Source organism: Actinosynnema sp. NPDC037264 (assembly GCF_055603705.1).
Genome location: NZ_JBVJVK010000012.1, coordinates 130,732 through 187,512 on the forward strand (window position 1 = coordinate 130,732; position 56,781 = coordinate 187,512).

Annotated in this window: 50 protein-coding genes and 2 pseudogenes (2 of these 52 cut by a window edge); 32 read left to right on the forward strand and 20 right to left on the reverse strand. The window is 73.4% G+C overall.

The genetic code is table 11. The features are described 5' to 3' along the window. The 12 genes in view from ACZ7GX_RS16530 to ACZ7GX_RS16585 are tightly spaced (at most 47 nt apart) and all read left to right on the forward strand, a layout consistent with a single transcriptional unit that may run on beyond the window. Positions 1-36, forward strand: partial view of a beta-ketoacyl-[acyl-carrier-protein] synthase family protein gene (locus tag ACZ7GX_RS16530; protein ID WP_498777410.1) — the end only. Its footprint begins 1,236 nt before the window's first position; only the last 36 of its 1,272 coding nucleotides appear in the window; its start codon lies beyond the left edge, outside the window; the stop codon is at positions 34-36. Beyond that, positions 33-1,247 carry a beta-ketoacyl synthase N-terminal-like domain-containing protein gene (locus ACZ7GX_RS16535; RefSeq protein ID WP_498777412.1) on the forward strand — a complete coding sequence of 405 codons (1,215 nt, stop codon included), beginning with the start codon at positions 33-35 and terminating at the stop codon, positions 1,245-1,247. The genes ACZ7GX_RS16530 and ACZ7GX_RS16535 overlap by 4 nt, the downstream gene beginning before the upstream one ends. A gap of 11 nt (positions 1,248-1,258) precedes the next feature. Beyond that, on the forward strand, positions 1,259-1,507 hold the full coding sequence (locus ACZ7GX_RS16540; protein ID WP_498777414.1) for an acyl carrier protein: 249 nt from the start codon (positions 1,259-1,261) through the stop codon (positions 1,505-1,507). Further along, positions 1,497-2,291, forward strand: a complete 795-nt coding sequence (locus tag ACZ7GX_RS16545; RefSeq protein WP_498777417.1) for an SDR family NAD(P)-dependent oxidoreductase — start codon at positions 1,497-1,499, stop codon at positions 2,289-2,291. The genes ACZ7GX_RS16540 and ACZ7GX_RS16545 overlap by 11 nt, the downstream gene beginning before the upstream one ends. 14 nt (positions 2,292-2,305) lie before the next feature. Further along, positions 2,306-3,208, forward strand: a complete 903-nt coding sequence (locus ACZ7GX_RS16550) for an aromatase/cyclase (RefSeq protein ID WP_498777419.1) — start codon at positions 2,306-2,308, stop codon at positions 3,206-3,208. 11 nt (positions 3,209-3,219) lie between these two features. After that, positions 3,220-4,137, forward strand: coding sequence for an MBL fold metallo-hydrolase (locus ACZ7GX_RS16555; RefSeq protein ID WP_498777421.1), 918 nt, complete (start codon positions 3,220-3,222; stop codon positions 4,135-4,137). 13 nt (positions 4,138-4,150) lie between these two features. After that, positions 4,151-5,692 (forward strand): class I adenylate-forming enzyme family protein, encoded by a 1,542-nt coding sequence (locus ACZ7GX_RS16560; protein WP_498777520.1) that lies wholly within the window; start codon positions 4,151-4,153, stop codon positions 5,690-5,692. A 25-nt stretch (positions 5,693-5,717) separates the two neighbouring features. Beyond that, on the forward strand, positions 5,718-7,268 hold the full coding sequence (locus tag ACZ7GX_RS16565; RefSeq protein ID WP_498777423.1) for an acyl-CoA carboxylase subunit beta: 1,551 nt from the start codon (positions 5,718-5,720) through the stop codon (positions 7,266-7,268). A 10-nt stretch (positions 7,269-7,278) separates the two neighbouring features. After that, positions 7,279-7,473, forward strand: coding sequence for an acyl-CoA carboxylase epsilon subunit (locus ACZ7GX_RS16570; protein ID WP_498777425.1), 195 nt, complete (start codon positions 7,279-7,281; stop codon positions 7,471-7,473). A 47-nt stretch (positions 7,474-7,520) separates the two neighbouring features. After that, positions 7,521-9,290 (forward strand): acetyl/propionyl/methylcrotonyl-CoA carboxylase subunit alpha, encoded by a 1,770-nt coding sequence (locus tag ACZ7GX_RS16575; protein WP_498777428.1) that lies wholly within the window; start codon positions 7,521-7,523, stop codon positions 9,288-9,290. Positions 9,291-9,324: 34 nt separating this feature from the next. Next, the gene (locus ACZ7GX_RS16580; RefSeq protein ID WP_498777430.1) at positions 9,325-10,215 is read left to right on the forward strand and encodes a carboxymuconolactone decarboxylase family protein; all 891 of its coding nucleotides are present in this window, start codon (positions 9,325-9,327) and stop codon (positions 10,213-10,215) included. A 34-nt stretch (positions 10,216-10,249) separates the two neighbouring features. Next, positions 10,250-10,624: a MerR family transcriptional regulator gene (locus tag ACZ7GX_RS16585; RefSeq protein WP_498777432.1), complete on the forward strand. Its 375-nt coding sequence runs from the start codon at positions 10,250-10,252 to the stop codon at positions 10,622-10,624. Between the two features lie 109 nt (positions 10,625-10,733). Here ACZ7GX_RS16585 and ACZ7GX_RS16590 read toward each other — a convergent pair whose 3' ends face one another. From ACZ7GX_RS16590 to ACZ7GX_RS16615, 6 genes are all read right to left on the reverse strand, one after another. Further along, complete coding sequence (locus tag ACZ7GX_RS16590; protein ID WP_498777434.1) at positions 10,734-11,594, reverse strand: alpha/beta fold hydrolase; 861 nt, start codon at positions 11,592-11,594, stop codon at positions 10,734-10,736. 127 nt (positions 11,595-11,721) lie between these two features. Then, positions 11,722-12,828, reverse strand: coding sequence for a Gfo/Idh/MocA family protein (locus ACZ7GX_RS16595; protein WP_498777436.1), 1,107 nt, complete (start codon positions 12,826-12,828; stop codon positions 11,722-11,724). Beyond that, the gene (locus ACZ7GX_RS16600; protein ID WP_498777438.1) at positions 12,798-13,508 is read right to left on the reverse strand and encodes a ThuA domain-containing protein; all 711 of its coding nucleotides are present in this window, start codon (positions 13,506-13,508) and stop codon (positions 12,798-12,800) included. Before ACZ7GX_RS16600 ends, ACZ7GX_RS16595 begins: the two co-directional genes overlap by 31 nt. Positions 13,509-13,690: 182 nt before the next feature. Then, positions 13,691-14,086: a hypothetical protein gene (locus tag ACZ7GX_RS16605; protein ID WP_498777440.1), complete on the reverse strand. Its 396-nt coding sequence runs from the start codon at positions 14,084-14,086 to the stop codon at positions 13,691-13,693. 91 nt (positions 14,087-14,177) lie between these two features. Beyond that, positions 14,178-15,974: a S8 family serine peptidase gene (locus ACZ7GX_RS16610; RefSeq protein WP_498777442.1), complete on the reverse strand. Its 1,797-nt coding sequence runs from the start codon at positions 15,972-15,974 to the stop codon at positions 14,178-14,180. 13 nt (positions 15,975-15,987) lie between these two features. Further along, on the reverse strand, positions 15,988-16,266 hold the full coding sequence (locus tag ACZ7GX_RS16615) for a hypothetical protein (RefSeq protein WP_498777444.1): 279 nt from the start codon (positions 16,264-16,266) through the stop codon (positions 15,988-15,990). A gap of 386 nt (positions 16,267-16,652) precedes the next feature. Here ACZ7GX_RS16615 and ACZ7GX_RS16620 point away from each other — a divergent pair, with 386 nt between their 5' ends. Beyond that, positions 16,653-18,158: a chondroitinase-B domain-containing protein gene (locus ACZ7GX_RS16620; protein WP_498777446.1), complete on the forward strand. Its 1,506-nt coding sequence runs from the start codon at positions 16,653-16,655 to the stop codon at positions 18,156-18,158. A 69-nt stretch (positions 18,159-18,227) separates the two neighbouring features. Here the strand turns inward: ACZ7GX_RS16620 and ACZ7GX_RS16625 are convergent, their stop codons facing one another. Both ACZ7GX_RS16625 and ACZ7GX_RS16630 read right to left on the reverse strand, forming a co-directional pair. Beyond that, complete coding sequence (locus tag ACZ7GX_RS16625; protein ID WP_498777448.1) at positions 18,228-19,991, reverse strand: serine/threonine-protein kinase; 1,764 nt, start codon at positions 19,989-19,991, stop codon at positions 18,228-18,230. A gap of 109 nt (positions 19,992-20,100) precedes the next feature. Next, complete coding sequence (locus ACZ7GX_RS16630) at positions 20,101-20,856, reverse strand: FHA domain-containing protein (RefSeq protein WP_498777451.1); 756 nt, start codon at positions 20,854-20,856, stop codon at positions 20,101-20,103. A gap of 132 nt (positions 20,857-20,988) precedes the next feature. Here ACZ7GX_RS16630 and ACZ7GX_RS16635 point away from each other — a divergent pair, with 132 nt between their 5' ends. From ACZ7GX_RS16635 to ACZ7GX_RS16645, 3 genes are read left to right on the forward strand one after another with little or no spacing between them, the layout of a single operon-like run. After that, positions 20,989-21,294, forward strand: a complete 306-nt coding sequence (locus tag ACZ7GX_RS16635; RefSeq protein ID WP_498777453.1) for a hypothetical protein — start codon at positions 20,989-20,991, stop codon at positions 21,292-21,294. Next, on the forward strand, positions 21,294-22,499 hold the full coding sequence (locus tag ACZ7GX_RS16640) for a WXG100 family type VII secretion target (protein ID WP_498777455.1): 1,206 nt from the start codon (positions 21,294-21,296) through the stop codon (positions 22,497-22,499). The genes ACZ7GX_RS16635 and ACZ7GX_RS16640 overlap by 1 nt, the downstream gene beginning before the upstream one ends. Beyond that, positions 22,499-23,155 carry an ESX secretion-associated protein EspG gene (locus ACZ7GX_RS16645; protein WP_498777457.1) on the forward strand — a complete coding sequence of 219 codons (657 nt, stop codon included), beginning with the start codon at positions 22,499-22,501 and terminating at the stop codon, positions 23,153-23,155. The genes ACZ7GX_RS16640 and ACZ7GX_RS16645 overlap by 1 nt, the downstream gene beginning before the upstream one ends. A 298-nt stretch (positions 23,156-23,453) precedes the next feature. Here ACZ7GX_RS16645 and ACZ7GX_RS16650 read toward each other — a convergent pair whose 3' ends face one another. From ACZ7GX_RS16650 to ACZ7GX_RS16660, 3 genes are all read right to left on the reverse strand, one after another. Beyond that, a complete protein-coding gene (locus tag ACZ7GX_RS16650; RefSeq protein ID WP_498777459.1) occupies positions 23,454-24,440 on the reverse strand; it encodes a hypothetical protein in 987 nt (328 codons plus the stop codon). Further along, positions 24,437-24,790 carry a GntR family transcriptional regulator gene (locus tag ACZ7GX_RS16655; RefSeq protein ID WP_498777461.1) on the reverse strand — a complete coding sequence of 118 codons (354 nt, stop codon included), beginning with the start codon at positions 24,788-24,790 and terminating at the stop codon, positions 24,437-24,439. The genes ACZ7GX_RS16650 and ACZ7GX_RS16655 overlap by 4 nt, the downstream gene beginning before the upstream one ends. A 71-nt stretch (positions 24,791-24,861) precedes the next feature. Continuing rightward, positions 24,862-25,365, reverse strand: a complete 504-nt coding sequence (locus ACZ7GX_RS16660) for a universal stress protein (protein WP_498777463.1) — start codon at positions 25,363-25,365, stop codon at positions 24,862-24,864. A 123-nt stretch (positions 25,366-25,488) separates the two neighbouring features. Here ACZ7GX_RS16660 and ACZ7GX_RS16665 point away from each other — a divergent pair, with 123 nt between their 5' ends. Continuing rightward, complete coding sequence (locus ACZ7GX_RS16665) at positions 25,489-25,950, forward strand: DoxX family protein (RefSeq protein ID WP_498777465.1); 462 nt, start codon at positions 25,489-25,491, stop codon at positions 25,948-25,950. A gap of 72 nt (positions 25,951-26,022) precedes the next feature. Here the strand turns inward: ACZ7GX_RS16665 and ACZ7GX_RS16670 are convergent, their stop codons facing one another. The 6 genes from ACZ7GX_RS16670 to ACZ7GX_RS16695 form a co-directional block, all read right to left on the reverse strand. After that, positions 26,023-27,624, reverse strand: coding sequence for an ABC-F family ATP-binding cassette domain-containing protein (locus ACZ7GX_RS16670; RefSeq protein ID WP_498777467.1), 1,602 nt, complete (start codon positions 27,622-27,624; stop codon positions 26,023-26,025). A gap of 280 nt (positions 27,625-27,904) precedes the next feature. Further along, positions 27,905-28,630 carry a respiratory nitrate reductase subunit gamma gene (narI, locus tag ACZ7GX_RS16675; RefSeq protein WP_498777469.1) on the reverse strand — a complete coding sequence of 242 codons (726 nt, stop codon included), beginning with the start codon at positions 28,628-28,630 and terminating at the stop codon, positions 27,905-27,907. After that, on the reverse strand, positions 28,627-29,301 hold the full coding sequence (narJ, locus tag ACZ7GX_RS16680) for a nitrate reductase molybdenum cofactor assembly chaperone (protein ID WP_498777471.1): 675 nt from the start codon (positions 29,299-29,301) through the stop codon (positions 28,627-28,629). The genes narI and narJ overlap by 4 nt, the downstream gene beginning before the upstream one ends. Next, positions 29,298-30,947, reverse strand: coding sequence for a nitrate reductase subunit beta (gene narH, locus ACZ7GX_RS16685; RefSeq protein ID WP_498777473.1), 1,650 nt, complete (start codon positions 30,945-30,947; stop codon positions 29,298-29,300). Before narH ends, narJ begins: the two co-directional genes overlap by 4 nt. Beyond that, positions 30,947-34,564 (reverse strand): nitrate reductase subunit alpha, encoded by a 3,618-nt coding sequence (locus ACZ7GX_RS16690; protein ID WP_498777522.1) that lies wholly within the window; start codon positions 34,562-34,564, stop codon positions 30,947-30,949. Before ACZ7GX_RS16690 ends, narH begins: the two co-directional genes overlap by 1 nt. Positions 34,565-34,961: 397 nt before the next feature. Then, entirely contained in the window at positions 34,962-35,717 is a 756-nt protein-coding gene (locus tag ACZ7GX_RS16695; RefSeq protein ID WP_498777524.1) for a protein-L-isoaspartate O-methyltransferase family protein, read from the reverse strand. A gap of 242 nt (positions 35,718-35,959) precedes the next feature. Between ACZ7GX_RS16695 and ACZ7GX_RS16700 the strand changes: the two genes are divergently transcribed. From ACZ7GX_RS16700 to ACZ7GX_RS16725, 6 genes are all read left to right on the forward strand, one after another. Continuing rightward, complete coding sequence (locus ACZ7GX_RS16700; protein ID WP_498777474.1) at positions 35,960-39,940, forward strand: CHAT domain-containing protein; 3,981 nt, start codon at positions 35,960-35,962, stop codon at positions 39,938-39,940. Positions 39,941-40,071: 131 nt separating this feature from the next. After that, entirely contained in the window at positions 40,072-40,209 is a 138-nt protein-coding gene (locus ACZ7GX_RS16705; RefSeq protein ID WP_498777476.1) for a hypothetical protein, read from the forward strand. 10 nt (positions 40,210-40,219) lie between these two features. Next, a complete protein-coding gene (locus ACZ7GX_RS16710) occupies positions 40,220-41,746 on the forward strand; it encodes an acyl-CoA synthetase (RefSeq protein WP_498777478.1) in 1,527 nt (508 codons plus the stop codon). Positions 41,747-41,902: 156 nt separating this feature from the next. Beyond that, positions 41,903-42,955 carry an aromatic ring-hydroxylating dioxygenase subunit alpha gene (locus tag ACZ7GX_RS16715; protein ID WP_498777480.1) on the forward strand — a complete coding sequence of 351 codons (1,053 nt, stop codon included), beginning with the start codon at positions 41,903-41,905 and terminating at the stop codon, positions 42,953-42,955. Beyond that, on the forward strand, positions 42,952-43,176 hold the full coding sequence (locus tag ACZ7GX_RS16720) for a hypothetical protein (RefSeq protein WP_498777482.1): 225 nt from the start codon (positions 42,952-42,954) through the stop codon (positions 43,174-43,176). The genes ACZ7GX_RS16715 and ACZ7GX_RS16720 overlap by 4 nt, the downstream gene beginning before the upstream one ends. 11 nt (positions 43,177-43,187) lie before the next feature. Beyond that, entirely contained in the window at positions 43,188-44,123 is a 936-nt protein-coding gene (locus ACZ7GX_RS16725) for a PDR/VanB family oxidoreductase (RefSeq protein ID WP_498777484.1), read from the forward strand. A 34-nt stretch (positions 44,124-44,157) separates the two neighbouring features. On the opposite strand, the gene ACZ7GX_RS16730 is transcribed toward ACZ7GX_RS16725, so the two are convergent. After that, on the reverse strand, positions 44,158-44,862 hold the full coding sequence (locus ACZ7GX_RS16730; RefSeq protein ID WP_498777486.1) for a G1 family glutamic endopeptidase: 705 nt from the start codon (positions 44,860-44,862) through the stop codon (positions 44,158-44,160). Positions 44,863-45,167: 305 nt separating this feature from the next. Further along, complete coding sequence (locus ACZ7GX_RS16735; RefSeq protein WP_498777488.1) at positions 45,168-48,107, reverse strand: AfsR/SARP family transcriptional regulator; 2,940 nt, start codon at positions 48,105-48,107, stop codon at positions 45,168-45,170. 306 nt (positions 48,108-48,413) lie between these two features. Here ACZ7GX_RS16735 and ACZ7GX_RS16740 point away from each other — a divergent pair, with 306 nt between their 5' ends. The 9 genes and pseudogenes from ACZ7GX_RS16740 to ACZ7GX_RS16780 all read left to right on the forward strand — a co-directional run bounded on the left by ACZ7GX_RS16740 (position 48,414) and on the right by ACZ7GX_RS16780 (position 55,973). Then, on the forward strand, positions 48,414-49,580 hold the full coding sequence (locus tag ACZ7GX_RS16740; protein ID WP_498777490.1) for a beta-ketoacyl synthase N-terminal-like domain-containing protein: 1,167 nt from the start codon (positions 48,414-48,416) through the stop codon (positions 49,578-49,580). Continuing rightward, positions 49,577-49,933, forward strand: a complete 357-nt coding sequence (locus ACZ7GX_RS16745; RefSeq protein ID WP_498777492.1) for a hypothetical protein — start codon at positions 49,577-49,579, stop codon at positions 49,931-49,933. The genes ACZ7GX_RS16740 and ACZ7GX_RS16745 overlap by 4 nt, the downstream gene beginning before the upstream one ends. 13 nt (positions 49,934-49,946) lie before the next feature. Further along, positions 49,947-50,711 (forward strand): class I SAM-dependent methyltransferase, encoded by a 765-nt coding sequence (locus ACZ7GX_RS16750; protein WP_498777494.1) that lies wholly within the window; start codon positions 49,947-49,949, stop codon positions 50,709-50,711. After that, positions 50,708-51,943 (forward strand): hypothetical protein, encoded by a 1,236-nt coding sequence (locus ACZ7GX_RS16755; protein ID WP_498777496.1) that lies wholly within the window; start codon positions 50,708-50,710, stop codon positions 51,941-51,943. The genes ACZ7GX_RS16750 and ACZ7GX_RS16755 overlap by 4 nt, the downstream gene beginning before the upstream one ends. Then, positions 51,943-52,434 (forward strand): adenylyl-sulfate kinase, encoded by a 492-nt coding sequence (locus ACZ7GX_RS16760; RefSeq protein ID WP_498777498.1) that lies wholly within the window; start codon positions 51,943-51,945, stop codon positions 52,432-52,434. Before ACZ7GX_RS16755 ends, ACZ7GX_RS16760 begins: the two co-directional genes overlap by 1 nt. Positions 52,435-52,757: 323 nt before the next feature. After that, on the forward strand, positions 52,758-55,001 hold the full coding sequence (locus ACZ7GX_RS16765; RefSeq protein ID WP_498777500.1) for an NACHT domain-containing protein: 2,244 nt from the start codon (positions 52,758-52,760) through the stop codon (positions 54,999-55,001). A 374-nt stretch (positions 55,002-55,375) separates the two neighbouring features. Continuing rightward, positions 55,376-55,648, forward strand: a pseudogene (locus ACZ7GX_RS16770) (TIR domain-containing protein); the annotation flags it as partial. Continuing rightward, positions 55,644-55,697: pseudogene (locus ACZ7GX_RS16775) on the forward strand (hypothetical protein); the annotation flags it as partial. The pseudogenes ACZ7GX_RS16770 and ACZ7GX_RS16775, both read left to right, overlap by 5 nt. Positions 55,698-55,733: 36 nt before the next feature. After that, a complete protein-coding gene (locus ACZ7GX_RS16780; protein ID WP_498777502.1) occupies positions 55,734-55,973 on the forward strand; it encodes a hypothetical protein in 240 nt (79 codons plus the stop codon). 122 nt (positions 55,974-56,095) lie between these two features. Here the strand turns inward: ACZ7GX_RS16780 and ACZ7GX_RS16785 are convergent, their stop codons facing one another. After that, a protein-coding gene (locus ACZ7GX_RS16785; RefSeq protein ID WP_498777504.1) for an enoyl-CoA hydratase/isomerase family protein crosses the window boundary here: on the reverse strand, positions 56,096-56,781 show its 3' portion. The gene runs 70 nt beyond the window's last position; 686 of the gene's 756 nt are visible here — the last part of the coding sequence; its start codon lies off the right edge, out of view — the gene reads right to left on this strand; the stop codon is at positions 56,096-56,098.

Here is a 56,781-nt window from a genome sequence, read left to right on the forward strand (position 1 = left end):
GCCATGATCATCTCGAAGGCGGGTGCGACGCGATGAGACCGCACATCACCGGCCTGGGCGTCGTCACGCCGTTCGGCATCGGCGTCGACCCGTACTGGAGCGCGCTGCTCGAGTCGGCCAACGCGATCGGCCCGATCACCCGGTTCGACGGCGGCCGGTACGCCACCGGGATCGCCGGGGAGCACCCCGGGTTCGACCCGAGGGACCACCTGCCCGCCCGGCTGCTGCCGCAGACCGACCGCGTCACCCAGTTCGCGCTGGTCGCGACCCGCGACGCGCTCGACGACGCGGCGATCCCGGACGGCGCCTACGCCGAGCACGCCTCGGCGGTGGTGACCGCGAACAACGGCGGCGGGTTCGAGTTCGCGCAGAAGGAGATGCAGGCGCTGTGGTCGCGCGGCCCGGCCCACGTGAGCGCGTACCAGTCGTTCGCCTGGTTCTACGCGGTCAACACCGGCCAGATCTCCATCCGGCACAACCTGCGGGGAGCCGCCCGCGCGCTGGTCACCGACGACACCGGTGGCATGGAGGCGGTCGGCCAGGCGCGGCGGCAGCTGCGGCACGACTGCGAGCTCGTGCTCGCCGGCGCCGTGGACACCAACCTCTGCCCGTGGGGCTGGTCGGCCTACACCAGCGCCGGGCTCATGGCGACCGACCCGGACCCGCGCACGGCGTACCGGCCGTTCTCGCCGCACGCCGACGGCTTCGTGTCCGGCGAGGGCGGGGCGATCATGACCGTGGAACGGCCCGACCGCACCGGTTCCCGCGCGGCCTACGCCGCGATCGCGGGCTTCGCGTCCACATTCGACGGTGTGGCGCGGGACGGCCGCGGCCTGGAGCGCGCGATCCGCGTCGCGCTGGACGACGCCGAGGTGGACGCGGGCGACGTCGACGTGGTGTTCGCCGACGGGTTCGGCACCCGCGAGATGGACGACCGCGAAGCGCGGGCGATCACCGCCGTGTTCGGCCCGGGAGGCGTCCCGGTGACCGTGCCGAAGACCGGCATCGGCCGGCTCGGCTGCGCGGGCAGCGCGCTCGACGTCGCGACGGCGTGCCTGGCGATCGCCAAGCAGGTCGTCCCACCCACACCGCGCTACGAGCTCTCCGAGGCGGCGAGCGCGCTGCACGTCGTCGACCACCCGGCCGCGGGCCGGGTCCACACGGCCCTGGTGCTCGCCAGGGGCCGCGGCGGCTTCAACTCGGCGATGGTGCTGACGAAGCCGCACACCGAACTCGACTCCGACTGAGGGAGAACGCAATGAACATCGACACCCTGACCGCGGTGCTCCGCGAGGTGGCGGGCGAGGACGAGACCTTCGACCTCGCGACCCACGTCGACCCGGACACCTCCTTCGACGACATCGGCTTCGACTCCATCGCGCTGCTGGAGGTGCTGAACGTCCTCAAGCGCGAGCACGGGGTCCAGCTCGACGACGACGTCCTGGAACACGCCAAGACCCCGGCCGCCCTGCTCGACGTGATCGAGGAGGAGCGCGATGCTGCCTGAGCACACCACCGACGACCGGGTCGCGCTGATCTCCGGCGGCACGAGCGGGATCGGCCTGGCCATCGCCAAGCGGCTGGGCGCGGCCGGCTACCGGGTGTTCCTGGGCGCCCGCGACGCGCGGCGGGTCAAGGAGACCGTCGCCGACCTCGCCGAGCTCGGCATCACCGCCGACGGCCAGTCGTGCGACGTGCGGCACGAGTCGCAGGTCGAGTCCTTCGTGGCCGCGGGCGTCGCGGCGTTCGGCCCGGTCACGACCCTGGTGAACAACGCGGGCATCCCCGGCGGGGGCGTCACCAGCGGCCTGTCGACCGAGCTGTGGGACAACGTCGTCAACACCAACCTGCGCAGCGTCTTCCTGATGTCGCGGCACGTGCTGACGACCGGCGGGATGACCACGCGCGAGGCCGCCCAGATCATCAACATCGCCTCGACGGGCGGCAAGCAGGGCGTCGTCCTGGGCGCGCCCTACAGCGCCTCGAAGCACGGCGTGGTCGGCTTCACCAAGGCCCTCGGCCTGGAGCTGGCCGGCACCGGCATCACGGTCAACGCGGTCTGCCCCGGCTACGTGGAAACCCCGATGGCGCAACACGTCCGGGAGAACTACGCCCGGATCTGGGACGTGTCCGCGGCCGACGTGCTGACCAAGTTCGAGGCCAAGATCCCGCTGGGCCGCTACAGCACGCCGGACGAGGTCGCGGGCCTCGTCGAGTACCTCACCACCCCACTGGCCGCCTCCATCACCGCGCAGGCGCTCAACGTCTGCGGCGGGCTGGGCAACTACTGACGCGAGGGCACGCAATGGACACCACGCACGACATCACGATCGACGCCGATCCCCGCGACGTCTACGCCCTGCTCGCCCACGCCGAGCGCTGGCCCGAGCTGTTCGAACCGACCATCCAGGTCACGCACGTCGAGCGCCGCGGCACGACGGAGACCTTCCGGATCTGGGCGAGCGCGGGCGAGGAGGTGAAATCGTGGACCTCGGTGCGCGAGCTCGACCCCGTGGCGCACCGGATCACCTTCCGCCAAGCGGTGCCCGCGCCGCCGATCGCCACCATGAGCGGCACCTGGGTCGTCGAGGAGGACGGCCCCGGGCGGACCCACCTCCGGCTGCTGCACACGTTCTCGGCGGTCGACGACGACGCCGAGGCGCTCGCCTGGATCGAGAAGGTCACCGACGAGAACAGCCGGACCGAACTGGCCAACGTCAAGGCCGTCGCCGAGCGGGGCGGGGGCGAGGTCCGGACGTTCTCCGACTCGGTCCGGATCGCCGCCGGGGCGGACGCGGTGCACGCGTTCCTGTGGGAGGCCGAGCACTGGACCGACCGGCTGCCGCACGTCGCGGCCGTGCGGCTGGACGACTACGGCACGCACGACGTCCAGTCGCTGCGGATGACGACGCTGTCCAAGGTGGGCGAGCACGAGACGATGTCCATCCGGATCACGGAGGGCACCGGCCGCATCGGCTACAAGCAGCTCGACCTGCCGCCGCTGCTCGACCTGCACCTGGGCAACTGGACCATCCGAGCCGGGCAGGGCGAGACCGTGCTCACCTCCGAGCACACCATCCGGCTGCGCCCGGAGGTCGCCCGCGACCAGGCGAGCACCGCGGCGAACCTGGCCAAGGCGCGCGACGCGCTCAGCGCCAACAGCATGGCCACGATGCTGATCGCCAAGTCGCTGCTGGAGGGGGTCTGACCGTGTCACGCGTGCGGATCGACCTGCCACCCGCGCCGACGCCGGTGGAGCTCGCGCCGGGGGTGTTCGCCTACCTGCAGGAGCACGGCGGCTGGTGCGTCAACAACAGCGGTGTCCTCGTGGGGGCGGAGGGCACCACCGTGATCGACACGTGCGCCACCCGGGACCGGACCGAGGCGCAGCTCGCCGCGGTCCGGGCCCTGGCCCCGCAGCCGATCGACCACCTGGTCATCACGCACTTCCACGGTGACCACGTCTTCGGCGGGTGCCGCTTCCCGGCGGGCACCAGGGTCCTCGCGCACGTGGAGGCCGCCCGGGAGATGGCGGCGAGCGGCCTGGGGCTGACCGGCCTGTGGCCGGACGTCCGGTGGGGGGAGCCCGCCGTGCGGCTGCCCGACTGCACCTACGAGGACCGGCTCGTCCTGCACGACGGCCGCCGCACGGTCGAGCTGTTCCACGTCGGGCCGGCGCACACCCGCGGCGACACGGTCGTGTGGCTGCCCGAGCAACGCGTGCTGTTCGCCGGTGACGTGATCATGTCGGGCCGCACCCCGTTCCTGCTGATGGGGTCCGTGTCCGGGATGCGCGCCGCGGTCGCGTCGCTGCGGGACCTGCGGCCCAGGGTGGTCGTGCCGGGCCACGGACCGGTCGGCGGCGCCGGGCTGCTGGACGACACCGAGCGGTACCTGGACTGGCTGGACGGGGTCGCGACGGCCGGGCGGCGCGAGGGCCTGACCCCCGCCGAGGCCGCGCAGCGGGCGGACCCGGACGAGTTCGCCCGGTGGGGCGAGCCGGAACGGCTGGTCGCGAACCTGCACCGCGCCTACGCCGAACTCGACGGCGCCGCGCCGGGCGCGCCGCTGGACGTCGTCGCGGTGTTCGCGGAGATGGTCGCGCTCAACGGCGGGTTGCCGGAGTGCTTCGCATGAGGACGAACTGGTGATGGGGGACGTCATGGACGACACGATGCGCTGGCCGGAAGCCGGGCGGTCCTGGGTGGCGGCCGGGCCGCTGGCCGACCCGCGGCCCGCCGCGGTGGACACCTTGCTGACCGAGGCCGTCCGCGCCGGCGCCGACCGGCCGGCGGTGCAGGTCGGCGCGGACGCGCTGACCTTCCGGGACTGGGACGACGTGGCCTCGTCGGTGGCCAGGGCGCTGGGCGCGGCCGCACCGGGGCGCGGGGTGGTCGGCCTGGTGGCCGACCTCGACCCGGTGTTCCCGGCCTACTACTACGGGGCGATCCGCAGCGGCAACGTCGTCGCGCCGATCAACCCGCTGCTGCCCGCGCCGGCCGTGGCCCACGTGCTGCGGCTGGCGATGCCCTCGGCCGTGCTGGTGTCCGAGGCCGGGTCGGACGCCCTGCGCGCCAAGCTGGCCGAGCAGGGGATGCTAGACCTGGTCCGGGAGGAGGTCCGGGTCGAGTTCGGCCGGCTGCTCCGGCTGCGGACCGGCGCGGCGCCGGTGCTGCCGGACGACACCGCCGCGCTGATGTTCACCAGCGGGTCGACCGGCCGGGCGAAGGCGGTCGCCTACAGCCACCGCAACGTCCTGACCAACGCCGCCCAGCTCGCCGACGCCCACGGGCTCGCCGCCTCGGGCGGGCTCGCGCACAGCAGGCCGATCTTCTACCCGATGCACATGAACGCGTCGGTGCTGGCCGGCGTCCGGCAGGTCCTGGTCGGCCACCGGCGCGTGCTCGACTCGGTGCTCGCCGCCGACGAGGCGCGGGCGACCCACCTGTACTCCCTGCCGGTGCGGCTGGAGCAGCTGGCGGCCGACCCGGCGTTCGGCTCGACGCGGGTCCGGCACCTGCGCATGGTCGGCTCCGGGAGCACCGCGCTGGCGGAGAAGGCGGCCACCCGGATCGGCGCCACGCTGGGCATCCCGTGCCGGCAGGGCTACGGGCTGTCCGAGACCACGTCGCTGGTCAGCACCGAACGCGCCGGCTACGACCGGGTCGGCTCGGTGGGCGCGCCCGTGCGGGACGTCGCGGTCCGGATCGCGGCGCTGGACGACCCGACCGCGGAGCCGGTGCCGATGGGGGTGGCCGGGCAGATCTGGGTCGCGGGCCCGAGCGTCATGCAGGGCTACCTCGACGGCTCGGGCGTGACCCCGGTGGCGCCCGGCTGGTTCCCGACCGGCGACTACGGCTCGCTGTCCCCGGACGGCCTGCTGACCGTGGTCGACCGCATCGGCGACCTGGTCCGCCGGGGCGGCGAGGTCGTCTCGCCGTCGTCGGTCCGCCGGGCGCTCGAAGCCCACCCGGACGTGGTGGAGTGCGCCGTGGTGGGGGTGCCCGCGACCGACGGCGGCCCGGCCCGGCTCGCCGGGTTCGTCCGGACTGCCACCGACAGCGCACCGGACCTGCCCACCGCGGACCTCGACGTCCTGACCGTGGTCGAGTCCCTGCCCCGCCTGGCCAACGGGAAGGTCGACAAGGCGGCGCTCGTCGCACTCGCACAGCAGAAGCGGTTGCCCGCCTGACGGCGGTCACCAAGAGGGGGGAAGCATGGCGCACGACGCGCTGGAGAAGGTCGTCGAGCTGAAGCGCGCACTGCTCGACGACGACGACGACGAAGCCGCACGGCGGCAGCGGGACAAGGGCAAGCTGACCGCCCGCGAGCGGATCGCGCTGCTGCTCGACGAGGGGTCGTTCCAGGAGGTCGAGGGCCTGCGCCGGGCCCGGCACGCCGGGCTGGGCCGGGCGGACCACCGCCCGCTGTCCGACGGCGTGGTGACCGGCTGGGGCACCGTGCTCGGGCGGACGGTCTTCGTCTACGCCCAGGACTTCCGCATCCTGGGCGGCGCGGTCGGCGAGGCGCACGCGGAGAAGATCCACAAGGTGATGGACCTCGCGGTGGCGGCCGGCGCGCCGCTGGTGTCGCTCAACGACAGCGCGGGCGCCCGCATCCACGAAGGCGTCACGGCGCTCGCCGGGTTCGGCGGGATCTTCCGGCGCAACGCCAAGGCGTCCGGCGTCATCCCGCAGATCAGCGTGATGCTCGGTCCGTGCGCCGGCGGCGCCGCGTACAGCCCGGCGCTGACCGACTTCACGTTCATGGTCCGCGGCATCTCCCAGATGTTCCTCACCGGGCCGGACGTGGTGGCGACGGTGACCGGCGAGCGGGTCACCATGGACGAGCTCGGCGGCGCGGACGTGCACAACCGGCTCTCCGGGGTCGCGCACTTCGCCTACGACGACGAGCGGTCGTGCCTGGAGGACGTCCGGCTGCTGCTGTCGATGCTGCCCGCCAACAACCGGGAGCAACCGCCCGCGTGGCCGTCGACCGACCCGGTCGACCGCCGCGCCGAGGGGCTCCACGAGCTGGTGCCCGCCGACGGCAACCGGCCCTACGACATGCGGGCGGTGATCGAGGAGGTCGTCGACGACGGGTTCGTGCTGGAGGTGCAGGAGGGCTGGGCGACCAACGTCATCTGCGCGTTCGCCCGGCTGGGCGGTCACGTCGTGGGCGTGGTGGCCAACCAACCGTCCGTGCTGGCCGGCGCTCTGGACATCGCGGCGTCGGAGAAGGCGGCGCGGTTCGTGCAGACCTGCGACTGCTTCAACATCCCGATCGTCACGTTCGTGGACGTGCCCGGCTTCCTGCCCGGTGTCGGCCAGGAGCACGACGGCATCATCCGGCACGGTGCGAAGCTGCTGGCCGCCTACTGCAACGCCACGGTGCCGCGCATGTCGGTGATCGTGCGCAAGGCCTACGGCGGCGCGTACATCGTCATGGACTCCCGCTCGATCGGCGCGGACCTCGTGCTGGCGTGGCCGGGCAACGAGATCGCCGTCATGGGACCGGAAGCGGCCGTCGACATCATCTTCCGGCGCGACATCGCCGCCGCGAACGGCGACCGCGAGGCGGTCCGGCAGCAGAAGATCGACCTGTACCGCGCCGAGCTCATGCACCTGTCCTACGCCGCCGAGCGCGGGCTCGTCGACGACGTGATCGACCCGGCCGACACCCGACCGGTGCTCATCCGCGGCCTGGAGATGCTGCGTTCCAAGCACGCCGACCTGCCGCTGCGCAAGCACGGCAACACACCTTTGTAGGGGAGCGGTCATGGTCGACGAGACGGTCCTGCGGATCGAGTCCGGCACGCTCGACGAGCCCGAGCTGGGCGCCCTGCTGGCGGTGCTGTGCCTGGCCGCCCGGCGACCACCGGACGACGCGCGGCCCTTGGCCGCGCCCCGGTGGCTGTACCCGGAGCGGGCCGCTGTGTTCGTGCCGCCCAACAGTTGGCGCAACGCCGGGTAGCGGTCGGCCCGAGCGGACCGACCCGAGCAACAGAGAGGGAGTCGCAGGTGCACAAGGTTCTCATCGCCAACCGGGGCGAGATCGCGATCCGGGTGATCAGGGCGGCGCGCGACGCGGGGATCGCCTCCGTCGCGGTGTACGCCGAACCGGACGCCGACGCGCCGTTCGTGCCGCTGGCCGACGAGGCGTTCGCGCTGGGCGGTCGGACCGCGGCCGAGTCCTACCTGTCGGGGGACCGGATCCTGGAGGTGGCGCGGCGGTGCGGCGCCGACGCGGTCCACCCCGGCTACGGCTTCCTGTCGGAGAACGCGGACTTCGCCCAGTCCGTCCTCGACGCCGGCCTGACCTGGATCGGGCCGAGCCCGCAGGCCATCCGGGACCTGGGCGACAAGGTGACCGCGCGGCGGATCGCGGAGCGCGTGGGCGCACCGCTCGTCCCCGGCACGGGGCGTCCGGTCGGCGACGCGCGGGAGATCGTCGAGTTCGCCGAGCGGCACGGCCTGCCGGTCGCCATCAAGGCCGCGTTCGGCGGTGGCGGGCGGGGTCTGAAGGTCGCCCGGTCCCTCGACGAGATCCCGGAGCTGTTCGAGTCCGCGACCCGCGAGGCGGTCGCCGCCTTCGGCCGCGGCGAGTGCTTCGTCGAGCGGTACCTGGACCGCGCGCGGCACGTGGAGGCCCAGGTGCTGGCCGACCGGCACGGCAACGTCGTCGTGCTCGGCACGCGTGACTGCTCGCTGCAACGACGGCACCAGAAGCTGGTCGAGGAGGCGCCGGCGCCGTTCCTGACCGACGAGCAGCGTCGACTGGTCCACGACTCGGCCAAGGCCATCTGCCTGGCGGCCGGGTACTCCGGGGCGGGCACGGTGGAGTACCTGGTCCAGGGCGAGACCGTGTCGTTCCTGGAGGTCAACACCCGGTTGCAGGTCGAGCACCCGGTCACCGAGGAGACCACCGGCGTCGACCTGGTGCTGGAGCAGTTCCGCATCGCCGAGGGCCACCCGCTCGACCTGACCGGTGACCCGGCGCCGCGCGGGCACGCGTTCGAGTTCCGGATCAACGGGGAGGACGCCGGCCGGGGTTTCCTGCCCACGCCCGGCCGGATCACCCGCTACCGCGAGCCGGGCGGTCCGGGCGTCCGGGTCGACTCGGGCGTCGTCGCGGGCAGCGTGATCGGCGGCCAGTTCGACTCGATGCTGGCCAAGCTCGTCGTGTGGGGTCCCACCCGCGAGCAGGCCCTGCGGCGAGCGCGGCGCGCGCTGCGCGAGTACGACGTCGAGGGGATCGCCACCGTGCTGCCCTTCCACCGCCAGGTCGTGGACGACCCGGCGTTCGCGGGGCCGGGTTCCTTCGACGTGCACACCAAGTGGATCGAGACCGAGTGGCACAACCCGGTCGAGCCGCAGGCCCAACCGGCCACCGTCGAGGAACTCCCGCGCCGGCGGCTGACCGTGGAGGTGAACGGCCGGCGCGTCGAGGTGTCCCTGCCGGCCGACTTCACCGCGCTGGTGGACGGCGCGACACCGGCGGCGACGCCCGCGGGCCAACCCCGCCCGACCGCGCGCCGGCGAGGCGGCGGCATGACCCTCGTGTCCGGCGACGCGATCGTCGCGCCGATGCAGGGCACGGTGGTGAAGGTCGCGGTGTCCGAGGGGCAGCAGGTCGAGGCCGGCGACCTCGTGCTGGTACTGGAGGCGATGAAGATGGAGAACCCGGTCACCGCGCACAAGGCCGGCGTCATCACCGGGCTGACCGCGGAGCCGGGTGCGTCGGTCACCCAGGGGACCGTGCTGGCGCAACTCGGGAGCGGTGAGGGTTGACTTCGAGCGCGCGCGAAGACCTAGCGTCGCCGCCATGACCAAGTCAGATCACGGCACCGCCGTCAACCGACGTTCGCTGCTGGCCGCCGGAGCGCTGATCGGGGCCTCCGGGGTGGCGACCGCGCCGGGAGCATCAGCGGCGCCGGAGGCGTCCTCCGGCCGGTACGCCAGGGGACTGGCCGTGCTGCGGCAGGTCTCGGGCGACCGCGGCGCCGAGGTGGTCGAGTCGCTGTCGGACATCGCGCCGGACCTCGGCCGCTACGTCGTCGAGTTCGCCTACGGCGACGTCTACGCCCGGCCGGGACTGGACCTGCGGCAGCGGCAGCTGGTGACCATCGGCGCCCTGGCCGCGCAGGGCGACACCGCGCCGCAGCTCCGGTTCCACCTCGACGCGGCGCTCCGGGTCGGGCTGAGCCCCGTCGAGGTCGTGGAGGCGCTGATCCACGTCGTCCCGTTCACGGGCTTCCCGAGGGCGCTCAACGCGGTGCAGGCCGCCCGGGAGGTGTTCGCCGACCGGGGGATCGCGTTCGAGCCGCCGGTGCAGACCGACGAGCGGGACCGCTACGCGCGCGGCGTGGAGAACCTGGTGGAGGTCGACGGGCAGCACGGGCTGGACGTGATCGAGTCGTTGCGGGACATCGCGCCCGACCTCGGCCGCTACGTGGTCGAGTTCGCGTTCGGCGACGTGTACCACCGGCCGTGGCTCACGACGCCGCAGCGGCAGCTGGTGACCATCGGCGCGCTGACCGCGTCCGGCGACACCGCACCCCAGCTGCGGGTGCACCTGGGCGCTGCGCTGCGCGTGGGGCTGAGCCGGGGCCAGGTGGTCGAGGCGCTGATCCACGTCGTGCCCTACGCCGGCTTCCCCCGCGTGCTCAACGCCGTGACCGTGGCCAGGGACGTGTTCGGGCAACTGCCGGGTTGACTTCGAGCGCGCTCCAACTCCTACCGTCGACCGCGTGAACGACACGAGCGTGCTGTCCATCGCGGAAACGGTCGAGGTCACCGGCCTGACCGCCCACACGTTGCGCTACTACGAGCGGATCGGCCTGCTCGACCCGGTCGGCCGCGGCCCGGACCGCCGGCGTCGCTTCCGCAGCGCCGACCTGGCCTGGCTCGGCTTCCTCACCCGCCTGCGCACCACCGGCATGCCCATCCGGGACATGCGGCGCTTCGCCGAACTGCGCAGGCGGGGCGACGTGACCGTCCCGGAGCGCTTGGAGCTGCTGGAACGGCACCGCGACGCGGTCCGGCGGCGGATCGCCGAACTCTCCGACTGCCTGACGTCGTTGGACGCGAAGATCGACCACTACCGGGCGCTGAGCGACCACTGACCCGCGCGGATCGGCGGGCAGGCACCGCGCACTCCGAGCCGGCGGTGGCCGCCTCGGGTGCTGCGCCGGCCCGTCCGGCGGAGTGGCAGTGCTCGGGGGTGTTCGGCGGTCACGCCTTCGGACGAGCGGTCGGCAGGTCGAGCATCGCGGCGGCGACCTGGTCGGCGGCGGTGTCGGGGAGGGCGGTGGCCGTGCCGGGCAGGACGAGCAACCGGGCGTCGGGGATCTCGGCGGCGAGCGCCTCGCCGTTGCCGACCGGGAAGAACAGGTTCTCGCGGCCGTGCACGACCAGCGTCGGCACGGTCAGGTCGCCGAGCCGCTCGCGCCACCGCGGCGCGCAGTCGAGTCGGGCGAACACCATCCCGAGCTGGTTCGCCTCGTGCGCGGCAGGGGTGCTCGACGGTGTCCGGTCCCAGATCCGCGCGGCGGTCGCGCGCGCCTGCTCCGGGTCGTCGCCGAGCAGCTCGGCCCGCTCGGCGCCGTACGCGGCGACCGCCGCCGGGTCGCTCCAGTCGGGTCTGGGCAGGGAGAACAGCGCACGCATCGCCGCCGGGTCGTGGTCGGGCAGGTCCTCGTCGACGGGGCCCGGCGCGACCGGGCGCGTGCCGACCAGGGTCAGCGCCGAGAACGCCGCGGGGTGGTCGAGCGCGGCGACCTGGGCGACCATGCCGCCGACGCCGATGCCGCCGAGGTGCGCGGTGGTGGCCCCGAGCGCGTCGACGAGCGCCACCGCGTCCGCGGCGAGATCGCGGAGCGTGTAGCCGGGCGCCTCCGGGTCGACGGTCGTGGAGCCACCGCAGTCGCGCAGGTCGTAGCGCGCCACCCGGCGCCCGCCCGCCGCCACCCGCTCGCACAACGCGTCCGGCCAGGACAGCATCGTCGTGCCACCGGCCAGCAGCACCAGCGGATCACCCTCACGGCCGAAGCACTCCACACCGAGCTCGACACCGTTGGCGCGCAATGAAAGCATGCGTCACGGTAGCAAGCACCCGTCCGACCACAACGGACCCGGCGACCCGCCGGGCGCGCCGCGATACCGGTGCCGGCAACCGCATCGCACCCGGCGCGGGAGCGGTTCGCAGCCGGGTTCGCCCGCGTCAGCGGTTGGCGGACCACTCCGCCGCGGGCGTCAGCGGGACCGGTGCCGGTCGCTCGGCCGTGGTCGTCAGCTCGATCCGCCGTCCTTCTTCCGCCGCGCGCAGCACGGCGGTCATGGTTTCGAGCACGTGCAACGCGAGGTCCCCACCCGCGCGCGGGAGTCGTTGTCCACCGGCCGTCACGAGGTCGAGCAGACCGATGCCGCGGCCGGCCCCGGCGTAGCCCGCGCTCGGGGGCAGTGCCCGCCACTCGGTGCCGCCCAGCGCGAAGAGCCGGGTCTCGCCGTCGAAGTGGTTGGGGTCCGGCACCGCGAGGGTGCCGGTCTCGCCGTGCACCTCGATCGGCACGGCGGTGGTGGCCACGCCGTCGAAGCTCGTCGTGATGGTGGAGAGCGCGCCGCCGACGTGTTCGAGCACGCCGGAGACGTGGCTGGCGACCTCGACCGGGATCCGCTGACCCGTCCGCGGTCCGGACCCGATGACGCGCTCGTCGCGCAGGCGGCCCGCCGCGCCGATCACCGCGCGCACCGGGCCGAGCAGGTGGACCAGCGCGGCGATGTAGTACGGACCCATGTCCAGCAGGGGACCGCCGCCCGCGGTGTAGTAGAAGTCGGGGTTGGGGTGCCAGCGCTCGTGCCCCGGCGTGACCATCACGGCCGACGCGGACAGCGGGCGGCCGATGAGCCCGCGGTCGATCGCCGCACGCGCGGTCTGCGTGCCCGTGCCGAGAACGGTGTCCGGCGCGCAGCCCACCCGGACACCGGCCGCGGCGGCGCGGTCGATGATCGTCCGGCCGTCCGCGAACGTCACGGCGAGGGGCTTCTCGCCGAACACGTTCTTGCCCGCGTCGATGGCGCGCAGCGCGATCCCGGCGTGGGCCGCGGGCGTGGTGAGGTTGAGCACGGTGTCGACGTCCGACCCGTCGAGCAGGTCCTCGACGCCCACCGCCTCGGCGCCCGGCAGCCCGGCGGCGACCGCGGCCGACCGTTCGGCGTCGAGGTCGGCGACCGCGGTGATGCGCACGGCGGGGTGGGTGGCGAGCGTGTCCAGGTACGCGCGGGAGATGACCCCGAGACCTACGATGCCGACGCGGTGCGGGTCGCCCACAGCATCCCCCTCTCGATGACGGTGCGGACGTCGGGGTGCTCCAACACGTCCAGGCTGTGCCCCGGGGTCGTCACCACGATCCGCCCGGCGCCCCACCGGCGGGTCCAGATCGCCGGACAGGTGACCGGCCGGTGCCACGGCTGCCACGCCGGCGCGGGGTGGGTCGTGGTGGCCAGCACGTCGATCAGGTCGTCGTGCAGCACCCAGTACTGCTCGGTGACCAGCTCGAAGTCCTCGATGCCCGCGGTGATCGGGTGCTCGCGGCCGAGGGCGGTGATGGCGACGGTGTGCGGCAGGTAGTTGTCCTCCTGCCCGCCCACGCGCTCGGCCGGCGGCTTGCCGGGGTGCGTCGCGAACTGGCCGCCCACCAGGTGCAGGTAGTCCGACGAGGCGCGGAACGAGTCCGCGATGCCACCGTGCCAGCCGGTGAAACCGGTGCCCGCCTCGACCGCCGCCCGCAGCCCGGCCACCTCCTCGCCGGTGATCTGCGACATCGTCACGCACTGCACGACCAGGTCGGTGTCGGCCATCCCGGCGGCGTCGGCGTACACCCCGGTCGACTCCTCGACCCGCACGGCGTAGCCCTCGCGCTCCAGGAACGGGATGAACAACCCGGTCGCCTCGACCGGCCGGTGGCCCTCCCACCCGCCACGGACCACGAGCGCCTTCGGCTGTCTCACGCCCACCCCCGGGAAACCGCTCTTCGACGCCGCCGAGGTCCGCGGCGGCGACGGGTCGGCACCGGACTCGGCCCACCTGACTTGATCGTATCCGTGATCCCCACCCGGATGTCGACACCAGGCTGCGCGCAGGGCGGTCCGGCACGACGTCGTGCGCCGGCTACCGGGGCCCTGACCAGGCACTACCCGACCACGTGGCGAGTTCCCGCCACAACCGGCGGCGACTGGACGGCGAGGAGCGCCGACACGGCCAGGCGCACGCCGACGTTGACCCACACCCCTGCGGCGGCCCGGTCCTGGAAGAACGCGTACGCCTCGACGGCCGCCGTCGTCAGGTGGAACACGATCAAGGTGACGGCGACCAGGCGCAGCGCCCGGGTGTCGGTGAGCCGACTGGCGCCGAACGAGAGGACCGCGATCGCGACCTCCGCCGCGCCCAGCAGGTACGGGACCAGGAACGCGTCGCCGGGCACCCGGACGCCGACCGCGGCCGGGATGGCGGCGGGCGCGACGACCAGGACGATCCCGGCGGCCAGCGTGACGATGCCGTGGGCGACGAGCAGCCTGGCGAAGTTCATGGCACCCTCCCAATTCAACGTGCGATGAGTTTAGTCGATCGCCGGGGCGATGGGTCGACCGCGGTGCTCGCACGTCGCCGGGAGGTGTGGGTCAGGGGCGGAAGAGGGCCTCGGCGTCCAGCTTCCCCCAGCCGTAGCGCGGGTTCCAGACCGGACCCGTCGTGGCGTCCCGCCGGGCCGTGATGCGCAGGCGCTGCTGGACTTCCTCCGGCGTCAACCTCGGTTCCCGTTGCAGCATCAGGGCCACGACGCCGGCGACGAAGGGCGTCGCCATGCTGGTGCCCTGGATGGTGACGTACTTGCCCGACGGGTGCCGCCGCGCCGCCAACCGGGGCGACGTGGCCATCTCCGAGCCCGCCGACAAGGCCGCCGTCACGACCTGGCCGGGCGCGACGACGTCCGGCTTCTGCACGCCGATGCGCGTGGGCCCCTGGCTGGAGAACGACGACAGGGTGTCCACCACGAGGCCCGGCAGGGTCGAGTCGCCCTGCGGCCCCTCGAACTTGTTGCGGGACGTGAGGGAACCCACCGCGACCACCCGTTCCTCGGTCGCGGGCATGCCGATCGAGTAGCCCTCCAAGGGCGCGCCGGGGAACATCAGCCGACCGCCGTCCACCGAGCCGGCCCACGCGTGGACCTCACCGTGCGCCACGGAGAGCGGTGTGATGCGGATGGTCCAGCGCTCGTCGACCGTGCCGTCGATCATCAGGAAGGTCAGGTTCTGCTCGTGGTTGACCGGGTTCTCCACGAAGTCCGCGACGAAGACGCCGTCCGGGGTGGACGTCTCGCCGGTGTTGGGCTCGAACCTGGTCCCGCTGGGCGTTTCCACGAACACGTCCACCTGGTCGCCGCGCGGGATCCACACGTCGCAGAACACCAGGCCGGTGTCGGGCACCCGCACGGTGAACGACAGCTCCTCGCCGACGACCAGGCGGCCTTGGGCGTGCACGCCGTCGTCGCCCTCGTTGCCGGCCGCCGCGACCACGATCCGGCCCGGCCCGGTAGCGCGCGCGATCTCGTTCTCGATCGCGGACGTGCCGTCGTGGGCGCCGAAGTGGCCGCCCAGGCTCAGGCTCACCACCGCCGGGCGGTCGCCGGCCAGGTCGAACGCCTGGCGGATGCCCTCGATGACGTGCACGTCCAGCAGCGGTTCGGCGCGCACGCCCATCAGCGACGCCTTGGGCGCCACGCCGCGGAACCTGCGGTCGGACGTGCCGCGCCCGTTGCCGGCCGCGATGGACGCGCAGTGCGTGCCGTGGCCGCCCGGGTCGCCGGTCGGGATGGGCGGACCGCCGTTGAGCGCCTTGTTGATCGCGGTCGCGTCGAACACGGCGAACGTGGACTCGTCCGAGCCCTCGCGGACGTGGGCGTGCACGAACCGCTCCAGGCGGGTGGTGCCGTCGTCGTGGCGGAAGTCCGGGTGCGCCCAGTCGATCCCGGTGTCCACCACCGCCACCAGCACACCAGCGCCGGTGAGGTCGCCGTGCGCGGCCTGGAGCGCGTCCACGCCGGTCACCGGGCCGCGCGCCCGGTCCATGCGGGTGAACATCTCCTTCGGCGCCTCGGCGCGCAGCAGCCAGGGCTGCCCGTCCAGTGAGGACAGCGCGGCGACCGGGACGACCGCCAGCACCACCACCTGGCCGGACGAGGCCGGGTCCGGCGGCGCGGACACCACGTGGCCGCCCACCTTCGCCAGCCAGCCCTCGACCACCTTCGACTCCGCAGACCGGACCAGCAGCTTCACCGTCGTCCGGCGCGGGTCGGTGGCCCGTCCTCCCACGGCGAGCGCTCGTGCCCCGATGCTCGCACCCGGCGGCAGGTCAAGGTCCGCGAACGCCGCCGCCCTGCGCAACCGCGCGTCCAGAACCGTGTCACGTCTGGGTTCCACTGCCCCCACCCCTTCAGTCGTGCCGCAGCGACCTGAGGGTTCGGGGCCCTTCGACGGCGAGCACCCAGGTCTCCTGAGCGATCCGGCGCAGCGCGGGGGGTGAGACGGTGCCGATGACGGAGCCGGGACCGGTGCTGGTGACCTCCATGCCGAGCGACGTCAGCCGTTCGGTCGCCTGCCCGACCTCCGCTCCGCCGCGCAGCCGAACCAGGGCGGTCCGCCGGTCGCCGTCCTCGGCGTCCCGGCTCCACCGCTCCAGTTCCGGGGTGACGACCCCGCGCCTGGGCTCCACGTCGGCGACGCTACCTCCCCGCGTGCACCTCTACCGGTGGTATCGGCCGTTCGGAGCGGGCGTTAGCACCCGAATGGGCGATGGTGGTGGCACCGCGGCCCGTCCCATGCGGCGCCAGGAGAACCCGCCGAGGCCCGCGCGGCCTGGCAGGAGGCGCTGACCGTCTACCGCGACCAGGGACGCGCCACCGACACCGCCCGCGTCGAACGCCGACTGCACGACCTCGACCACGGGGGCCGCGGGACCACCGCGTGATCAGCGTGCCCCGGCCACCCGATCCCGTGCCGACGCGTGACCGTGCCGGGTCGCGGTCGTCGGGACTGGTCCCGGAGGTGGTCGGACATGCTGTTCGGATGTCGTTTCCCCGGTCAAGAGCGAGGATCCCGATGTCACGGACTGTTGGTGTGCTCCTGGCGGTGCTGCTCGTGGCGGGCGTCTCCGCCGTGTCGCGGCCCAGCACGTCGGGGGCGGCCTCGCCGCTGCCGATCGCCGGCGCCTCGGACGCCGGGAACATGCCGCCCGACGCGGTCGACGGCGACCACGGCGTCGACCGCGTCGTCCACGTCACGGACTCGACCCGACTGCGCGACGCCCTCGCCGACGCCCGCGCCGGTGACCGGATCGTGGTCGCCGACGGCCGGTACTCGATCGGCGCGATGACCGGCAAGCACGGCACCGCGGCCAAGCCCATCACCGTCGTGGCCGCCCACCGCGGCGGGGCGGTGGTGGACGACGGGCAGCTGGAGGTGGCGGGCTCCTCGCACGTGACCTTCGAGGGCTTCCGGTGGACCAACCGCTCGACCTTGCGGATCACCGGCTCCCACCACGTGCGGTTGACCCGCAACCACTTCCGGCTCACCGAGGACGCGAAGACGAACTGGGTGCTCGTCGACGGCGAGAACAGCCACCACAACCGGATCGACCACAACCTGTTCGAGCAGAAGCGCCAACTGGGCAACTTCATCACCATCGAGGGCTCGGAGACCGAGCAGTCGCGGCACGACCGCATCGACCACAACCACTTCCGCGACATCGGCCCGCGCGCGGTCAACGAGATGGAGGCCATCCGGGTCGGCCGGAGCACGATCTCCCGCTCCAGCGGGTTCACCGTGGTCGAGTCCAACCTGTTCGAGGACTGCGACGGCGACCCGGAGATCATCTCCGTGAAGAGCAACGACGACACCGTGCGCTACAACACCTTCCGGTCCTCGCAGGGGACGCTATCGCACCGCCACGGCAACCGCGGCTCCCTGCACGGCAACTTCTTCCTCGGCGAGGGCAAGGAGGGAACCGGCGGGATCCGGCTCTACGGCGAGGACCACAAGGTCTACAACAACCACTTCGAGGGTCTGACCGGATCCGGCTACGACGCCGCGCTCCAGCTCGACGGCGGCGACGTGGACACCTCGGGCGCGTTGAACGCGCACTGGCGCGTCTACCGGGCGGTCGTCGTGAACAACACCTTCGTGGACAACACGTCGAACATCGAGATCGGCGCCAACTACACGTTCCCCCCGGTCGACTCCACCATCGCCGACAACATCGTGACCGGGGCGCGGGGCAAGCTGTTCAACGAGCTCAAGACGCCCGTGAACCTGACCTATGTCGGGAACGTCGCGTGGGCGACCGGAACCGCGACCGTCGGTGTCAGCGCGCCCGCCGAGGCGATCCGCCCGGTCGACCCGCTGCTGCGGCGCGAAGGACCCGTGCACCGCATCGGCGCGGGCAGCCCGGCGATCGACGCCGGCACGGGCGGCCACGCGTTCGTCACCGACGACATGGACGGCCAGCCGCGGGTCGGGGTCACCGACGTCGGCGCGGACGAGAGGTCGACCGCCGCGGTCGTCCGAGGACCGCTCCGCGCGTGGGACGTCGGCCCGCACGCCCGGTAGGGCGGCCCGCACGACGACGTTCGACACCGGGGTCGGCGGGTGCGGTCCGGCCCGTCGACCCCGGCGCGGTCAGGAGGGCAGCCTCGCGGCGGCCACCTCCGCCAGGCGCATGGCGCGGGCGCAGTACTCGGCGCCCGCCCGGTCACCCGTCACGGTCAGCACCACCACGCCGATGTGCGCCGGCTGCGGCACGTCCGGCGGCTGGTGGGGAACCCTGACGGTGCAGCTCGTGCTCGCATCGGCGTCCACCTTGACGTACCCGGGCTGACCGCCGAGATCGACCAGTTCGCCCTCGATCAGCTTCTGCGCCGGGTGCTGGTCGAAGCGCAGGTTGATGCCCGGTCCGCCGACCGTGCTGAACCACTTGCACGCCCAGTTCCCGAACACGTTCACGGCCGTGTCGGCGTCGACCGCGGCCACCTCGGTGAGCGTCTCGTCGTCCAGCACCCGACAGGCGTCGGCGTGGGCGAGCGAGCCGACGGGGAACGGGGTGGTCCGCCGGGGGATCGGACCGCTCCGGAGCACCTCCAGCACGGTGTCCGTCGCGACCCGGGCCACGACGCAGAGGTCCAGCGGCGGGTTCGGCAGCTTCGCCGCCACCCGGACGGCGTAGACGTCGTCCACCACCACGGTGCGGTCGCACTCGCCGCTCTGCAAGGGGCCTTCGAGGACCTCGAACGGCTTCCCCTGGACCGTGCGCGACGCGCGCGTGATGAGCTGGACCTCGACGTCCACCGACGCCTTCGCGCCGATGTCGACCACCACGTCGCAGCGGTTGAAGTTGCCGTAGGTGGTGAACAGCAGCGTCGGGCCGAACCGGCGCAGCGCCTCCTCGTCCATCAACGCGCAGGGGTCGGCGGAGCGCTCGTCGCCGACGAGACCGCCGGCCGCGGGCGGCTGCTGCGCCGCCGGCGCCTGGTACTGCCAGGTGAACACGATCGCGCTGAGCGCCAGGACGAACGCGAGCCCGGCGACGGCCCGGAGCGACGGACGGCGCCGTGCCGCGGCCCGGATCGGGCGTTCGACCGGCGCCGGTGGCGGCTCCCAGTCGCCGACGACGTCCTTGAGCCGTAATCGGACCTCGTCGGCGGTAGGTCTCTGGTCGGGCCGCGGTCGCAGCATCTCCGCCAGCAGCGGGGCGAGCGGACCCGCCTGGCGCATCGGCAGCGTCTCGCCGCGCCGCGCGCGCTTCAGCACCTCGTGCGGCTCGCCGTTGCCGAACGGCGGCGTGCCCTCGACCGCGGCGAACAGCGTGGCGCCGAGGGAGAAGACGTCCGAGGCACGGCTCGCGGGGTGGCCGCCGGCCACCTCGGGCGAGGTGTACGCGGGCGTGCCGGTGACCCTGCCGTCGTCGGTGCGGGTCACGTCACGCCAGATGGAGATGCCGAAGTCGGTCAGCTTGGCCAGGTCGTCGTCGGTGACCAGGACGTTGCCCGGCTTCACGTCGCGGTGCACGATGTTCTTCGCGTGCACGGCGGCCAGCGCGCCCGCGATCTGCACACCGATCCGCGCCACCCGCTCGGGCGGCAGCGGACCCTTCGCCAGCGTCTTGTCGAGGCTTTCCGCCGGCAGGTACTCCATGACGAGCCAGCAGTCGTCGGCGTCGACGGTGTCGAAGATCGAGACGGCGTTCGGGTGCTGCACCTGCGCGGCGGTCTCGGCCTCCCGGCGGAACCGGGTCCGATCGGTCCGGTCCGCCGCCGCGTGGGGGCGCTTGAGCGCCACCCGCCGCTTCAGCTTCCGGTCGAACGCGCCCCAGACGACACCACCGGATCCGGAGCCGCGGGCGTCCTCCAGCTCGTACCGCCCGCCGACCACATCCCCCGTGCGCACGGTGCGTAGTGTAGGGACCACGTTGGGACGCCGTCATGAGCTTCGTCCGGCCGACGCGGGTGAACCGGCCGTCAGGCCGGACTTTCACCCGAAAGGCGGCCACCGGACGTCAGGACAGGGAGTCCAGCACCGCCAGGTCCGGCGGCACGAGCGTGGTCGACAGGACGAGCTCGCGCAGCAGGTTGTCGTTGAGCGCGTTGCCGACCGGCTCGCCGACCTCCTCGCGCAGCAGGCCGTGCACACCCGCCGCGGACAGCCTGGCCCGGACGTCGGCGACCATGTGCTCGACCCGCTTGACGCTCCACCCGGCGTCCGGCTGGAGCTCGTCGAGGACCTGGGCGACGTGCTGGCGCGACACCGGCTGCGGGTTGGCCTCGTGCAGCAGGTAGCGCTGCCCCAGCACGACCAGCAGCAGGTGCTCGTCCGGCGTGAGCCGCCACCGCTTGGGCGGCTGGGTCACGGCGGCGTGGCGGGTCGCCGGGTGGCTGCCGTCCTCGCCCGCGACGTACAGCTCGAGCAGGTGCTCGCGGTCGTGGGAGCCGCGGATGAACAGCGGCGTGTAGCCGTCGGCCAGCGGCACCGGGTCCTCGTCGCGGAACAGCCACCGGGTCTTGGGCAGGCGGATGGGCAGCCGCCCGGTGTTGGTGACCCACCACCGGCCGGCGTGCCGGGTCAGGAGGCCGTGCAGGCGGCTGACCCGCGGGTCGGTCTCGCCGACGCACAGGTCGACGTCCGGCCGGTTGCGGCCGAACCGCACCCGGCGCCCCTCGACCGGGCTGACGCTGATCTTCCCGCTCAGCGCCAGGGCGACGACGGCTCCCGGCGCGGCGCGCGGCACGTCGCGCGCCAGGCTCTCGCTGTTCATGCCGGCCTCCTCCTGTTGCCGCGCAGTGTCCCCGCAACGCCCCGGGACCCCTCCCGACCACGGGAGGGACACCTCGCCGTCCGCCGCGACAGACGGGGAGGGGTCCCCGACCGCGTTCGCCACGCTGCGCTCATGGGCGATTTCGAAGTGACCATCGACACCCTCCACGCAGTGGTCGGCAGGCACGGCAAGGTGCGTGACGAGCTGACCGCGACCAACCGGCAGAGCCGGTTGCTCGCGCAGATCCCACCCCCGATGGAGGACCCGGCGACCACCTCCTTCATCACCGCCGCCTGCCAGGCGGGCCAGGCGCACCTCGACTCGGTCTCGGCGATCGAGCGGGACCTGCAGGCGCGGATCGAGGAGCTGAAGGCCTCGGTCGAGCAGTACGCGAAGACCGAACAGGGCAACGAAGGACGCTGGGCGGTGACCGGGTGATGGCGGAACTCAACGGCTACCAGATCTACCAGATGGTGTCCCAGGGCGCGGGCCCCGATGGGCTGAACCAGGCGGCGGACGTGTCGAAGGACGCGGGCACCCGCATCCAGGCCCTCGGCGACGAACTGCGCCGGCTCACCTCCGAGATGCAGACCACCTGGCAGGGCAAGGCGTCGGACCGGGCGGCGCAGGCCGTGCGGCCGATCGAGGAGGCCCTCCAGCGCGCGCAGGAGACGCTGCACCAGGCCGACGCCTCGTTGAGGACCCAGGCGCAGAGCTACAGCCGGCTCCGGCAGGTGGTGATGCCGATGGCGACGGAGCACCCGCCGGAGCTGACCCTCTTCGACGAGATCACGCCGTGGGACACCGACAACGAGCTCGCGCGCAAGGAGTGGTTCAAGGCCGACGCGAACAACCGCCGCGTCTACGCCGAGTACGCCACGGCGACGGGCCAGAACCAGGCGATGCTGCCGCAGACGCCCCAGGCCGCGGGCGGCGCGGGTGCGGACACCGCCGTGCAGGCCGCGGGCGGCCCCACTGTGCGGTCGGCGACCTCCGCACCTCCACAGGTCGGCGACGCGGGCGGCACGTCGCCGTCGTCGGCGGGAGCGGCCGGCGGTGACCGGACCTCCGCGCCGCCCTCGGTGGGCGGTGGCGGTGGCGGCGGCCGGACGTCGGCCAGCGAGGCCGGCGGTGGCGACGGGGACCTCGGCGGTCGGGCGCCCGCCGTCCAGCGGCCCACCGCGCCGTTGCCGCCGGGTGACCGGACGGCGGTCGCCGACTGGTCCGCCGGTGTGCCGGGCGGCGTGCCGATCGCGTCACGCCCGCCGTCCGCCCACGACACCGCGCACACGTCGAACCTCCCGAAGGGCGACCACCTGGCCGGTGGCGCGCCGGTGCTCCCGGGCGGGATCGGCATCGCCGACCCCACCGGCACCAGGGGACAGCGCGGCGCCCTCGACGCGGGCGACCGCTCCGGCGTGCTCGGCAGGACGCCGCCGCCCAACGTCCCCGCGGGGGCCGGCGCCCGCGGCGCGGCCGGCAAGGTCGGGATGGCGGGGATGGGCGGCTTCGCGCCGCACGCCCCGTACACGCGCGAGGAAGACGACCGGGAGCACCAGCGCACCGTGTACCTCGAGGAGGACGCGGACGCGCTCGTCGGCCCGATGCCCGACAGCGTGACGCCCGTGATCGGGGAGGACTGATGCTGCGCGAACCGGTGGTCCTGTCCGACGCGGAGTTCGACGTGCTGTGGCACCACGACAACATCGGCGAGCACCACACCGTGCTGCACGTGCCGCCCGCCGAGGCCAACACCCTGGAGGTCGAGCAGGCGCTGTACCGCGACGGCGTGCGGGTCGACGAAGCGCTGGAGGCGTTGCGGCTGCTCGCGTTCGCGGACTTCGAGTGCTTCGGCTGGATCGCGTTCAACCGCGAGGTCACGCTGCCGGTCGTCGTCGCCACGGCCGGGCGGCACGGCGTCTTCGCGTTGCGGGACAACGGTCACGTGCGGATCGACGCGCTGCGCGGCGACCCGTCGGACCGGCTGGTGTCGTGCCTGCCGGAGCTGCGGGCCGGCCGGGGTTCGTCGATCAACGCCCGCGCCGAGGAGGCGTCGACGTCACGGCCGCTGGTCGAGCTGATGCAGCGCCCGCGCGCCGGCGTCGCGAAGCTCTTCGCGGCCACCCGCGACCGGTACGGGCGACGCCGGCGCTCGGAGTCGTTCATCACCACGCTCGACTGCCCGGACGGCCGCTGGCTGGTCGTCCGCTACACCGACGCCCGCGGCCAGGGCTGGGTGCACGCCACGCCCGCGACACGGCCGATCATCAGGGAGTGGCTCCGCCGGATCGGCGACTGACCGGGACCGCGACGCAGCGGGCCGGCGGACGCCGAGCCGCCGGCGAGTCGTCCACCTCGTCCGGGCCGGTCCCACCCCGGCCCGCCGGGTGACACGGGCTGGAAGTCCGCGAGCCGCGGACGGCCTGGGTGCGCGCGGGCGATCCCGGCCGCCCGCCGCGCGACGGCGCCCGGCCTCCGGCTCGACGACCACCTCGCGTGCAGAGCGTCGATCCCGGCGGGACGGAAGGCCTGCGGCCGTGGCCTTTCCGCGAACGGCCCGTTCGCCGATGTCACACGATCGGGTGGCGAAGTCGAGGCTAGGCCGGGTGCCGGCGGTGACGCAGGCCGTTGATCAGGGCGGCCAGGGTGTCGGCGTCCTCGCTGCCCACGGTGAACCTGCTGCCGTCGGCGAACACCAGTCGCACGGCCGGGCCCGGGGCGGGGGCCATCATGGTGCCGTAGCCGTGGAGCACGCCGGCCACCAGCCAGTCGTCGGTGGACAGCGGGGAACTCGTGGCGTGCTCGACGGCCGTCAGGGGGAACTCGCGCCGGAACAGCCCGATGGCCACGCGCACCGCGTGCTCGTCCACCGCCAGCCGGTACCGGCTGCCCGCCAGCGTCACCGCGGCGGTGAGCACGGCGACCAGGCCGACCGGCGCGAACTCGACACCCAGCCACAGCCCGAACACCACCACCATGACCACCCCGATCAGCGCCTGCGCGGCGGCGGCCCAGACCACGAAGCGCAGCACGCGCTGCTCGCTCCACAACACCCGCTCCCCGTCGGCCAACGGGATCCGGACGACGTCCGCGGGTGGCGAACCGGCCAGGGGCAGTCCCGAGGAACGCCGCCCGGCCACCGCGAAGGCGAGCGCGCCGACCACCAGCACCGCCACCGGCAGCCCGACCGCGAGGGGCACCGGCGGCGTCCCCACGTCCTCGGGGCCGCGCGCGTCCAAGGCCGGGACCAGGACGAGGACCAGGGCGCCGCACAACGCGGTGACCAGCACCGCCACCACGAGCTGCGTCACGGCGCGCGCCCAGTGCACGGCCGGCGCGGGCAGCAGCCTGGCCAGGAAGAACACCACCACGCCCAGCAGCCACAGCCCGGCGATCGCACCCAGCCCGACGGTGATCAAGGGCTCGGTGGCCAGCGTGCTGAGCACCGGCCGCCCGCCCCCGCCCTTGTTGGGAATCCGTTCCGGCAGTCTGCCGACCCAGCCCGACACCAGCAAGGCGGTGGTGCCCAGCACCGCGCCGGGCAAGAGGACGAGGCCGGTCAGCCACCGCAGCACCTGGCTCATGTGAACGCCTTCCTGATCAGGACGACGACCTCGTCGGCGTCCATGCCGATCCGCCGGGCCGCCGCCGCGACCTCCCGCACCGCGTCGGCCAGCCGTGCCCGCTCCTCGGTCGCGGCCGAGGTGACGACCGCGCCGCGCCCTCGTCGCAGTTCGATCAGCCCTTCGTCCCGGAGGGTCGCGTAGGCCCGCAGCACGGTGTGCATGTTCACCCCGAGCGAGGACGCGAGCTCCCGGGCGGGCGGCAGCCGCTCGCCCGGGCTCAGAGTGGCGCTGATCAGGGCGTTTCGCACGCAGGCCGCGATCTGGTCTCCCAGCGGGGTGCTGCTGGTGGGGTCGACCCGGAAGAGCATGTTCTAATTCTTATAGAACAAGTCGTGATTCGTCAACCGGCTCCACGTCCATCCCGGCAGGACGGCGCAGGTCAGCGATCGGCGGGGTCGGCGACCAGCAGCACGGGCCGGTGGGCGGCCTTGGGCAGGTGGTGGCTGACCGAGCGGCGCATCACCCGGCTCAGCGACCGGTGCCGGTGCGTCCCCACCACGACCATCAGGGCGTCCTGCTCCTCGGCCACGGTCACCAGCAGCCGCACCGGGTCGCCGTCCGACGCGTGGTAGGTCCAGTTCCCGGGGTGGTCGGCCAGCGCCGCGCGGACCTGGACGTGCAGGTGTTCGAGCGCCTCGCGCGCGTGGCCCTCCCAGACCTCGACCGCGACGTCGGGGTCGACCGGGTAGTCGCGCACGTCCACGCCGTGCACCACGTGCAGGTCCGCGCCCAGGCGACGCGCGAGGTCCGCCGCCGTGCGCAACGCGGCCAGGCTCGCCGCTCGACCGTCGAAGCCGACCACCAGCACCGGCGCCGCGCCGCGCTCGTCGGAACGGACGGCGGGCAGCGTCAGCCGGCGTTCGTCGGGGTCCTTCGCACTCACCACACCACGATCGCGCCGGCCGCCCGCGATCGCAGCCCGGAGCCGTCGCGGAACGTCCCGGCGGCACGGCACCGTGCGCTACCGTGATCCGACGTCGCACGGATCGCGTGGGGGTGAACGCGCGTGAAGACCGCATGGCTGAAGGCGGACGGGCCCGCCGCGGTGATCCTGATCCGGCTGGCGGTCGGCGCGGTGTTCCTGTCCGAGGGCATCGGCAAGTTCCGGTACCCGGACGAGCAGGCCGCCGGGCGGTTCGCGACGATCGGGATCCCGGCGCCGGAGTTCTTCGGCCCGCTGTCCGCCGTCGCGGAAACGACCTGCGGAGCGTTGTTGCTGGTCGGTCTGCTCACCCGCCTGGCCGCGTTGCCGATGCTGGTGAACATGGTGCTGGCGCTGGCGTTGACGAAGGTGCCCATCCTCTGGGGCGGCTCGGCCGACAAACCCAAGGCGGACGGTCTCTGGGACCTGGCGCACGAGTCGCGCACCGACTGGGCGATGCTGCTCGGCTTGGCGTTCCTGCTCGTCGTGGGACCGGGCCGCTGGTCGCTGGACGCCGTGCTGCGCCGTCGTGCCGCGGACATTTGACACCACCGCGTCGTGGAGTCACCGGTTCCGGCGACGGTCGCCCGCCGCCGGAACCGGTCCTCCTCCGACCGCTCACACGGCCAGTCGTGGCCACGATCCCGTGTCGCGCAACAGCTGCCGGTCGTGCGTCGCGATCACCACCGCGGCCGGGGTGGCGCCGAGCGCGGCGGTCAGCTCGTCGACCAGCGCGGCCGAGAGGTGGTTGGTCGGCTCGTCCAGCAGCACCACGTGCGGGCGGGCCGCCAGCACCAGCGCCAGGTCGAGCCGCCGCCGCGCGCCGACCGACAGCTCGTCCACCGGTCGACGCCGGTCGTAGCCGTCGAGCAGGCCCAACTCGGCCAGACCCGGCCCCGGCACGCCCGAGCGCGCGAGCCGTTCGTCGTACAGCTCCGCGGCCGTGCGCCGACCGTGCGGGTCGGACTCCTGGCCCAACCGCCCGATTCGCGCCGCCGCGGCCCGGGTGACCGTCCCCGTGGTCGGCTCCAGGGCTCCGGCCAGCACGGACAGCAACGTCGACTTGCCCGCGCCGTTGGGCCCGGTGACCACCAGCCGGTCGCCCGAGTCCAACGCCAGGTCGACCGGGTGGTCGAGCCTCCCGGCGACGGTGACGCCGTCCGCGCGCAGGAGGGTCGCTCCTTCGTGCTCGGGCAACTCCGGCATGGCGAACCTGGCCGGCGGCGGCGGGACCTCGACCACGTGCGCGTTCAGCTCCTCCTGCCGTCGGTGCACGGCCCGCACGAGGCCGGGCGCGCGGGTCGCGCGGCTGTGCTTGCCGTGCCCCTTGCCGGGCCGCCAGTTGTCGCGCAGCCGGTTCTGCGCCGCGGACAGGTCGTCGGCCAGGCGCTGTCGCTCGGCGACCTGCTCGGCGTGCAGCGCCTCCCACCGGGCCCGCTCGGCGCGGCGGGCGTCGAGGTAGGCGGTGTAGCCGCCGCCGTACACCCGCGGCCGGCCGTCGCTGGACGGGTCGAGGTCGACCACCGTCGTGGCCACGTCGGCGAGCAGCGCCCGGTCGTGGCTGACCAGCACGACGACGCCGGGGTGGGCGCGCAGCCGTTCGGTGAGGTGGTCGAGCCCGCCCGCGTCCAGGTGGTTGGTCGGCTCGTCCAGCAGCAGCACGGCGTGCCCGGCGCCGAGCAGGCACGCGAGCCGCACGCGGTGGCGCTGGCCGACCGACAGGGCGCCGAGCGGTCGGGTCCGGTCGTCCACGGCGCCCAACGCGGCCAGCGAGACCTCGACCCGCCGGTCGGCGTCCCACGCGTCGAGCGCCTCGGCCTCGGCGAGCGCGGCGGCGTAGGCGTCGTCCGCGCCGGGACGGCCGTCGGCGAGCGCGTCGGTGGCGCGCTCCAGGCGGGCCAGGACGCCGCGCACGGCGGCCAGTTCGAGGTCGATCAGGTCGCCGACGGTGTCGGCGGGTCCGAGCGGGAGCTGCTGGTCGGCGACCCCGACCGAGCCCGCGCGGCGCACGTCGCCGCGGTCGGCGGGCAGGTCGCCGGCGAGCACCCGGAGCAGGGAGGTCTTGCCGCGGCCGTTCTCGCCGACCACGGCGACCCGGTCACCGGCGGCGGCGGCGAGGTCGACCCCGGCGAGCACGGGCCGTCCGCCGAAGGAGAGGTGCACGTCGGACGCGCGGACGTGCGCCGCGCGCACGAGCGCGGGCGAGAGCTGGGATGACATGGGAGGACTGCCTCCGGTGAAGGTGATGAGCAGGAAGGACGAGACCCGGTAGCGCGAAACCGCGGTACCGGTGGAGGCGTCGTCCCTCAGAGGAAGAGCAGTTGCTGCATCACGTCGACCAGGGTAGGTCAAGGCCTGGACCCGCCGCACCGGGATTTCGCCGTGCGGGCCTGTGGGCTTGCCGACACGCAGACGGGGTTTCACGAGGGGTGCACGACGGAGTCGGCCCCACCTACCGCGAGGCAGGTGGGGCCGACTCGGCCGGTGCGGGTGACCGCTCCTACTCGTGCTGGTCGCCCCACGCGCGGGCGTAGCGGTTGGCGTCGGGGCGTTGTGGGTCACGGCTGCGGTACACGACGTACGGCCGCACGAGGTAGCCGAGCGGCGCGCTGAACACGTGCACCAGGCGGGTGTACGGCCAGATGCCCAGCAGCACGAGCACGGTCACGTTGTGCACCTGGAAGCTGAGCGGCGTGCCCGCCATCAGCTCCGGCCGCGCGGAGAACGTGAACAGGCCTCGGAACCACACGGACACCGACGACCGGTAGTCGTAGCCGCCACCGATCAGGTTCTCGCCCACGGTGTTGAACATCCCGGTCACGATCGCCGCCGCGAGCAGCGCGTACATGACCTTGTCGCCCCGCGTGGTGGCCTGGCGCACCGCGGACACCGTGAACCGGCGGTAGAGCAGGATCGCCAGGCCCGCCACGGTGGCCACGCCCGCCAGCGTCCCGGCCGTCACCGAGACGAGGTGGTACATGCCCTCGCTGATCCCGAAGAACTCGGTCCAGCTCTTCGGGACCAGCAGGCCCAGCACGTGGCCGCCGATCACGGCGAGCAGCCCGAAGTGGAACAGCGGGCTGCCCATGCGCAGGAGCCTGCTCTCGTGCATCTGCGAGGACCGGGTCGTCCAGCCGAACTGGTCGTGCCGGTACCGCCAGACGTGCCCGACCAGGAACGAGGTCAGCGCGATGTACGGCAGGGCCAGCCACAACAACGTGCTCATCGTCGTCCTCCCGCTTCGGCGTGCAGCGCGGGGTCCATCGCGAACGGCTCCAACCCCACGTCCTCCTCGGGCGGCCCTTCCGCGGCCAGGGTCGCGATCTTGCGGAGGTCCGCGGCGCTGATCTCCGGCAGCGTGGCGCACACCGCGTCCAGCACGGCCAGGTACGGCGACCCGCCGTCGGCCAGGGACAGCCGGATCATCTCCAGCACCGGGCGGTGCTCCACCAGCAGCCGCCGCCCGGCGGCGGGATCGGCGGTCGCGGCGAACTCGAGCACGACCGAGAGGTGATCGGGCAGCTCGTGCTCGCCCAGCTCGACACCGGCCGCGCGGTAGGCGTGCTTGAACCGCAGCAGCGCCATGCCGCGCTTGCGGGTGTCGCCGTAGGCGTAGTACGACAGGTGCAGGCAGTTGCGCTTGCGCAGGTCGAAGGTCTCGACGTAGTGCTGCGCCAGCGCGTTGCCCGTCGAGGACGCCGCGTGGTCGATGAAGGACGCCAGCGCGGGTCCGGCGGGCGCGGGCAGCGACCCGGCCGCCGCGCGCAGGTCGGGCAGCAGGCGCGTCATCGCCTCGCCCGGGTAGTCGATCAGGAGCGCGGCGATCCGCCACACCAGCCGGCTCTCGCGGTCCGGCGCCTCCGCGACCTTCTTGTCGCGCTTGCGCAGCACGCTCATGCGATGGCCTCGGGTTCGTGCGCGGTCGCGGCGCCGTTGCCGTTGCCGTTGCCACCGGCGGGGAACAGGCCCTTGGTGTCGACCCCGTCCCAGTCGAGCAGGTTGATGCGCTTGGCCTTGTCGGCCGGCGCCGCGCCGTTGGTGTCGGTCAGCTGGAACTTCTCCGCCATCACCTCGAACGCGGTCATGCCGGGACCGCCGTCGCCGTCCAGGCTGCACCCGGTGGTCAGGGCCTCCAGCCGGTGCGCGTCCGACCCCGCGCCGGCGGGGATCACGTAGCGGTCCTCGTACTTGGCGATGGCCAGCAGCCGGTACATCGACTCGATCTCGCCGGGCGCGAGCCGCACCGACGCGGCGATCGAGTCGTCCACGTCCTCGCCGAGGTTGACCTTGCGCATGTGCGCGCGCATCGCGGCCAACCGCTGCAACGAGGCCCGCACCGGCCCCACGTCACCGGCGGTGAACAGCTCGGCCAGGTACTCCACCGGGATGCGCAACGCGTCGATGGCGCCGAACAGGTTGCCCACGGCCTCGCCGTCGTGACCGGTCTCCGACAGCACGTCGACCACCGGCGACAGCGGCGGCACGTACCAGACCATCGGCATGGTGCGGTACTCCGGGTGCAGCGGCAGCGCCAGTTGGTAGTCGACGATCAGGCGGTAGACCGGCGAGTTCTGCGCGGCCTCGATCCACTCGGGGGAGATGCCCGCCCGCTCGGCCTCGGCGACCACCCGCGGGTCGTGCGGGTTGAGGAAGACGTCGAGCTGCGCGGGGTAGAGGTCCTTGTCGTCCTTGACCGACGCCGCCTCACCCACCTTGTCCGCGTCGTAGAGCAGCACGCCGATGTAGCGCAGCCTGCCGACGCACGTCTCGGAGCACACCGTCGGGATGCCCACCTCGACCCGCGGGTAGCAGAACGTGCACTTCTCCGCCTTGCCCGTCTTGTGGTTGAAGTAGATCTTCTTGTACGGGCAGCCCGTGACGCACTGCCGCCAGCCGCGGCACTTGTCCTGGTCCACCAGCACGATGCCGTCCTCGGCGCGCTTGTAGATCGCGCCGGACGGGCAGGACGCCGCGCACGACGGGTTGAGGCAGTGCTCGCAGATGCGGGGCAGGTAGAACATGAACGTCTGCTCGAACTCGAGCTTGACCTGCTCGGAGAGCTTGCCCAGCAACGGGTCCTTGCCGATCTGCGCCGGCCCGCCGCCCAGGTCGTCGTCCCAGTTGGCGCCCCACGTCACCTTCGTGTCCTCGCCGGTGATCGACGACTTCGGCTTGGCGGTGGGCGTGGTGTCCGAGGGCGGGGCGGAGAGCAGGTTCTGGTAGTCGTAGGTCCACGGCTCGTAGTAGTCCGCCACCGTGGGCATGTCCGGGTTGGCGAAGATGTTCAGCAGCCGCTTGAGCCGCGAGCCGGTGCGCAGGGTCAGCTTGCCGCGCTTGTTGAGCGCCCAGCCGCCCTTCCACTTGTCCTGGTCCTGGTACTGGCGCGGGTAGCCCTGCCCGGGCCGCGTCTCGACGTTGTTGAACCACGCGTACTCCACACCGCCGCGATTGGTCCACGCCTGCTTGCAGGTGACGCTGCACGTGTGGCAGCCGATGCACTTGTCCAGGTTCATCACCATGGCGAGCTGTGCCATCACGCGCATCAGTACTGCACCTCCTGGCCGCGGCGGCGAATGGTCGTGACCTCGTCGCGCTGGTTGCCCGTGGGACCGTGGTAGTTGAGCGCGAAGGACTGCTGGGCGTAGCCGCCGATGAGGTGCGACGGCTTGATCATCAACCGGGTCAGCGCGTTGTGGATGCCGCCGCGCTTGCCGGTCGCCTCGGTCCGCGGCACGCCGACGGCCTTGTCCTGCGCGTGGTACATGAACACCGTGCCCTCGGGCATCCGGTGGGACACGATCGCGCGCGCGACCACGATGCCGTTGCGGTTGACCGCCTCGATCCAGTCGTTGTCCGCGACGCCGATCTTCGCGGCGTCCCGGTCGGACATCCAGATCGCCTGACCGCCCCGCGACAGCGTGAGCATGTGCAGGTTGTCCTGGTACGCCGAGTGGATCGACCACTTCGAGTGCGGGGTCAGGTAGCGCACGGTCACCCCGCCGTCCAGCGCGCCGACGGCCGGCTCGTCGAACAGCGCCGTCATGTCCAGCGGTGGTCGGAAGACCGGCAGCTGCTCGCCCAGCTCGAACATCCAGTCGTGGTCGAGGAAGAAGTGCTGGCGCCCGGTGAGGGTGTGCCAGGGCTTGAGCCGCTCGGTGTTGATCGTGAACGGGGAGTACCGCCGGCCGCCGGTCTCGCTGCCCGACCACTCCGGCGAGGTGATCACCGGCACCGGCCGGGCCTGGGTGTCCGGGAAGGTGATCCGCTTGCCCTCGCTCTCCGCGGCCAGGTCGGCCAGCGGGGTGCCGGTCCGGCGTTCCAGGGCGCGGAAGCCCTCCGTGGCCAGGCGGCCGTTGGTCGTGCCGGACAGCGCCAGGATCGCCTCCGCGGCGTGGGTGTCCTTGGCCAGCGACGGCCGACCGGCCGCAACGCCGGACGGGACCGTGCCGTTGGCGCCCTTGAGGTACTCGACCTCTTCGTCCGGGTGGTAGGTGACGCCCTTGGTGGTCAGCCCGACCTTCTCGACCAGCGGTCCGAGGGCGGCCATCTTGTCGCCGATCGCCGGGTAGTCCCGCTCCACGACCACGAGCCGGGGCATGGTCTTGCCGGGGATCGGCTCGCACTCGCCGTTCTTCCAGTCCAGCACCTGCCCGCCGGGCTGCGCGGTGGCGTCGACGGTGTCGTGGGTGAGCGCGACCGCCACGATGTCCTTGCGCTTGCCCAGGTGCTTCTCGGCCAGCCAGGAGAACCCGCGGGCGATGCGGTGGAACGCCTCGAAGTCGGTCTTGGTCTCCCACGGCGGGGAGATCGCGGGCGAGAAGGCGTGCACGTAGGGGTGCATGTCGGTGGAGGACAGGTCGTGCTTCTCGTACCAGGTCGCCGCGGGCAGCACCACGTCCGAGAACAGCGTCGTCGACGTCATCCGGAAGTCCAGCGACAGCAGCAGGTCCAGCTTGCCGACCGGCGCCTCGTCGCGCCAGGTCACCTCCTGCGGCCGCACCCCGTCGGAGTCCTTGGCGCGCAGGTTGGTGTCGGTGCCGAGCAGGTGCTTGAGGAAGTACTCGTTGCCCTTGGCCGACGAGCCGAGCAGGTTCGCCCGCCACACGGTGAGCACGCGCGGGAAGTTCTCCGGCGCGTCCGGGTCCTCGCAGGCGAACCGCAGGTGCCCGGACTTGAGCCCGTCCACCACGTGGTCCGCGGCGGGCTTGCCCAGCCGCTCCGCCTCGTCGGCCAGGTCCAGCGGGTTGCGGTTGAACGTCGGGTAGCTCGGCATCCACCCGAGCCGTGACGCGAGCGCGATGTTGTCGGCCGCGGTGCGCCCGGCGAAGCGCCCGGTGCCCAGCGGCGAGGACATCACGTCCGAGGTGAACGGGTCGTAGCGCCACTGGTCGGTGGCCAGGTACCAGAAGATCGTGCCCTGCATCTGCCGGGGCGGGCGCTGCCAGTCCAGCCCGAACGCCAGGGTGGACCACCCGGTGACCGGGCGGCACTTCTCCTGGCCGACGTAGTGCGCCCACCCGCCGCCGTTGACGCCCTGGCAGCCGGTGAGCATGGTCAGCGCCAGGAACGAGCGGTAGATCTGGTCGGAGTGGAACCAGTGGTTGGTGCCCGCGCCCATGAGGATCATGGACCGGCCCTTGGAGCGCTCGGCGTTGTCGGCGAACTCCCGGCCGATCCGCTCGGCCGCGGCGGCGGGCACGCCGGTGATCGCTTCCTGCCAGGCGGGGGTGTAGGGCTGGGTGGCGTCGTCGTAGCCGGTGGGCCACTCGCCGGGCAGGTCGTCGCGGCGCACGCCGTACTGGGCGAGCAGCAGGTCGAACACCGTGGTCACCCGGCGGCCCGCGACGATCCGCGTCGGCACGCCCCGGCGCAGCACGCCCGGCTCGCTGGTGTCGAACCGCGGCAGCGCCACGGTGACCGGCTCGCCGCCGCGCGCGGACAGCAGCGGGTCGACGTCGCCGAGGTCGAGGTTCCAGTTGCCCTGGCCCGAGTCGGTGAACCGGTGCCCGAGCGACCCCGGCGGCACCACGGGCTCGCCGCGCGCGTCCAGCAGGACCGTCTTGGACTCCGCGCCCTCGCCGGTGTCGCCGAGGTCCGCGGCGGTGAGGAACTTCCCCGGCACGTGGCCGTCGTCGGTCTCGGTCAGGGTCACCAGGAACGGCAGGTCGGTGTAGCGCTTGACGTAGTCGGTGAAGTACGGGGTGCTCTTCTCGACGAAGAACTCCCGCAGGATCACGTGCCCCATCGCCATGGCCAGCGCCGCGTCGGTGCCGGGGCGCGCGGGCAGCCACTCGTCGGCGAACTTGGTGTTGTCGGCGTAGTCGGGGGACACCACGACGACCTTCTGGCCCCGGTAGCGCGCCTCGGTCATGTAGTGCGCGTCGGGCGTGCGGGTGACCGGGACGTTCGAGCCCCACATGATCAGGTAGCCGGCGTCGAACCAGTCCGCCGACTCCGGCACGTCGGTCTGGTCGCCGAACACCTGCGGGCTCGCCACCGGCAGGTCGGCGTACCAGTCGTAGAAGCTCAGCATCGAGCCGCCGACCAGCGAGACGAACCGCGCGCCTGCCGCGTGGCTGACCATGGACATCGCCGGGATCGGCGAGAAGCCCGCGACCCGGTCCGGGCCGTAGCGCTTGATCGTGTGCACGTGCGCGGCGGCGACCATCTCGGCGGCCTCCCACCACTCGGCGCGCACGAAGCCGCCCATGCCGCGGGCGGCCTTGTACTTGCGGGACTTCTCCGGGTCCTCGACGATGTCGGCCCAGGCGAGCACCGGGTCCTTCAGCCGTTCCTTGGCCTCGCGGTAGTACTCCAGCAGCACGCCGCGCACGTACGGGTAGCGCACGCGGGCGGGGGAGTAGGTGTACCAGGAGAAGGACGCGCCACGCGGACAGCCGCGCGGCTCGTACTCCGGCTTGTCCGGCCCGATCGAGGGGTAGTCGGTCTGCTGGGACTCCCAGGTGATCACGCCGTCCTTGACGTAGACCTTCCACGAGCAGGAGCCGGTGCAGTTCACCCCGTGGGTGGACCGCACCACCTTGTCGTGGGCCCACCGGTCCCGGTAGAAGACGTCGGCGCCGCGTCCACCGATCTGGTGCAACGTGCGCCCGTCCGCGGAGGTCTCGCCCCGCTGGAAGTGCCTGGCCAGGCGCAGCAGCGAGTCACCGAGCTCGGAATCGGGCTCCGCGGCGTCCGGACGAACGCTACCGGCGGAGAAATTCGACACGGCGATCACCTCCGAAGTAATAGTGAATCGCTAAATCGACGGCCACCGTCAATGGCCTCGCTGGGTCACCTTAGGGGGCCGCAGGGGTGCCTACAAGAAAGGATTCGAATCCGCACTTTAACGTGCCGCGGGTGGTGAGCACGACGTAACGTCACGTTTACGACCGTGCTGCGGCTCACGTCCGGACCTGGACCGACTTACGTAGTGTTACCTGCGACGATATGCCGTCGGGTGTCCTGATGGCACACTGCGTGACGGGCGTCGACCGGCAGGTTCACACCCATCTTTAACATCCAAGTCACACCGGTCGGGTGGTGGCGGTGCGGAGTCACCGGCGGGTCGGGATCGGGATCGGTGATTTCGGGCGGTCGAATTCCTCCGCCGCGAGCGCCCAGTCGTAATCCCGGGGAGACGTCCACATCGCGGGAGTGCCGAACGCGCCGTCGCGATTGACGCGAACCGCGAGCACCGGATGGGCGTCGGCGAGGCTCATCGGGACGAGGAGCACGCCGTCCGCGCCGAGGTGGTCGAGCCACGCGGGCGACACGCGGTCGCGGGGGAAGGTGACGATCACCCGGTCGAACGGGGCCTGGCTCGGCACGCCGCGTTCGAGGTCGCCGCACGCCACGGTGACGTCGGCCCGCCCCAGCCTGCGCATCGCCCGCTGGGCGTCGTGCACCACGTCCAGCCGGCAGTCCAGGGAGAACACGCGGGTCCCGGTGACGGCCGCGATGAGCGCGGCGGTGTAGCCGTTGCCCGTGCCGATCTCCAACACCCGGTGCCCCGGTCGCAGGTCGAGCGCCTCCAGCATCCGGGCGACCAGGCTCGGCCGCGCGGACGAGCACCGGGCCGTGGGCCCCGTCCCGGGCCGCCGGACGGGTAACGGGGTGTCCCGGTAGATCACGTCCAGCACCGCTCCGGGCGGCCCGTCCGGCCCGACGTCGACGCGCGAACCGGGCCCCGGGTAGAAGTGGGTCACGCACCGGTCCCGCCTGACCGAGCGGAAGGCGCGCTCGACCGCGTCGGTCCGGATCGCCCCCTGCTCGCGCAACGCCTTCGCGTAGCCGGCCAAGCGGTCCGCCATCTCCACGGGAGTCCTCCTCCGGCTTCCCCCCGGCACGGCAGCGCCGGTGCGCGCGCTCACGTCACGCGACAGCGTCGGGCATCGGAAGGATTCCGTCCACCACCAGGAAGGTGGGATCGGGTCGGCCCACGTCGGCGGATTCCCCACCCCGCAACGAGTTCCACCGCGCCCGGCGGGTGCGGGCCACGGTGTCGGACGATCCCGGCGGTAACGCGAGGGCGACGCCGTGCGAGGCAGGTGTTGTGGAGACCGAGCAGTTGGCCGCCTCGCTCTTCCGGCGCGTCGCCGCCTTCTTCCAGGACCAGGACGTCGACGCGGTCCTGGCGCCCGAAGCGCTCGCGGAAGCCCACGCGCTCGCCGACGCGACCGATCCGGACGCGGTCGTGGCCGTGGCGTACCTCTGCTGGTGCCGGTTCCTCGCCGGTGACCAGGACCTGGACACCGTGTCGGCCTACCTGAACCGGTTCCTCGCGCTGCGGCAGGCGCACCCCGAGGTGCTGCCGGTCCTGTTATCGGCCGCGCTCGACCTGGTCGAGGCAGGCGGCGCGGGGGAGGGCGAGTTCGACCCGTTCTTCCTCTACAGCCTGGGCGGCGGCTTCGCCTCCCGCTTCGAGGTGACCGGGGACCGGTCGGACCTCGACCGCGCGGTGGCTGCGACGACCGCGTGCGCCGCCAGGCTCCCGGAGGGCGAGGAGTTCCACGGCACCGCGTTGTGCCGGCTCGGCGGGTTCCTGACGCTCCGGCTCCGGGTGGACGGCCCCGACAGCCCGGACGGCGCCGAAGCCGCCCGCGTCCTCGACGCCTGCCTCGCGGCGGCGCGGCCCGGCTGGCGGCACCGGCCCGTCGCGCTGATGAACCTGGTCGACCTGCGGGCGACGCAGTACGTGCAGCGACCCGGGCCGGAGCGGGCCGACCTGCTGGTCGAGGTGATGTCGCGGACGTGGCACGACCCCGACGCGGACGACGACGTCCGGGCGCACGTCGCCGCGCTGACCGCCGACCTGCTCGCCGGCTTGGGCGAACACGTGGGGACCGACGAGCCGGACCGCATGATCGCCCTCTACCGCCTCGGGGTGGCGGCGACCGAGCCTGGCCACCCGGCTCACGTCCACGCCCTGCTGGAACTGGGCCTCGCCCTCGTCTCCCGCGCCGAGACCGACACCACGACCGTCGGCCTCGACGAGGCGGTCGAGGTGTTGCGCCGCGCCGTGCCGCTCGCGGAGCAGCTCGCGCTGGGGGTGCCGCAGGCGCTGGCCCACACCCGGTTGTGCCTCACCTACCTCGCGCGCTTCGAGCGGTTCCAGGACCCGCTCGACGTGGAGCACGGCGTCGCGGCCGGGCGCGCCGCACTCGGCCCGGCGCGGGGCGAGCAGCCCTTGACCGACTACTGCGTGGTCAACCTGGCGAACGCGCTGGTGCCGGCGCACCTCTGTGGCGTGCCGGGCGCGCTGGCCGAGTCGATCGAGCTGCTGCTGACCGTGGTGGACAGCAGCAGCACCGACCTCAAGGGTCGGGCCAGGGTGCAGCTCGGCACCGCATACCGACTGCTGTTCGACGAGACCGGCGACCGCGCGGCCATCGAGGAGGCGGTGCGGTGGCACAGGTCGGCCGGTGACCACGTCCCGCCGGACCGGCCGCATTACGTCGACCACCTCAACCTCCTGGCCGTCGCGCTGTCCGACCGCTCCCGCAGGTTCGGCAGCGACGAGGACCTGGACGAAGCGATCGAGCTGTACGCCGCCGCCGCGGCAGCCAGGCCGGACGGGCATCCCGAGCACCTGCTGGACCAGGCCAACCTGGTGCGGGCGCACCTCGCCCGCTACCACCGGCACGGCGACCAGGACTCGGCCACGCGCGCGCTGGCCATCGCCCGCGAGATCACCGCGCCCGAGTTGCCGCCGGGCATGGCGGTCGTCCAGCTGGGGGCGGTCGGACACGCCCTGCTGACCGCGTACGAGCTCTTCGGCTCCGCGCGCGACCTGGACGACGGGATCGCGGTGATCCGGCGCGGGATCGCGGGTGGCGTCCGTCCGGATCCCTCTTTGGTCGACCAGCTTGGCGGCGCGTTGCTCCGCCGCTTCGAGCGGACCGGCGCCGCGGCGGACGCGGTGGACGCGGTGGACGCGGTGGACGCGGTGAACGCTTTCCACGAGGCGCTGGCCACCGTCGGGCCGACCGAGGTGCTGCGGCCCGAGATCCTCGCCGGCCTGTGCGAGGGGTTGGGGAACCTGTACCACCTCACCGGTGACCCCGCGCACCTGGACGCGGCCGTGGAGGCGGGCATCGGGTCGGTCACCGGGATCGAGGGCACGACCCGCCACGCCCGGAACTCGACGAACCTCGCGAACGCGTACGCGACGCGCTTCCGCGTCCGGCGCGACCCGGCCGACCTCGACCGCGCCATCGGGATCTATCGTGACGTCCTGGCGGCCACGCGCCCAGAAGACCCCGGCCGGTCCCGGTACCTCTCCAACCTCGGTGGCGCGCTCGCCGACCGGTTCGGGTCCACCGGCCAGGCCCGGGACCTGGACGAGGCCGTCGCCCTGATGCGGGAATGCGTCTCGCGCACCACGTCGGGCGAAACCCGGCACGCGGTGCACTCGTACAACCTCGCCACCGCGCTGATCCGCCGCCACCGGGCCGGGCACGACCCGGCCGACCTCGCCGAGGCCCTCGCCGCGCTGGCGGTCGCGGCGGGCTCGGTCGCGTCGCCCGCGCTCGACCGGATCCAGGCGGCGTCGTGGTGGGCCGTTGCGGCGGCCGGCCACGACGTGGAGTCGTCGCTCGCCGGGTACGAGCAGGTGGTGGCGTTGCTGCCGGTGTTCGCCTGGCGCGGCCTGCACCGCGAGGACCAGCAACGGCAACTGCTGGCGATGGTCGGGGTCGCTTCGCACGCCGCCGCCACCGCGCTCGCGGCGGGTCGTCCGCAACGGGCCGTCGAACTGCTGGAGCAGGGCCGGTCCGTGCTCTGGTCGCAGGTCCTGGACCTGCGCACGGACTTCCTGGCGCTGCACGACGTGCGCCCCGACCTCGCGCGGCGGCTGGTCGAACTGCGCGACGGCCTCGACGAGGCTCCTGCGACCGATCCCGCACCCGCCGCGCGCGACCGCCGCATGGCGCTGGCCCGGCAGTGGGACGAGGCGGTGGACGAGGTCCGCGGGCTGCCGGGGCTGGCCGGCTTCCTGCGCCCGCCGCCGTTCACCGAGCTGCTCACCGCCGCGGCCGGCGGACCGGTCGTCATCGTCAACGTGAGCCCACTGCGCTGCGACGCCCTGGTCCTGACCACCCGTGGTGTCGACGTGGTGCCCCTGCCCGACCTCACGGGGGCCACCGCGGCCGAACGGGCCGACGAACTCGCCGCGGCCGCGCACGCCGCCCAGGGCGTCGCCGGGGTCATCGCGCACAACACCGTCCTGAACGACGTGCTGGCGTGGCTGTGGCAGGCCGTGGCACGGCCCGTGCTCGACCACCTCGGCCCGACGCCCCGGCTGTGGTGGTGCCCGACCGGCGCCATGACCCGGCTGCCGCTGCACGCGGCCGGCATCCCCGGCACGTCCGCCTCCGTGCCCCACCGCACGGTGTCCTCCTACACACCCACGATCAGAGCGCTCTCCCTGGCGCGCAAGGACGAACCGGCCGGGCGCGACGGCACGCTCGTCGTCGCGGTCCCCGACGCGGCGGACGCCGTCGCGCTGGACGTCGACCCGGAAGTCGCCGTGCTCACCGAGCTGTCGCGAGGCCGGTGCACCGTGCGCCGATCCGCCGACGCGGCGCGCCACCGGGTGCTCGCCGACCTGCGACGGCACACCCACGTGCACTTCGCCTGCCACGGCGTGGCCGACCCCCGCCACCCGTCGGCCTCGGGACTGGTGCTGCACGACGAACGGCTGACCGTCGCCGACGTCTCCCGCCTGCACCTCAGCGGTGAACTGGCCTACCTCTCCGCGTGCGACACCGCGAGCGGAGGCGACCTGCCCGACGAATCGCTGCACCTGGGCGCCGCGCTCCACCTGGCCGGCTACCGCAACGTCGTGGCCACCCTGTGGCCGATCCACGACACCACTGCCGCCGAGGTCGCCCGCGGCTTCTACCGACGCCTCGGCACGACGACGGCCGGTGACCGAGCCGCCTACGCGCTGCACCACGCCGTGCACGACCTCCGCGCCCGGGGCTGGGACACGCTGCCCTCCGCCTGGGTCCCGTACATCCACGTCGGACCCTGAAACCGAGCCAGGCGTCGTCTCCAGGGCTCTTCCCGCACCGAACGTTGGGCAAATTCTTGACGGCCGACATGGATGTGCCTAGCTTCATGTGGGGACCGGTTCGAGCGCGGGTCGGCGGGAGGGGATGCGCGATGGAGCTGCCGGGCGAGGTCGCGGTGGTCATCGGTGGTGGCCGGGTCGGCGCGCGAAGGCCGGCGGGGGAGCACGGTGTCCGGCCGGAGATCATCGAGGACCGCGCGGCCCGCCCGCCGGGTCTGGTCGAGGACTGAAGGGGTCGTCATGCGCAACCAGGGCATCGGCTCGTGGCCCGCACGGCGGGTCCGCAAGACGCCGGAGAAGGTGGCGGTGGTCCACGAAGGTCGTGGCTCGACCTATCGGCAGCTGCACGAGCGGGTCCTCCGGCTGGCGCACGGCCTGCGGCGGGTCGGGGTGGGCCGGGGCGACCGGGTCGCGTACCTGGGGCCGAACCACCCCGCCTTCCTGGAGGCGTTGTTCGCCGTCGGCGTGCTCGGCGCGGTGTTCGTCCCGCTGAACATGCGGCTGGCGCCGGCGGAGGTGGCCCACGTCCTGACCGACTCCGGCAGTGACGTGCTGGTGTACGCGCCGGAGCAGGCCTCCGTCGTCCAGGCGGTCCGGGCGGCCGTGGGTCCGCTGCGGGTCATCGCGCTCGACCACCCCGCCGCGGGTGAGTCCTCGTACGAGGAGTTGATCGCGGCCTCCGAGGCCGATCCGATCGACGAGCCGGTCACGCTCGACGACCTGTGCCTGATCATGTACACCTCGGGCACGACCGGGCGGCCCAAGGGCGCCATGCTGACCCACGGCAACCTCACCTGGAACACCGTCAACGTGCTGGTCGACGTCGACCTGGCCAGTGACGAGGTGACGCTGGTCGTCGCGCCGCTGTTCCACACCGCCGGGCTCAACATGACCTGCCTGCCCACGCTCATCAAGGGCGGCACGGTCGTCCTCATGTCCGCCTTCGACGCCGCCGGGGTGCTCGAACAGATCGAGACCCACCGCGTCACCTACATGTTCGGCGTTCCCACCATGTACAACGCGATCGCCGCCTGCCCGCGCTGGGAGGAGGCCGACCTGTCCAGCCTGCGGCAGGTCAACTGCGGCGGCGCGCCCGTGCCGGAGTCGACCATCCGCACCTACCAGCGACGCGGGCTGTCCTTCAGCCAGGGCTACGGCATGACGGAGACCTCGCCCGGCGCCCTGTACCTGACCAAGGAGATGAGCGAGGCCAAGGCGGGAACCGCCGGTGTGCCGCACTTCTTCACCGACGTGCGCGTGGTCGGGCCAGACCTGGCCGACGTCGGGCCCGGTGAGAAGGGCGAGATCGTGATCAGCGGTCCGAACGTGATGCGCGGCTACTGGCGGCGGCCCGCGGACACGGCGGTGGCCTTCGGCCCCGACGGGTGGTTCCACTCCGGCGACGTCGCCACGCCGGACGAGGACGGCTACATCACCGTGGTCGACCGGCTCAAGGACGTGATCATCTCGGGCGGGGAGAACATCTACCCGGCGGAGGTCGAGGGCGTCCTCCACGAGCACCCGGCGATCGCCGAGTGCACCGTGATCGGCGTGCCGGACCCCAGGTGGGGCGAGGTGGGCCGCGCGGTCGTCACCGTCAACCCCGGTGCGGACGCGACGAGCGAGCTGGACGTGCTGGCGTTCCTGCGCGACCGGCTGGCGGGCTACAAGATCCCGAAGTCCGTGGTGTTCGTGGACGAACTGCCGCAGAGCGCCACCGGGAAGCTGCTCAAGAAACTCGTGCGCGCCCGTTACGGCGCGACCTGACCCGACCGTCCACAGGAGACGAATCGCTCGAAGATCACCGCATGGGGCGGCGACGGACGCATCAGAGGTCCGCGGCGGGCACGTCGGCCGACCGCCCCGTGCCCGGCCGCGATCTGTCTCGTGCCCGGACCGTGCACCGCAGGAGGTTGCCAGATCATGACGTTCGCGCGTGACCAGTGGTACGTGGCGGCCTACGGCCGCGAGATCGGGCACGAGCTGTTCGCCAGGACGATCCTGGGCGAGCCGCTGGTGTTCTACCGCAGCGAGGCGGGCGAGGTGGTGGCGCTGGCGGACCGGTGCGTGCACCGGCGCTACCCGCTCTCGGAAAGCAGGCTGGAGGGCGACACGATCGTCTGCGGCTACCACGGCTTCACCTACGACAAGGCCGGCACTTGCGTGTTCGTGCCGGGTCAGGAGCGGATCCCGCGCACCGCGCGAGTGCCGTCCTACCCGGTGGTGGAGCAGGACTCGTTCGTCTGGGTGTGGATCGGCGAGCGCGACCGGGCCGACCGGGCGCTGATCCCCCGGGCGCCGTGGCTCGCCGACCCCGCCTACACCACCGTGTGCGGGATGGAACCGCTGGCGGCGCGGTACGAGCTGCTGGTGGACAACCTCATGGACCTGTCGCACGAGACCTACCTGCACGGCGGGTACATCGGCACGCCCGAGGTGGCCAATACGCCGATCACCACCGAGGTCGACGAGGACAACGGGATCATCTACGTCAGCCGGCACATGGCCGACGCGGCTTGCCCGCCGTTCTACGCCAGGTCCACCGGGATCGAAGGCCGGATCACGCGCTGGCAGGACATCGAGTACCACCCGCCGTGCCTGTACCTGCTGCACAGCCGGGTCGCGCCGGTCGGCGTGCTGCCCGAGGCCGACGGCTCGGACCCGCGCGGCTTCCACGTCGAGGTCGTCTACGCCATCACACCGGAGACCGAGCACAGCACGCACGACTTCTGGGCCGTGGCACGGGATTTCGCGCTGGACGACCAGGAGGTGTCGGACTTCCTGCGTGACAGCAACCGCACGGTCGTCCTCCAGGACGTCACCGCGCTGGACGTCCTGGAACGCGTGATCCGGTCCGAGCCCGAGGGCTACCAGGAACTGTCGATCAACATCGACACCGGCGGGCTGGCCGCGCGGCGCATCCTCAAGCGCATGGTCTCGGCGGCCGGCGAACCCGCGAAGGCGACCGCGACATGAGCGACCGGGTGGCGATGCTGCGCGGCGGCACGGTCTACCGCGTCCACTGGGAACCGGGCACCGACCTGCTGGTCGGCGTGTGCCATTGCGGAGCCGAGCACGACTCGGACGACCCGGTGCGACTGTGGGACTGGCTGCTGGCCCACCCGGAGGGCCACGCGCCGCCGACGGCCGGGTCACCGCCGACGGTCGAGCGGCGGCCGGTCGAAGCCCACCGGTGAACAGGAGCCCGATGACCGCGTCCGCCGAGCACGTGGAGTTCGACGTCCTGGTCGAGCGCAAGGAGTTCATCGCCGACGGAGTGGTGCGGCTGACCCTGCGCCACCCGGCCGGCGAACCGCTGCCCGCCTGGGAACCCGGCGCCCACGTCGACCTCGTGCTGGGGCCGGACCTCGTCCGCCAGTACTCGCTGTGCGGCGACCCGGCGGACCGCTCGGCGCTCCAGGTGGCGGTGCTGCACGAGCCCGCCGGCCGCGGGGGTTCGCGGTACGTGCACTCGACGCTCGGCGAGGGGTCCGCGGTGCGCGTTCGCGGGCCGCGCAACCAGTTCCCGCTGGTGGCGGCGGAGCGCTACCTGTTCGTCGCGGGCGGCATCGGCATCACGCCGATCGTGCCCATGATCAGGGCTGTCGCGGATCGGGGCGCGTCGTGGCGGTTGCTGTACGGCGGGCGGACGCGCTCGTCCATGGCGTTCGCCGGAGAACTGCGCGACCGGTACGGCGACCGGGTGGTCGTGCGGCCGCAGGACGAGACCGGGCTGCTGGAGCTGGACTCGTTCCTGGAGGCGGACGCCGAGATCTACTGCTGCGGGCCGGAACCGCTGCTGGCCGCCGTCGAACAGCGCTCTCCCGCTCGGCTGCACGTCGAGCGCTTCACGCCCAGGGCCGTCGAAGGCCCGCGCACGTCGTTCGAGGTCGAGTTGGCGCGGTCGGGTCGGACCCTGGTCGTGCCGGAGGACGAGTCGGTCCTGCACGCGGTGGAGGAGGCCGGGATCGCGGTGCTGTCGTCCTGCCGGGAGGGCACGTGCGGCACGTGCGAGACGGGTGTGCTGGCGGGAGTCCCGGACCACCGGGACTCCGTGCTCGACGAGGGGGAGCGGGCGGCCTGCGACGTGATGATGATCTGCGTGTCGCGGTCCCGAAGCCCACGACTCGTCCTCGACCTGTGACCGGGACCCCTGCGGCGCCGTGCGGGCGCCGCCGTCACTCGGACAGCCAGTGGACGTCGAACGCCGTTCCGGCGTTGAACAAGTGGGTGGCCCAGGCGCGGACCACGCGCGGCTCGGTGGGGTGGTCGCCGTCGTAGTCGACCAACGTCCAGCGGGTGAGGTCCAGCAGGCCGATGGACCGACCGTTGATCTTCGCCTTCCTGAAGTGGACCGGGTCGAACTTCCCGAAGTACTCGCCGTCCGGGCTCTCGACGACCACTTCCGCGGTCCGCCCCAGCCCGGTGGTCGCCCGGGTTCCGTCCTCCCACCTCTTGGAGGTCGAATCGGCCACCAGGAAGTCGAAGACCCCTTCCCTCATGGTGATCTGGGCATCCACGACGTCTCCGGGCTGCACCTCGAACAACAGCTCGGCCTCGGCCGGGTACGCCTCGACGAAGGCCCAGTGCTCCACCGTCCCGTCCCGGCACTCGGCGATCGTGCCGGTCTGCTCGACGGTGTCGGTGGCGCCGCCGTCCTGGCCGCCCATCCCGACCCACACCGCGTACGCCGCCCACCGGTTCCCGCTGCATTCGCCCACGTACGCCGGCACGGTCCACCTGGCGCTCACGGATCGGAAACCCTCCGGGTCGCGTGCCCCGTATCCGACCCAGTGCGGTGAATCCCGGGTCTCGGCCGATGCCGGAGGCGTGACCGCCACCATCAGCACCAGCGCGGCGAGCAGAGCGGGGATGCGGCGCATGGTCCAACCTTCTGGAGGAGCCGGTTCAGCGACCAGTGTCGGCCCGGTTCGCGCCGCCGAAGGCGAAGTACACCCGAAAGAGCACCGGTCACGGGCGGCCGACACCGATCGGTGCGGTGCCGCGGCGAGAGATGCTTGCCGACAAGGGGTCCGGCGTTCGAGCGGGGGACGACGCCCAAGTGCGGTGCCCTGCCAGGAAGTCCGCCAGGCTGCGAAGTCCGCCTGGCCGGCAAGCCGGTCGGGCCGCCCGGCCCGGAGAACGGTCGCAGCCTCGGCGCCGGGGCGGCCGACGCGGGTCGCGCCCGCTAACTCCCCAGCTTGTCCCGCACGGCGTCCGCGCCCGGCACGTCCATCACCGCGTACACCTCCAACGTCCGCAACCAGTGCCGCCGCGCCACCTCGGGATCGTCCGCCGCGTCACCCAGTCCTTCCTGCGCCCGCGCCTCCTGCCCCCGGTCACCGGTGTCGACGGCGATGGCCAAGGCCAGGCCGAACTCCGCCGCCGCCTCCGCCCGACGACCGGCGCGCAAGTGCAGCTCTCCCAACGCGCACCGCGCGTCGCCCTCGCTGACCCGGTGCACCGCACCGCGGCTCGCGGCCAGCGCCCGGTCCAGGTGGTCCAGGGCCTGCGCCTCGTCACCCATCAGGCCGTGCACCTCGCCCAGCCTGGCCAGCGCGTAGCCCTCGCCGACGCGGTGGCCGTTGGCGCACGCCTTCGCCAACGCCCGGCGGTGGTGGTCGAGCGCCTCGGCGTACTCCCCGCGCCGGCGGTGGACGACGCCCGTCTCGCACAACGCGTAGCCCTCGGCGACCTCGTGGCCGATGGTGCGCGCCAGGTACGCGGCCTCCGTCAGGTGCTCCAAGGCCTCGTCGTACCGGCCGAGGCGCTGGTAGGCCACGCCGATGTTCGACAGCGCCGCCGTCTCGCACGCCACGCTGCCGACCTCGCGGATGATCGTCAACGCCCGCAGGTTCGTGTCGATCGCGTCGCGGTGCCTGCCGGCCAGGCCGTCCAGCACACCCGTCGCCCGCAGCACGTCCGCCTCCCACTGGCGGTCCTCGGACGTGCGGAAGACCTCCATCGCCCGCTCCTGGAACGACCGCGCCGCCGCCTGGTTGCCCGACCGGTAGTGGCCGAGGCCCAGGCGGTGCAGGGCACGCCCCGAAGCGTCGCGGTCGGTCGCCGCCGCCAACGCGAGCGAGTCGAGCGCCAGGGCGTCGTCGATGTGGTTGCGCAGGTGCAGGTAGCGGTGCAGCACGTCGGCCAGCGGCGTCGCGTACCGCGGTCGCGCGGCCACGGCCAGCAGGTTCGGCCGCTCGGCGTCCAGCCACGCCAACGCCTCGTCGTACTCGGCGAGCACGGCCGGCGCGGGCAGGTCCGGACGGCGCGAGCGCTCGTGCGGCGCGATGGTGTTCATGGCCGCGGCGGCCGTGTGCAGGTAGTGGTCCCCGAGCCGGTCCAGCGCGGCGCACCGCACGGGCTCCGGCTCGGTGCCCTCCACCACGTCGCGGGCGAAGTGCCGCACCAGGTCGTGGAACCGGTAGCGCCCGGCCGTCGGCTGCTCCAGCACGTGCACGTCGACCAGGTCCTCCAGCACCCGGCGCGCCGCGCCGACCTCCAGACCGGCCAGCGCGGCGGCCGCGTCGGCGTCGAGGTCGGGACCGGTGTGCAGCCCCAGGATGCGGAACACCCGCTGCTGCCCGCCGGTCAGGTGCCGGTAGGACAGCGAGAACGCCGCCGTGACGCCCCGGTCGCCCGCCTCCAGCTCGGCCAGCGGCCGGTCCTGGCGCAGCCGGTCGGCCAGGTACCGGACGGTCCACGCGGGACGGGTGCGCAGCCGGGCCGCGGCGATCCGGATCGCCAGCGGCAGGCGGCCGCACAGCTCGACGACCTCGGCGACCGTGTCCGCCTCGTCGTCGGCCCGGCGGTCCCCGACGATCCGGCCGAACAGTGCGACGGCGTCGTCGTGCGGCAGGACGTCCAGCGACAGCGCGTGCGCGGCCTCCAGGTCGACCAGCCTGCGCCTGCTCGTCACGAGGGTGAGGCTGCGGGCCGTGCCCGGCAACAGCGCGCGGACCTGCTCGGCGTCCGTCGCGTCGTCCAGCACGACGAGCGCGGCGCGGTCGGCGAGCTCGGCCCGCCACAGGCCCGCGCGGGCGTCCAGCTTCGCCGGGATCCGCTCGCCGGGCACGCCGAGCGCGCGCAGCAGCGTGTCGAGCGCGGCCAGCGGCTCGACCGGCGTGCGGCCCGGCGAGTGGCCGTGCAGGTTGACGAACAGCTGCGCGTCGGGATAGCGGTGGGCCAGCTGGTGCGCCGCGTGCACGGCCAGCGCCGTCTTGCCCACCCCGGCGCTGCCGTCCACCGCCTCCACCACCGCCGCGGTGGACGGCGGCGGGTCGGCCAGCAGCCGCGCCAGCTCGCCCGCCCGGCCGGTGAAGTCCGCGACGTCGCGCGGCAGCGTGTTGCGCGTGGCCGGCTGCCCGCCGGGCGCGGTCAGGCCGGGGTCGCCGCGCAGGATCCGCTCGTGCAGGTCGCGGATCTCCTCGCCGGGGTCGACGCCCAGCTCGTCCGCGAGCAGCCGCCTGGTCTCCTGGAACACGTCCAGCGCGGCGGCCCGCCTGCCCGACTGGTACAGCGCCAGCATGAGCAGCGCGCGCAGCCGTTCCTGCAACGGGTTCTCGGCGACCAGCCTGGTCAGCCCGGCGACGCTCTCGCCGGCCCGGCCGAGCTCGATCCCGATGCGGGCCCGCAGCTCCTGCGCGCTGAGGTGGCGTTCCGCCAGCCGCTGCCGCTCCGCCTCCAGCAGCGGGCCGTCGAGCCCGCTGAACGGCTCGCCGCGCCACAGCGCCAACGCGGCGTCCACCTGTTCGGCCGTGCCCGCCACGTCGCTGTCGCGGTAGCGCTCGTGCGCGGCGTCGAGGTGCTGCTCGAACACCACGACGTCGAGGTTCGTCGGCTCGCCGTGCAGCAGGTACCCGGCCTCGGTGTGCACCAGCGACTCGCCCGGCCCGCGCAACACCCGGCGCAGGCGGCTGATGTAGGTCTGCACGGCGTTGCGCGCGTCGCGCGGCCCCTGCTCTCCCCACACCCCGTCGACGATCTTGCGCACCGGCACCGGCCGGTTCATCTCCAGCAGCATCACGCCCAGCACGGCCTGCTGCTTGGCCCAGCCCAGCTCGATCTTCTCCGTCGCCCGCCAGGCCGACAGCGGCCCCAGTGCGGAATAGCGAATACCCGAGAGCATTGCGTCCCCCACCCTTTCCCCCAAGGCGTCCAGCGTAGTTGCCGGAATTGGCGTCGGCCAGCGGCCGGTTGAGGGAATTCGACGTCGGCGTTATGCGGCACTCGCCGCGCCACACGTCATCGCACCGCCCTTGAGCTGGCGCTAAAGCGCTGTGACAGCGGTACTTGCCCACCTCCGAGAAGAGTTGTGCCGTCCGCCGGCGAGCCGAGCGGACGCGGCAATCGGATTTCGGCTGGGCGGACACGAGGGGCTCCGCCCAGCCGGACTCCGAGGGGGCGTATGCGCCTCGGACCAGAGAGGGCGGCAATGTCCGACGGGGTGATCGACGTCGTGGGTGTCGGCGCGGCGACCGGCTACGGCTGGGGCGTCGACGCGCTGTGGGACGGGCTCGTCGGCGGCGTCTCCTCGGCCAGGCCGCACCGCGGGTTGGGCGACGCCTTCCCCGACCCCTGCTGGTACGCCCGCGTGCCGGACCGGCCGGAGGCGTCGGGCGGGGCGACGCGGTACGCGCGGGCCGTCGCCGAGGTCGCCGAGGAGGCCGTCGCCGACGCCCGCGCGCACGGCTGGGAACCGGGCGAGCGGGTCGCCGTGCTGCACGCCACCACCGGCGCGGACCGCGAGCTGTGGCGCGACCGGTACCCGGGCGCGACGAACCGCCGCCGGTTCGTCGAGCGGGTGCGGACGACGCCGCCCGGCCAGGTGATGATCAAGAACCGGTTCCTCGGTCCGAGCGCCGTGCTCAGCGCCGCGTGCTCGTCCGGCCTGCACGCCGTCGCGCTGGCCCACCGGCTGCTGCGCTGGGGCGACGCCACCGACGTGGTCGTCACGTCCGCCGACGTCGGCTACGACGGCGAGGAGATCCGGCTGTTCGCCGACCTCGGCGCGCTGGTGCACGACAGCCCGCCCGACGACGTCTGCCGCCCGTTCCAGGAGGGCACGCGCGGGTTCGTCATCGGCGAGGCCGCGGCGGCGGTAGTGCTGACCGCGGCGCCGCACCCGGCGGGCTACCTGCGCGTGCTGTCGACCGCGCTGGGCAACGACGCCCACCACCCGACGTCGATCGAGCCGTCCGGCGAGCACCTGGTGCGCACCGTCGACCAGGCCCTGACCGCCGCCGGCGTGGACAAGGCCGCGATCGGGCTGTACGTCGCGCACGCGACCGGCACGGTGGCCTGCAACACCGCCGACGAGCGGGTGCTGGCGCACCTGGGCGACAAGGCCGTCACGTACGGCCTCAAGCCGCTCCTGGGCCACACCATGGGCACCGCGCCGCTGCTGGAGCTGGTGGCGCTGGCGCGAGCCGTCGTGGAGGGCGTCGTGCCCGCACCGCGCGCGGTCACCGAGCAGCGCCACCCGCAGCTCGCCGAGGGCCACTTCCTGCACCCCGGCGGACCGGCCGTGCAGCTCGGCCTCGGGTTCGGCGGCAACGTCGCGGCGGCCGTCCTCCAACCGCACACCGGGAGCAGCCGATGACCGGGCAGTCGACCACGTCGAGGGCCGACCGGGAAGCCGTCGAACGGCACCGGGCCGACCTCCGCCTGCTCGGCGCGCTGCCCCGGTTCCCGCGGTCCGCGGTGGACCGGTCCGAGCTGGAACGGGCGGTGGCGCGCGGCTCCTTCGAGGCCATGCGGGCGCACGAGGCGCGCGTCGCCGGGGACGGGCCGCGGGTCAACCGGCGCGGCGAGGTCGGCCAGTGGCGCGAGTGGATCGACGACGAGGACCTCGCCGCGCGCTTCCGCGAGCCGGACCCGGTCGACACCGCCGCCCGGCTGGGCCACCGCCTCCGACCCCTACCCGTGCGCGTCCGCCGCTGCACGCCAACGTGACAGGAGACCTCCCATGCCGATCAAGTTCGACTTCGGCAAGTACGCGTCCACCTACAGCGGTCGGCCGGAGTACGTCACCACCGTGATCGACGCGGTGGTCCGGGTGGCCGGTGTCGGCTTCGGGGACATCGCGTGCGACATCGGCGCCGGCTCCGGGCACCTCACCCAGCCCTTGCTGGACCGCGGCCTGCTGGTGGACGCGGTCGAGCCGAACGACGCCATGCGCGTGCTCGGCCAGCGCCGCACGGCCGACTACAGCTCGGTGAGCTGGCACACCGGCGTCGGCGAGGACACCGGACGGCCGGGCGGGCGGTACGCGCTGGTCAGCTACGGCGGCTCGTTCGACCACACCGACCGCGGGGTCGCCCTGCGCGAGGCGGCCCGGCTGCTGCGCGCCGGCGGCCACTTCGTGTGCCTGTGGAACCACCGCGAGCTGGACGACCCGCTCCAGGCGCGGATCGAGGAGCTGATCAAGTCGCACGTGCCGGACTTCCGGTACGGCGTGCGGCGGTCCGAGCAGGGCACGGTGATCGAGGAGAGCGGGCTGTTCGAGGGGCCCGTGCGGATCTCCGGCCGGACCGTCTACGACCTCGACGCCGAGGCGTGGTGCGACCTGTGGCGCTCGCACTGGACGCTCGGCGAGCAGGCGGGCGGCCGCTTCGAGACCGTGCTGCGGGAGATCCGCGAGCTGGTGCGGACCGAAGCGGGCGCGCGGGTCTCCGTGCCGTACGAGACCGTCGCGTGGGTCGCGCGCCGTCGGGGGGAGGACCGCCCGTGACCCGCGTCCGCCTGGGTACCAAGGCCGAGTCGCTCGTGCGCCTGGCGCCGCTGGTCACCCGCGCCGACGTGCCGCCCCTGGCGTGCTTCCCGCTGCGCCGCCGGCAGGCCGAGCGGGAACGCGTGCTCGACGACGTGCTGCGGCGCCCGTGGGCGCGCGGTCCGTTGATGGCGCGCAGCAGCGCCGGGACCGAGGACTCGGCGCACGGCTCGCAGGCCGGGCGGTTCCGGGCGCTGCCCGGCCTGCACACCCGCGCGCAGCTCGCCGACGGCGTCGACCGCGTCTTCGCCTCCTACGACGGCGAGCGGCCCGACGACCAGGTACTGGTGCAGCCGCAGGTGCGCGACGGGGTGCTCAGCGGCGTGGCGTGCGGGCGGGACCCGAGCGGGGGAGCGCCGTACCTGGTGGTCGACTGGGTCGAGGGCGCGGGGGCGGACGCGGTGACCGCGGGCCGGGTCGGCGGGGTGAACACCTGGTACGGCACCGACCGGGGCCCGGACGCGCCGCTGCCGGGCGTGACCGCGCTGCTGTGCGAGCCGGCGGATTTGACCGGCGTGGACGGCCTGGAGGTCGAGTTCGCCGTCCGGTCCTCGGGCGCGCTGGTGCTGCTCCAGGTCCGCCCGCTCGTCGTGGCCGCCGCGCCCGTGCCCGCCGCGGCGCACCGCCGGGTGCTGGAGCGCGTGTCCGCGGTGATCGGCAGCCGGTCGTCGGCGAGAGGGCCGGTGGTCGGCAAGCGCACCGTGTTCGGCGTGATGCCCGACTGGAACCCGGCGGAGATCATCGGCCTGCGACCGCGGCCGTTGGCGTCGTCGCTGTACCGACGGCTGATCACCGACGACGTGTACGCCCGCGCCCGCCGCCGGTACGGCTACCGCGACCTGAGCGGGGTGCCGCTGCTGGTGGACTTCGCGGGCCTGCCGTACGTCGACGTGCGGGTGAGCCTGAACTCGTTGCTGCCGCAGGGGTTGCCGGACGACCTGGCGGCGCACCTGGTGGACCAGAACACCACCGCCGAGGTGCAGGGCCAGTACACCGGACTGCTCCACTTCACGCCGCACGGGTGGTCCGCCGCGTCCGCGGCGCACGTGCCGGGGCTCGACCTGACCGGCCGGCTCGTGCGCGAGCTGACCGTGACCGCCGTGCCGGTGGCGGGGCCGTGGTTCGAGTTCGACCACCCCTCGGACGTCGCCGCCGGGCGCGACGTCCTCAAGGCGCTGGACGAGGGGACGTGATGGCGGGCGTCGTGTGGATCACCGGGCTGTCCGGCGTCGGCAAGACCACCACCGCCGAGCTGGTGCGGCAGCGGCTGGTGCGCGCCGGGCGGCCACCCGTGCTGCTCGACGGCGACCGCGTCCGGCACGCGCTGGCCTCCGGGCCGGGCTTCGAGCCGGCCGAACGCCGCCGGCTCGCGATGGTCTACGCGCGGCCGGCCGCCGAGATCGCCTCGCAGGGCCACCTGGTGGTGTGCGCGACGGTGTCGCTGTTCCACGCCGTGCACGAGTGGAACCGCGAGCACCTGCCCGGCTACCTGGAGGTGTGGCTGCGCGCGTCGCCGGAGGCGCTGCGCGGGCGTTCGGAGGTCTACCGCCGGACCGGAGTCGTCGGCGTGGACATCGCCGCCGAGTTCCCGCGGTCGCCGCACCTGGCCGTCGACACCACGACCACCCGACCGGACGACGTGGCAGACCGCGTCCTCGCACTCGTGGCAAGGACAGGCACCTGATCGCGCCGGGCACCCGGGACTTCGGGACCAGGGTGGACGAGCGGACGTCGACGGCGCTGCCGGACCGGTTCGTCGAACGCGGCGAGCGCTGGGTCGACACGGCGAACGCGGAAGTCGGGCGGTGACCGAGGCATTGCGGGCCCGATCACCTCGACCGCCGATGCGGTTCGCACCTTCGGCCACCCTCGTCCCACCGCACGACCGCGGCTTCGCGGGAGACACCGCCCGCGGGCGCTCGTGCCGATATGATCACCGTCCGGCTCGTGCCCCGAACCGAACGTTCGGGCCCGTGCCGAACGACACCGGCGGCGGAGGTGGGGTCGATGGGGAGGCGCGGCTGGGTGTTCGCGGTCGTCCTCACCGCGGTGGCCGCCGCCTACTTCGCCCCGCTCGGCGACTGGGTGGCCGAGAACCCGCTGCCCGGCCAGACGTGGATGAAGCAGAACACCGGCCTGGCGCTGAGCGTCTTCGCCCTGGTCACCCTGGTGGCGGGCGGCCTCGCGTGGCAACGACGGGAACGCACCCCGGACGCGGTGGCCGACCAGGCGTTCGACCCGCGCGCCGACGGCCACCTCGACGACCTGCGGCGGCGGATGAAGGTCGTCTGGATCGACGAGTTCCTGGCGCGGTCGCTGGAGCGGATCGTGCCCGCGAAGCTCGGTTTCGCCGAGCGCCGCGACGCGATCACCGGCCCGTTGCGCGTGGTCGGAACCCCGACCCTGACCGGCATCGTGGAGATCTTCGCCGACGAGAGGACCGCGCGCAGGCTCGTCGTGCTGGGCGCGCCGGGCGCCGGCAAGACCACCCAGCTGCTGCGGCTCGCCGAACACCTGCTGGCCGATCCCGACGGCCCGGTGCCGATCGTGGTGTCGCTGTCGGGCAGCAGCTGGAAGGTGGATCCGTACAAGCTGGCCGGCCTGCACCGGGCGCTGCTGCGGCCCAGGTCCGCCGAGGACGGCCAGGAGGAGAGCGCCGAGGACCTCGCGATGCGGCAGCAACGCCTGGCCGAGGCCAAGCAGGCGCAGGTCGAGCTCGCCGTCGACACGGCCGTGGAGTGGCTCGCGTGGGAGATCGGCCGGCTGTACCAGGTGCCGCCGAAGCGGGTGCGGCGCTGGCTGCGCGCGGACCGCAGCCCGGTCGTGCTGCTGCTGGACGGGCTCGACGAGATCCGCGACCTGGACGACCGCAGGCGGTGCGTGGAGGTGCTGTCGTTGCTGCGTTCCCGGCTCAACGCGGGCATGGTGGTGTGCAGCCGGGTCGACGAGTACTTCGAGTCGGGCAGGCGGCTCGAGTTCGGCGTCGCGGTGCAGATCGAGCCGTTGCGGCCGCTCGACGTCGACGACTACCTGCGCGAGGCGGGGCCCGAGCTGGCCTCGTTGCGCGCGGCGTGCGACCGCAACCCGGAGCTGGTGCGGCTGCTCGACACCCCGCTGACGCTGACCGTGGCCGTGCTGACCTACCGGGGCAGGCACGTCGACGACGCGCTGGTCCGCGAGCTGATCGACAACGACCTCGACCGGCTGTGGTCGGCCTACCTGACCGAAGCCCTGCCCCGACAACGAGGTCTCACCAGCACCGCTTCGTACGGCGACGGGCAGTCGTTGCACCACATGCGCGGGCTGGCGGTGCTGATGGAGTCGGCCGGGCGCGACACGTTCACGGTCGACGGGCTGAACCTGTCCTGGCTGAGCCGGCCCGAGCGGTCGGCGGGCGCAGAACTCACCCGGGCCTACCTGGCGGCGGCGGTGGGCTGCGCCGCGGCCGTGATCGGCCACGCCGCGATCACCGCAGGTGCGGTGGCCGGCGTGGTGAGCGCCGGCGTGCTGTCGGCGACCGCGCTGGTGTACTGGCGATCCGCGGGCAAGGTGCCGGAGGCCGGCGAGTCCCGGCTCGTCCGCGCCCGGTTCGTGTCCGCGCACTGGCGGCTGGACTGGCGCGGGGCGCAGGGTTCGTTCGTGCGGGTGCTCCTGACGGGTGTGGCGATCGGCGTGGCCATCGGCACCGTGGGCGGCAACCTCGGCTGGATGGACGGTTTCCACGGCCTCCTGCTGGGCCTGATCCCGGGCCTCACCGCCGGGCTCGCCGCGGGCGTGCTGACGCTGCCGGACCAGGCGGTCGCCCGCACCACCCCGCACGGTCGCCGGGCCTCGGCCGCTCGCCGCACGCTGGTCGTGCGGCTTGGCACGGGCGCGGCGGCACTGCTGGTGCTGGGATCGGCGCACGTCCTCAGCGGCTCGGTCGCCGAACCACTGCGCCCCGCGCTGCTGCACGCGACGATCGCCGGCATCACGGGCATCTGGCTGGTCGGGTTCGCCGTGTCGATGCACGGCTGGTGGAGCCACCGCGCGGCGTTGCGCCTGGTGGTGCGGGCCGGGATGCTGCCGCGCGACGTCGAGGCGTTCCTGGCGCACACCGAGGAGCGGATCATCACCCGCCGCAGGCTCGACGGTCACGCCTTCCTGCACCGCACGCTGCAAAGCCACTTGGCGGCGGCGGCCGTCAACCCCGGTCCGACGCGCGCCCAGCCCGGCACGCCCGACGCGCCGCCGGCCGCTCATCCGGGCTGAGCGGGGTTCACCCCGGCGCGGAACAGGGCTCCGGCTCCCGCCGTGGTTGGACGGGGTATCGGGCCACACCCCGGTGGGCGGCGACGCCGTTCGCCAGTGGGCCAGGGCGAAGCGGCGGGAGGTGGTCCGCGTGCTCGGTGAGCGCACAACCTGTTCGGCCCAACGATTTCGGCCCGGCCACCGGCATCGGCGCCGATGACCTCGCGGCCAAGCCCGTCGCGGGGGAGTGCGCCGGTCCCTGATCCCGGGCAGTTGGAACCGGTAGCGGTAGACGGGGTGTGCCCGGCGACGCGCGGTCGTGGTCACGCCGGCGAGTCCGGTCGGCGCCGAGCGGTGGGCGGTGGTCGTCGGCGGCCACGAAGAGGTGAGCGGACATGCGGCTGGCCGCCGACGTGCAACGCGGCCTGCACCGGTTCGCCAAGCGCTGGTACCGGCCCAGGGCGCTGCGGGTGTTCCGGGACCAGACCAGCCTGGGCGCCAACCCCGACCTGTGGCGGACCATCGAGAACGCGCTGGACTCGTCGCGGTACTTCATCCTCATGGCCTCCCCGCGGGCCGCCGCGTCGGTCTGGGTGGGGCGGGAGGTCGAGCACTGGCTGACCAACCGGGAGCGCGAGACGTTCCAGCGCCACCAACGACGTCTCCCGGTGCGGCGGGACCCTGGCCACCGGCGGGCAGGACGGCACGGTCCGGCTGTGGGACGTCAGCGGCCGGCTGCGGGCGAACCAGCCGATGACCGGGCACGTCGGCCCGGTGTACGCCGCCGCGTTCAGCCCGGACGGCCGGACCCTGGCCACGGGCGGCGACTGCGGGTGGAACCCCGAGCAGGCCCGCAACCAGTTCTCCTGCGGTCAGGACGGCCGGCGCCTGTGCCTGGCCGGCGCGGGCGAGGACCACTCGGTGCGGGAGTGGACCTCGGCTACACCGGCGACATCGCGAAGACCCTGTGCGACACCACCCGGCGCCCGCTGACCCGGGAGGAGGGCAGCGCTACGTGCCGGAAGTGCCCTACCAGGAGGTCTGCGGCTGAACGGTCACCGCCGCGTCCTCCGGCGCCCGCGCATCGGCGACCGGCACGGCGTCGTGCCCCGCCGCTACCGCTCGGACCGGCCACCGACCGTCCGGTCCAGGAAGGCCTGGATCCGGCCGTCGGTCGCGGCCGTCGTCCACAGTTCCAGGGTGGCCGCGTCGGTGGCCCGGTCGAGCCGCTCGTTCACCTCGTGCCGCACCTGGGCCTTGGTGTGCCGGAAGACGTCCGCCGGGATGTCGCGCGCCAGTGCCGTGGCGGCGGCCGAGGCGCGGTCCAGCAGCAGGTCCGGGTCGCACAGCTCGGTCACCAGGCCCAGGGCCAGCGCCGCCTCCGGCCCGTGGTTGACGCCGGCGAAGACGGCCCGGTGCGCGGCCACCGGCCCGATCGCGAACCGCACGATCTCCAGCGCCGACTGGGGGAACGGCACGCCGACCCGCAGTTCCGGCAGCCCGATGGTCCCGCCGGCCATGATCCGGTGGTCGGCGGCGGCGGCGAGCACGCAGCCACCGGCGATCGCGTGCCCGTCGACCGCGGCCACCACCGGCTTGCCGACGTCGAAGACGGCCCGGAAGGCGGCGTTGAGCGCGGGCAGGAACTCGGCCGCGTACGCGGCCCCGCCGTCGACCACGCGCTTGAGGTCGACACCGGCGGAGAACACCCGCCCGGTCCCGGTCACCACCACGGCCCGGACGGCGTCCCGGTCGTCGAGGTCGCGCATCGTCCGCGTGATCGCCCGGCACAGCTCCAGGT

Bases quoted from the DNA above. Each gene is read 5' to 3' on its own strand.
- ACZ7GX_RS16535 (WP_498777412.1), top strand. From the start codon at position 33: ATGAGACCGCACATCACCGGCCTGGGCGTCGTCACGCCGTTCGGCATC.
- ACZ7GX_RS16540 (WP_498777414.1), top strand. From the start codon at position 1,259: ATGAACATCGACACCCTGACCGCGGTGCTCCGCGAGGTGGCGGGCGAG.
- ACZ7GX_RS16545 (WP_498777417.1), top strand. From the start codon at position 1,497: ATGCTGCCTGAGCACACCACCGACGACCGGGTCGCGCTGATCTCCGGC.
- ACZ7GX_RS16550 (WP_498777419.1), top strand. From the start codon at position 2,306: ATGGACACCACGCACGACATCACGATCGACGCCGATCCCCGCGACGTC.
- ACZ7GX_RS16560 (WP_498777520.1), top strand. From the start codon at position 4,151: ATGGGGGACGTCATGGACGACACGATGCGCTGGCCGGAAGCCGGGCGG.
- ACZ7GX_RS16565 (WP_498777423.1), top strand. From the start codon at position 5,718: ATGGCGCACGACGCGCTGGAGAAGGTCGTCGAGCTGAAGCGCGCACTG.
- ACZ7GX_RS16570 (WP_498777425.1), top strand. From the start codon at position 7,279: ATGGTCGACGAGACGGTCCTGCGGATCGAGTCCGGCACGCTCGACGAG.
- ACZ7GX_RS16580 (WP_498777430.1), top strand. From the start codon at position 9,325: ATGACCAAGTCAGATCACGGCACCGCCGTCAACCGACGTTCGCTGCTG.
- ACZ7GX_RS16590 (WP_498777434.1), bottom strand. From the start codon at position 11,594: ATGCTTTCATTGCGCGCCAACGGTGTCGAGCTCGGTGTGGAGTGCTTC.
- ACZ7GX_RS16605 (WP_498777440.1), bottom strand. From the start codon at position 14,086: ATGAACTTCGCCAGGCTGCTCGTCGCCCACGGCATCGTCACGCTGGCC.
- ACZ7GX_RS16620 (WP_498777446.1), top strand. From the start codon at position 16,653: ATGTCACGGACTGTTGGTGTGCTCCTGGCGGTGCTGCTCGTGGCGGGC.
- ACZ7GX_RS16630 (WP_498777451.1), bottom strand. From the start codon at position 20,856: ATGAACAGCGAGAGCCTGGCGCGCGACGTGCCGCGCGCCGCGCCGGGA.
- ACZ7GX_RS16635 (WP_498777453.1), top strand. From the start codon at position 20,989: ATGGGCGATTTCGAAGTGACCATCGACACCCTCCACGCAGTGGTCGGC.
- ACZ7GX_RS16640 (WP_498777455.1), top strand. From the start codon at position 21,294: ATGGCGGAACTCAACGGCTACCAGATCTACCAGATGGTGTCCCAGGGC.
- ACZ7GX_RS16645 (WP_498777457.1), top strand. From the start codon at position 22,499: ATGCTGCGCGAACCGGTGGTCCTGTCCGACGCGGAGTTCGACGTGCTG.
- ACZ7GX_RS16650 (WP_498777459.1), bottom strand. From the start codon at position 24,440: ATGAGCCAGGTGCTGCGGTGGCTGACCGGCCTCGTCCTCTTGCCCGGC.
- ACZ7GX_RS16655 (WP_498777461.1), bottom strand. From the start codon at position 24,790: ATGCTCTTCCGGGTCGACCCCACCAGCAGCACCCCGCTGGGAGACCAG.
- ACZ7GX_RS16670 (WP_498777467.1), bottom strand. From the start codon at position 27,624: ATGTCATCCCAGCTCTCGCCCGCGCTCGTGCGCGCGGCGCACGTCCGC.
- narI (WP_498777469.1), bottom strand. From the start codon at position 28,630: ATGAGCACGTTGTTGTGGCTGGCCCTGCCGTACATCGCGCTGACCTCG.
- narJ (WP_498777471.1), bottom strand. From the start codon at position 29,301: ATGAGCGTGCTGCGCAAGCGCGACAAGAAGGTCGCGGAGGCGCCGGAC.
- narH (WP_498777473.1), bottom strand. From the start codon at position 30,947: ATGCGCGTGATGGCACAGCTCGCCATGGTGATGAACCTGGACAAGTGC.
- ACZ7GX_RS16695 (WP_498777524.1), bottom strand. From the start codon at position 35,717: ATGGCGGACCGCTTGGCCGGCTACGCGAAGGCGTTGCGCGAGCAGGGG.
- ACZ7GX_RS16705 (WP_498777476.1), top strand. From the start codon at position 40,072: ATGGAGCTGCCGGGCGAGGTCGCGGTGGTCATCGGTGGTGGCCGGGTC.
- ACZ7GX_RS16710 (WP_498777478.1), top strand. From the start codon at position 40,220: ATGCGCAACCAGGGCATCGGCTCGTGGCCCGCACGGCGGGTCCGCAAG.
- ACZ7GX_RS16715 (WP_498777480.1), top strand. From the start codon at position 41,903: ATGACGTTCGCGCGTGACCAGTGGTACGTGGCGGCCTACGGCCGCGAG.
- ACZ7GX_RS16720 (WP_498777482.1), top strand. From the start codon at position 42,952: ATGAGCGACCGGGTGGCGATGCTGCGCGGCGGCACGGTCTACCGCGTC.
- ACZ7GX_RS16725 (WP_498777484.1), top strand. From the start codon at position 43,188: ATGACCGCGTCCGCCGAGCACGTGGAGTTCGACGTCCTGGTCGAGCGC.
- ACZ7GX_RS16730 (WP_498777486.1), bottom strand. From the start codon at position 44,862: ATGCGCCGCATCCCCGCTCTGCTCGCCGCGCTGGTGCTGATGGTGGCG.
- ACZ7GX_RS16735 (WP_498777488.1), bottom strand. From the start codon at position 48,107: ATGCTCTCGGGTATTCGCTATTCCGCACTGGGGCCGCTGTCGGCCTGG.
- ACZ7GX_RS16740 (WP_498777490.1), top strand. From the start codon at position 48,414: ATGTCCGACGGGGTGATCGACGTCGTGGGTGTCGGCGCGGCGACCGGC.
- ACZ7GX_RS16745 (WP_498777492.1), top strand. From the start codon at position 49,577: ATGACCGGGCAGTCGACCACGTCGAGGGCCGACCGGGAAGCCGTCGAA.
- ACZ7GX_RS16750 (WP_498777494.1), top strand. From the start codon at position 49,947: ATGCCGATCAAGTTCGACTTCGGCAAGTACGCGTCCACCTACAGCGGT.
- ACZ7GX_RS16760 (WP_498777498.1), top strand. From the start codon at position 51,943: ATGGCGGGCGTCGTGTGGATCACCGGGCTGTCCGGCGTCGGCAAGACC.
- ACZ7GX_RS16765 (WP_498777500.1), top strand. From the start codon at position 52,758: ATGGGGAGGCGCGGCTGGGTGTTCGCGGTCGTCCTCACCGCGGTGGCC.
- ACZ7GX_RS16780 (WP_498777502.1), top strand. From the start codon at position 55,734: ATGACCGGGCACGTCGGCCCGGTGTACGCCGCCGCGTTCAGCCCGGAC.